This window comes from Mycobacterium sp., from assembly GCF_032159765.1.
Taxonomy (GTDB): domain Bacteria; phylum Actinomycetota; class Actinomycetes; order Mycobacteriales; family Mycobacteriaceae; genus Mycobacterium.
In genome coordinates, this window is sequence record NZ_JAVHWM010000156.1 from 1 (window position 1) to 44,998 (window position 44,998).

Annotated in this window: 43 protein-coding genes and 2 pseudogenes; 24 read left to right on the forward strand and 21 right to left on the reverse strand. The window is 66.2% G+C overall.

What is annotated here, in order from left to right; genetic code table 11:
* The 6 genes from QOH60_RS18865 to QOH60_RS18890 all read left to right on the forward strand — a co-directional run.
* Positions 1–750: AMP-binding enzyme (locus tag QOH60_RS18865; RefSeq protein ID WP_526423164.1), on the forward strand; the 750-nt coding region annotated here is incomplete at its 5' end.
* Positions 751–904: 154 nt separating this feature from the next.
* Complete coding sequence (folP, locus tag QOH60_RS18870; RefSeq protein ID WP_526423240.1) at positions 905–1,729, forward strand: dihydropteroate synthase; 825 nt, start codon at positions 905–907, stop codon at positions 1,727–1,729.
* Entirely contained in the window at positions 1,726–2,661 is a 936-nt protein-coding gene (locus QOH60_RS18875; protein WP_526423166.1) for a glucosyl-3-phosphoglycerate synthase, read from the forward strand. Before folP ends, QOH60_RS18875 begins: the two co-directional genes overlap by 4 nt.
* Positions 2,662–2,683: 22 nt before the next feature.
* The gene (locus QOH60_RS18880; protein WP_526423168.1) at positions 2,684–3,028 is read left to right on the forward strand and encodes a DivIVA domain-containing protein; all 345 of its coding nucleotides are present in this window, start codon (positions 2,684–2,686) and stop codon (positions 3,026–3,028) included.
* The gene (locus QOH60_RS18885) at positions 3,025–3,609 is read left to right on the forward strand and encodes a DNA-3-methyladenine glycosylase I (protein ID WP_526423170.1); all 585 of its coding nucleotides are present in this window, start codon (positions 3,025–3,027) and stop codon (positions 3,607–3,609) included. The genes QOH60_RS18880 and QOH60_RS18885 overlap by 4 nt, the downstream gene beginning before the upstream one ends.
* Positions 3,610–3,682: 73 nt before the next feature.
* Positions 3,683–3,850 carry a DUF3117 domain-containing protein gene (locus tag QOH60_RS18890; RefSeq protein WP_003931055.1) on the forward strand — a complete coding sequence of 56 codons (168 nt, stop codon included), beginning with the start codon at positions 3,683–3,685 and terminating at the stop codon, positions 3,848–3,850.
* 3 nt (positions 3,851–3,853) lie between these two features.
* On the opposite strand, the gene glgA is transcribed toward QOH60_RS18890, so the two are convergent.
* A complete protein-coding gene (glgA, locus tag QOH60_RS18895; protein ID WP_526423172.1) occupies positions 3,854–5,104 on the reverse strand; it encodes a glycogen synthase in 1,251 nt (416 codons plus the stop codon).
* Positions 5,105–5,221: 117 nt separating this feature from the next.
* Between glgA and glgC the strand changes: the two genes are divergently transcribed.
* Positions 5,222–6,436 carry a glucose-1-phosphate adenylyltransferase gene (gene glgC, locus QOH60_RS18900; RefSeq protein WP_526423174.1) on the forward strand — a complete coding sequence of 405 codons (1,215 nt, stop codon included), beginning with the start codon at positions 5,222–5,224 and terminating at the stop codon, positions 6,434–6,436.
* Here the strand turns inward: glgC and QOH60_RS18905 are convergent.
* The 6 genes and pseudogenes from QOH60_RS18905 to QOH60_RS18930 all read right to left on the reverse strand — a co-directional run bounded on the left by QOH60_RS18905 (position 6,433) and on the right by QOH60_RS18930 (position 11,367).
* Positions 6,433–7,047 (reverse strand): annotated as a pseudogene (locus tag QOH60_RS18905) (DUF4126 family protein). The gene glgC and the pseudogene QOH60_RS18905 sit on opposite strands and share 4 nt — an antisense overlap.
* A gap of 24 nt (positions 7,048–7,071) precedes the next feature.
* Positions 7,072–7,368 (reverse strand): annotated as a pseudogene (locus QOH60_RS18910) (methyltransferase family protein); the annotation flags it as partial.
* A gap of 143 nt (positions 7,369–7,511) precedes the next feature.
* Complete coding sequence (locus QOH60_RS18915) at positions 7,512–8,186, reverse strand: methyltransferase family protein (protein WP_526423176.1); 675 nt, start codon at positions 8,184–8,186, stop codon at positions 7,512–7,514.
* Between the two features lie 13 nt (positions 8,187–8,199).
* Positions 8,200–9,807: an ABC transporter permease gene (locus tag QOH60_RS18920; protein WP_526423178.1), complete on the reverse strand. Its 1,608-nt coding sequence runs from the start codon at positions 9,805–9,807 to the stop codon at positions 8,200–8,202.
* Complete coding sequence (locus QOH60_RS18925) at positions 9,804–10,718, reverse strand: ABC transporter ATP-binding protein (RefSeq protein WP_526423180.1); 915 nt, start codon at positions 10,716–10,718, stop codon at positions 9,804–9,806. The genes QOH60_RS18920 and QOH60_RS18925 overlap by 4 nt, the downstream gene beginning before the upstream one ends.
* A complete protein-coding gene (locus tag QOH60_RS18930) occupies positions 10,702–11,367 on the reverse strand; it encodes a TetR/AcrR family transcriptional regulator (RefSeq protein WP_526423182.1) in 666 nt (221 codons plus the stop codon). The genes QOH60_RS18925 and QOH60_RS18930 overlap by 17 nt, the downstream gene beginning before the upstream one ends.
* Positions 11,368–11,558: 191 nt before the next feature.
* Between QOH60_RS18930 and QOH60_RS18935 the strand changes: the two genes are divergently transcribed.
* Positions 11,559–12,776: an acyl-CoA dehydrogenase family protein gene (locus QOH60_RS18935; protein WP_526423185.1), complete on the forward strand. Its 1,218-nt coding sequence runs from the start codon at positions 11,559–11,561 to the stop codon at positions 12,774–12,776.
* Positions 12,777–12,815: 39 nt separating this feature from the next.
* Here the strand turns inward: QOH60_RS18935 and QOH60_RS18940 are convergent, their stop codons facing one another.
* Together QOH60_RS18940 and QOH60_RS18945 are read right to left on the reverse strand one after the other, a co-directional pair.
* Positions 12,816–13,478 carry a hypothetical protein gene (locus QOH60_RS18940; RefSeq protein ID WP_526423187.1) on the reverse strand — a complete coding sequence of 221 codons (663 nt, stop codon included), beginning with the start codon at positions 13,476–13,478 and terminating at the stop codon, positions 12,816–12,818.
* Between the two features lie 54 nt (positions 13,479–13,532).
* On the reverse strand, positions 13,533–14,156 hold the full coding sequence (locus QOH60_RS18945) for an O-methyltransferase (RefSeq protein ID WP_526423189.1): 624 nt from the start codon (positions 14,154–14,156) through the stop codon (positions 13,533–13,535).
* 173 nt (positions 14,157–14,329) lie between these two features.
* Here QOH60_RS18945 and sigE point away from each other — a divergent pair, with 173 nt between their 5' ends.
* From sigE to tatB, 4 genes are all read left to right on the forward strand, one after another.
* Complete coding sequence (gene sigE, locus QOH60_RS18950) at positions 14,330–15,109, forward strand: RNA polymerase sigma factor SigE (RefSeq protein WP_526423191.1); 780 nt, start codon at positions 14,330–14,332, stop codon at positions 15,107–15,109.
* Positions 15,110–15,219: 110 nt separating this feature from the next.
* The gene (gene rseA, locus QOH60_RS18955) at positions 15,220–15,624 is read left to right on the forward strand and encodes an anti-sigma E factor RseA (RefSeq protein ID WP_526423193.1); all 405 of its coding nucleotides are present in this window, start codon (positions 15,220–15,222) and stop codon (positions 15,622–15,624) included.
* Between the two features lie 56 nt (positions 15,625–15,680).
* Positions 15,681–17,252: a serine protease HtrA gene (htrA, locus tag QOH60_RS18960; RefSeq protein WP_526423242.1), complete on the forward strand. Its 1,572-nt coding sequence runs from the start codon at positions 15,681–15,683 to the stop codon at positions 17,250–17,252.
* A complete protein-coding gene (gene tatB, locus QOH60_RS18965; protein ID WP_526423195.1) occupies positions 17,252–17,632 on the forward strand; it encodes a Sec-independent protein translocase protein TatB in 381 nt (126 codons plus the stop codon). The genes htrA and tatB overlap by 1 nt, the downstream gene beginning before the upstream one ends.
* A 392-nt stretch (positions 17,633–18,024) precedes the next feature.
* Here tatB and QOH60_RS18970 read toward each other — a convergent pair whose 3' ends face one another.
* From QOH60_RS18970 to QOH60_RS18990, 5 genes are all read right to left on the reverse strand, one after another.
* Positions 18,025–19,155 (reverse strand): P-loop NTPase, encoded by a 1,131-nt coding sequence (locus QOH60_RS18970; protein ID WP_526423197.1) that lies wholly within the window; start codon positions 19,153–19,155, stop codon positions 18,025–18,027.
* 43 nt (positions 19,156–19,198) lie between these two features.
* Positions 19,199–20,668, reverse strand: a complete 1,470-nt coding sequence (locus QOH60_RS18975; RefSeq protein ID WP_526423244.1) for a lytic transglycosylase domain-containing protein — start codon at positions 20,666–20,668, stop codon at positions 19,199–19,201.
* Between the two features lie 116 nt (positions 20,669–20,784).
* Entirely contained in the window at positions 20,785–21,357 is a 573-nt protein-coding gene (locus QOH60_RS18980; RefSeq protein WP_526423199.1) for a DUF1003 domain-containing protein, read from the reverse strand.
* A complete protein-coding gene (locus QOH60_RS18985) occupies positions 21,354–22,649 on the reverse strand; it encodes a magnesium transporter MgtE N-terminal domain-containing protein (RefSeq protein ID WP_526423201.1) in 1,296 nt (431 codons plus the stop codon). The genes QOH60_RS18980 and QOH60_RS18985 overlap by 4 nt, the downstream gene beginning before the upstream one ends.
* Before the next feature lie 26 nt (positions 22,650–22,675).
* Positions 22,676–23,158: a DUF4190 domain-containing protein gene (locus QOH60_RS18990; protein ID WP_526423203.1), complete on the reverse strand. Its 483-nt coding sequence runs from the start codon at positions 23,156–23,158 to the stop codon at positions 22,676–22,678.
* Positions 23,159–23,322: 164 nt separating this feature from the next.
* On the opposite strand from QOH60_RS18990, the gene QOH60_RS18995 reads away from it, so the two are divergent.
* The 6 genes from QOH60_RS18995 to QOH60_RS19020 all read left to right on the forward strand — a co-directional run bounded on the left by QOH60_RS18995 (position 23,323) and on the right by QOH60_RS19020 (position 28,862).
* Positions 23,323–23,835, forward strand: a complete 513-nt coding sequence (locus tag QOH60_RS18995; RefSeq protein ID WP_526423206.1) for a general stress protein — start codon at positions 23,323–23,325, stop codon at positions 23,833–23,835.
* Between the two features lie 207 nt (positions 23,836–24,042).
* Positions 24,043–25,413 carry an extracellular solute-binding protein gene (locus QOH60_RS19000; protein WP_526423208.1) on the forward strand — a complete coding sequence of 457 codons (1,371 nt, stop codon included), beginning with the start codon at positions 24,043–24,045 and terminating at the stop codon, positions 25,411–25,413.
* Positions 25,414–25,435: 22 nt separating this feature from the next.
* Complete coding sequence (locus QOH60_RS19005; RefSeq protein ID WP_526423210.1) at positions 25,436–26,317, forward strand: carbohydrate ABC transporter permease; 882 nt, start codon at positions 25,436–25,438, stop codon at positions 26,315–26,317.
* A gap of 1 nt (position 26,318) precedes the next feature.
* The gene (locus QOH60_RS19010; protein ID WP_526423212.1) at positions 26,319–27,155 is read left to right on the forward strand and encodes a carbohydrate ABC transporter permease; all 837 of its coding nucleotides are present in this window, start codon (positions 26,319–26,321) and stop codon (positions 27,153–27,155) included.
* A 4-nt stretch (positions 27,156–27,159) separates the two neighbouring features.
* On the forward strand, positions 27,160–28,335 hold the full coding sequence (locus tag QOH60_RS19015) for an ABC transporter ATP-binding protein (RefSeq protein ID WP_526423214.1): 1,176 nt from the start codon (positions 27,160–27,162) through the stop codon (positions 28,333–28,335).
* Positions 28,332–28,862: a suppressor of fused domain protein gene (locus tag QOH60_RS19020; protein WP_526423216.1), complete on the forward strand. Its 531-nt coding sequence runs from the start codon at positions 28,332–28,334 to the stop codon at positions 28,860–28,862. Before QOH60_RS19015 ends, QOH60_RS19020 begins: the two co-directional genes overlap by 4 nt.
* On the opposite strand, the gene corA is transcribed toward QOH60_RS19020, so the two are convergent.
* Positions 28,859–29,950, reverse strand: a complete 1,092-nt coding sequence (gene corA, locus QOH60_RS19025) for a magnesium/cobalt transporter CorA (protein WP_526423218.1) — start codon at positions 29,948–29,950, stop codon at positions 28,859–28,861. The genes QOH60_RS19020 and corA overlap by 4 nt on opposite strands.
* A 182-nt stretch (positions 29,951–30,132) precedes the next feature.
* Between corA and QOH60_RS19030 the strand changes: the two genes are divergently transcribed.
* The 3 genes from QOH60_RS19030 to QOH60_RS19040 are packed head-to-tail and all read left to right on the forward strand — an operon-like array spanning position 30,133 to position 33,183.
* Complete coding sequence (locus tag QOH60_RS19030; RefSeq protein WP_526423220.1) at positions 30,133–31,122, forward strand: malate dehydrogenase; 990 nt, start codon at positions 30,133–30,135, stop codon at positions 31,120–31,122.
* Between the two features lie 42 nt (positions 31,123–31,164).
* Positions 31,165–32,328 carry an NAD(P)-dependent malic enzyme gene (locus QOH60_RS19035; RefSeq protein WP_526423222.1) on the forward strand — a complete coding sequence of 388 codons (1,164 nt, stop codon included), beginning with the start codon at positions 31,165–31,167 and terminating at the stop codon, positions 32,326–32,328.
* A gap of 6 nt (positions 32,329–32,334) precedes the next feature.
* Positions 32,335–33,183, forward strand: coding sequence for a glycine betaine ABC transporter substrate-binding protein (locus tag QOH60_RS19040; RefSeq protein WP_526423224.1), 849 nt, complete (start codon positions 32,335–32,337; stop codon positions 33,181–33,183).
* A gap of 28 nt (positions 33,184–33,211) precedes the next feature.
* Here QOH60_RS19040 and QOH60_RS19045 read toward each other — a convergent pair whose 3' ends face one another.
* The 4 genes from QOH60_RS19045 to QOH60_RS19060 form a co-directional block, all read right to left on the reverse strand.
* The gene (locus tag QOH60_RS19045; RefSeq protein WP_526423226.1) at positions 33,212–34,036 is read right to left on the reverse strand and encodes an SDR family NAD(P)-dependent oxidoreductase; all 825 of its coding nucleotides are present in this window, start codon (positions 34,034–34,036) and stop codon (positions 33,212–33,214) included.
* Positions 34,037–34,072: 36 nt separating this feature from the next.
* Positions 34,073–34,504, reverse strand: coding sequence for a rhodanese-like domain-containing protein (locus QOH60_RS19050; RefSeq protein ID WP_526423228.1), 432 nt, complete (start codon positions 34,502–34,504; stop codon positions 34,073–34,075).
* Entirely contained in the window at positions 34,504–38,175 is a 3,672-nt protein-coding gene (locus QOH60_RS19055; protein WP_526423230.1) for a multifunctional oxoglutarate decarboxylase/oxoglutarate dehydrogenase thiamine pyrophosphate-binding subunit/dihydrolipoyllysine-residue succinyltransferase subunit, read from the reverse strand. The genes QOH60_RS19050 and QOH60_RS19055 overlap by 1 nt, the downstream gene beginning before the upstream one ends.
* 106 nt (positions 38,176–38,281) lie before the next feature.
* Positions 38,282–39,034 (reverse strand): hypothetical protein, encoded by a 753-nt coding sequence (locus tag QOH60_RS19060; RefSeq protein ID WP_526423232.1) that lies wholly within the window; start codon positions 39,032–39,034, stop codon positions 38,282–38,284.
* 80 nt (positions 39,035–39,114) lie between these two features.
* Here QOH60_RS19060 and QOH60_RS19065 point away from each other — a divergent pair, with 80 nt between their 5' ends.
* From QOH60_RS19065 to QOH60_RS19075, 3 genes are all read left to right on the forward strand, one after another.
* Complete coding sequence (locus QOH60_RS19065; RefSeq protein WP_526423234.1) at positions 39,115–40,389, forward strand: multidrug effflux MFS transporter; 1,275 nt, start codon at positions 39,115–39,117, stop codon at positions 40,387–40,389.
* 110 nt (positions 40,390–40,499) lie between these two features.
* Positions 40,500–41,033: a PadR family transcriptional regulator gene (locus QOH60_RS19070; protein ID WP_526423236.1), complete on the forward strand. Its 534-nt coding sequence runs from the start codon at positions 40,500–40,502 to the stop codon at positions 41,031–41,033.
* Positions 41,034–41,074: 41 nt separating this feature from the next.
* Positions 41,075–42,931 (forward strand): MFS transporter, encoded by a 1,857-nt coding sequence (locus tag QOH60_RS19075; RefSeq protein ID WP_526423246.1) that lies wholly within the window; start codon positions 41,075–41,077, stop codon positions 42,929–42,931.
* Here QOH60_RS19075 and QOH60_RS19080 read toward each other — a convergent pair.
* Both QOH60_RS19080 and QOH60_RS19085 read right to left on the reverse strand, forming a co-directional pair.
* A complete protein-coding gene (locus tag QOH60_RS19080; protein WP_526423248.1) occupies positions 42,928–44,274 on the reverse strand; it encodes an FAD-binding oxidoreductase in 1,347 nt (448 codons plus the stop codon). The two genes, QOH60_RS19075 and QOH60_RS19080, sit on opposite strands and share 4 nt — an antisense overlap.
* Before the next feature lie 8 nt (positions 44,275–44,282).
* On the reverse strand, positions 44,283–44,998 hold a 716-nt coding region (locus QOH60_RS19085), incomplete at its 5' end, for a DEAD/DEAH box helicase (RefSeq protein ID WP_526423238.1).

Consider the following 44,998-nt stretch of genomic DNA (forward strand, 5'->3'; position numbering starts at 1 on the left):
GAGGGCAACACGGCGTTCCTCAACGTCTTCAACGTCGACAAGACCACCGGCATCTGCCCGTCGCCCATCGCGTTCGTCGAATACGACGGCGACAGCGGCGAACCGCTGCGCGGCGGCGACGGCCGGGTCCGCAAGGTCAAGACCGGAGAGCCCGGGCTGCTGCTGAGCAAGGTCAGCAACTTCCAGCCCTTCGACGGCTACACGGACAAGGCCGCCAGCGAGAAGAAGCTCATCCGCGATGCCTTCAAGGACGGCGACGTCTGGTTCAACACCGGCGACCTGATGCGCTCCCAAGGATTCGGCCATGCGGCGTTCGCCGACCGGCTCGGCGACACCTTCCGATGGAAGGGCGAGAATGTCGCCACCACCCAGGTCGAACACGCGGTGGCACGCGACAGCAACGTCGACGACTGCACTGTCTACGGGGTGGAGGTAGAAGGCGAAGGCGGGAAGGCAGGCATGGCGGCGGTGCAGTTGAAGGACGGCGCGGATTTCGACGGCAAGGCGCTGGCCAAGGCCGTCTACGAGAACCTGCCGCCGTACGCGATGCCGCTGTTCGTGCGGGTGGTCGATCAGCTGGAGAAGACGTCGACCCACAAGACCAAGAAGGTCGACCTGGCCAAGCAGGGTTACAGCGAGGACGTCGAGGACCCGATCTACGTGCTGAAAGGCCGTAACGAGGGCTACGTCGAGTATTACGACGAATTCCCCGACGAGGTGAAGAGCGGGAAGGCGCCGAAGAACAAGTAGGCGGCCCCGCTCACCTCTCCCCGCGAGCAGACGCAGAATCGCACGGTTTCGCCCCGGGTAACGCGATTCTCTGTCTGCTCGCGGGATAGGGCACCCTGGTGAGGTGGAGTCGACGTTCTGCGGCAGGCCCGTGGCCGGCGACCGGGCGCTGATCATGGCGATCGTCAACCGCACACCCGACTCGTTTTACGACCGCGGCGCCACGTTCACCGACGACGCCGCCAAGGAGGCAGTGCACCGCGCGATCGGTGAGGGCGCCGACGTGATCGACGTCGGCGGCGTCAAGGCCGGGCCCGGCGACGTTGTGGATGCCGACGAGGAAATCGCCCGAGTTGTGCCGTTCATCGAGTGGGTCCGTGGCGCATACCCGCAGCAGCTGATCAGCGTCGACACCTGGCGCGCCACGGTGGCCAAGCAGGCGTGTGCGGCCGGCGCCGACCTGATCAACGACACCTGGGGCGGCGCCGATCCCGGATTACCGCAGGTAGCCGCCGAGTTCGGCGCCGGCCTGGTGTGCTCGCACACCGGTGGCGCTGCGCCGCGCACCAGGCCGTTCCGGGTCAGCTACGGCCACACCGTGCACGGCGTCGTCGACGACGTGATCGCGGAGGTGACGGCAGCCGCGGAGCGGGCGGTGGCCGCGGGTGTAGCCAAAGACCGCATCTTGATCGATCCGACCCACGATTTCGGCAAGAACACCTTCCACGGGCTCGCTTTGTTGCGTCACGCAGAAGATCTTGTTAATACCGGATGGCCTGTGCTGATGGCCCTGAGCAACAAAGATTTCATCGGGGAAACTCTGGGTGTGGATCTGACAGAGCGCCTGGAAGGAACACTTGCCGCCACCGCCGTCGTTGCAATGGCAGGTGTTCGGATGTTCCGGGTGCATGAGGTCGGACACACTCGGCGCGTCCTGGACATGGTCGCGTCGATCCAGGGTGTGCGCTCTCCCACGCGCACGGTGAGGGGACTGGCATGACGACTGCACCTGACCTGACCGAAATCATCACCGAACGATGGATGGCCGAACGTAGCTGGAGTCGGCCCAACTGGACTATTGCCGAGCTGGAGGCCGCGAAGAAAGGCCGGAGAGTCTCTGTCGTGCTGCCAGCGCTGAACGAGGAAGAAACCGTCGCCTCCGTCGTGGGCACCATCGAGCCGATGCTCGGCGGCCTGGTCGACGAGCTCGTCGTCCTCGACTCGGGCTCCACCGACGACACCGCGATCCGAGCGCTCGCTGCGGGCGCCCGGGTGATCAACCGCGAGCAGGCGCTGCCTGAACTGGCACCGCAACCTGGCAAGGGGGAGGCGCTGTGGCGGTCGCTCGCGGCCACCACGGGCGACGTGATCGCGTTCATCGACTCAGACTTGATCGACCCTGACCCGATGTTCGTGCCCAACCTGATCGGGCCGTTGCTCACCTGCGACGGCGTTCACCTGGTCAAGGGCTTCTACCGCAGGCCGCTGATGGTGAGCGGTCGCGAGGACGCCAACGGCGGCGGCAGGGTGACGCAGCTGGTCGCCCGGCCGCTGCTTGCCGCGCTGCGGCCCGAACTGTCGTGTCTGCTGCAGCCGCTCGGCGGCGAATACGCGGGCAGCCGCGAGCTTCTGACTTCGGTGCCATTTGCGCCCGGCTACGGCGTCGAGATCGGGCTGCTCATCGACACCTACGACCGGCTGGGCCTCGACGCGATCGCACAGGTCAATCTTGGCGTGCGGGCGCACCGCAATCGTCCTCTGACCGAGCTGAGCGCGATGAGCCGCCAGGTGATCGCGACCCTGTTGTCCCGGTGTGGAGTCCTCGACTCCGGGGTGGGGCTGACTCAATTCTTCGCCGACGGCGCCGACTTCACCGCGCTCGTATCGGAGGTCTCGCTTGACGACAGACCGCCGATGAACACGCTGCGGTAGCCCGTCAGGCAGGATCACAGTCGTGACACTGATCCTGCTCTACATCGTGGTGTTGACGATCGTTGCGGCTCTGCTGTTCATCATTGCGAGCGCGGTCTTCGGCCGCGGCGAACCGCTTCCGCCGCTGCCGCGCGCCACCACCGCGACCACGCTGCCCGAATCCGGGGTGACGGGCGCCGATGTGGACGCCGTCAAGTTCACCCAGACGCTCCGGGGGTACAAGACCAGCGAGGTCGACTGGGTTCTCGACCGCCTGAGCAGTGAGATCGACCTGCTGCGTGGCCAGCTCGAACAGGCAGAGGGCCCCGCCGCCGAGCGGCTTGCGGTTGCGCCAGACAATGCCGAGTCCAGTGGAGACGGCGGGTGAGCGGCGACCAGGCGCCCGAGGGCGACGGTCGGATTCGCTGCGACTGGGCAAACACCGGCGGCGCCTTCGCGGAGATGTACCGCGACTATCACGACTACGAGTGGGGCAGACCGCTGCACGGACGCGATCAGCTATTCGAGCGAATGTCGTTGGAGGCCTTCCAAAGTGGGCTCTCCTGGTTGACGATTCTGCGCAAGCGGGAGAATTTCCGCCGGGCATTCCACGGTTTCGAGGTCGAGGCGGTGGCCCGCTACACCGGCCGTGACGTCACGCGGCTGATGGCCGACGCGGGAATCGTGCGCAACCGCGCGAAGGTGGACGCGACGATCGCCAACGCCCGCGCCGCGGCCGACCTCGACATCGACCTCGACGAGCTGCTGTGGTCGTTTGCCCCCGTCGGCCGCCCGCGGCCGGCCACGCTCGCGGACGTGCCCGCCGTGACGCCGGAGTCGACGGCGATGGCCAAGGAGCTGAAACGACGGGGGTTTCGCTTCGTCGGCCCCACGACGGCTTACGCGTTGATGCAAGCGAGCGGGATGGTTGACGACCACCTCCAGGCTTGCTGGGTACCGGCGGAATAAGGGTCTTTGCACATCAAACTCGCGCGATGAGGAACAATGGGGGCGTGAACGTGCAGTCAGGAGGGAGCGCTCGATGGCGGCGATGAAGCCCCGGACCGGTGACGGTCCGCTGGAAGCAACCAAGGAGGGGCGCGGCATCGTCATGCGAGTACCGCTGGAGGGCGGTGGACGGCTCGTCGTCGAACTCACTCCCGAAGAGGCCGCAGCGCTAGGCGACGAACTGAAAGGCGTCACCAGCTAGTCGCTAACCGGCTGCCACGCTCCTCGCGTCCGCAGCCGCCGTTTTGCTCCTCGCGTCCGCAGCCGCCGCTTTGCTCCTCGCGTCCGCAGCCGCCGTGCTCACTTTGCGGTAGATCTCCAGCGTCTCCTCGGCGATGTGGGCCCACGAGAATTCGTCGATGCACCGCTGGCGGCCGGCGCGGCCGAACTGAGCCGCCTTTTCTGGATCGGCGATCAGCGAGTTCACGGCATCGGCCAGCCGTCGCTCGAAACCCGCCGGTTCGGCTGCGTTGTAATGGACCAGCCGCCCGGTTTCGTCGTCGGCCACCACTTCCGGAATCCCGCCAACGTCTGACGCCACAACCGCCGTCGCGCACGCCATCGCCTCAAGGTTGACGATCCCGAGCGGTTCGTATACCGATGGGCACACGAAAACTGTTGCTGCCGAGAGGATTTCGCGGATCTTACCGATTGGCAACATCTCGCGCACCCAGAACACCCCGCTGCGGGCGCGCGACAGGCCTTGCACAGCATCGGTTATCTCGGCGGCGATTTCGGGAGTGTCGGGCGCACCCGCGCACAACACCAACTGCACACCCGGGTCGAATCGGTGCGCGGCCGCGACGAGATGTGCCACACCCTTCTGCCTGGTGATTCTGCCGACGAACGCGACGATCGGCTTGTCGCGGTCGACTCCGAGCTCGTCGAGCGCCGAACCTTCCTGGCTTCCCGTGACCGGATACCAGACGTCAGTGTCGATTCCGTTGCGCACGACGTGGACACGGTCGGGATCAAGCGCCGGATACGTGTTCAACACGTCCTGGCGCATGCCGGAACTCACGGCGATGACCGCATCGGCAGCCTCGATGGCAGTGCGCTCCACCCACGATGACACGCGATAGCCGCCGCCGAGCTGCTCGGCCTTCCACGGCCGCATCGGTTCGAGCGAATGTGCGGTGAGCACATGTGGAATCCCGTACAGCATCGCGGTCAGGTGACCAGCCATGCCCGTGTACCAGGTGTGCGAATGCACAACGCTGGCCTCGGAGGCGGTGTTGACCATCGCGAGGTCGGCCGACAGCGTCGTCAGCGCAGGGTTGGCACCACGCAGCGCAGGGTCGGGCTGCGCCACGATCGCACCGTGGCGCGGCGCGCCCATGCAGTGCACGTCGACGTCGCACAGCTTGCGCAACTGGGCGACGAGTTCGGTGACGTGGACTCCGGCACCCCCGTACACCTCTGGCGGATACTCCCGAGTCATCATCGCCACGCGCATGGCTATCTCGCTCCTCGCGTCCGCATGCCCCGACCGTAGTGCGCCTAAAGCCGAGCCGCAGCATCCTTGTGTGCGTTTTACCTAGCCGCCGTCTAACGCGGCCGATAAGTTTGTGTCATGAGGGAATTGCCACAGGTGTTGGGCATTGTCCTCGCGGGCGGAGAGGGGAAGCGGCTCCACCCGCTCACCGCCGACCGAGCCAAGCCGGCGGTCCCCTTCGGCGGCGCCTACCGCTTGATCGACTTCGTGTTGTCCAACCTCGTGAATGCCCGCTATCTGCGGATCTGCGTGCTCACCCAGTACAAGTCGCACTCGCTGGACAGGCACATCTCACAGAACTGGCGGTTATCCGGACTTGCCGGCGAGTACATCACGCCGGTGCCTGCACAGCAGCGGCTGGGGCCGCGCTGGTATACCGGCAGCGCCGACGCCATCTACCAGTCGATGAACCTGATCTACGACGAGGATCCCGACTACATCGTCGTGTTCGGTGCCGACCACGTGTACCGGATGGATCCCGAGCAGATGCTGCAGTTCCACATCGCAAGCGGCGCCGGCGCCACTGTCGCCGGGATTCGCGTGCCCCGCGCGGAGGCAACGGCGTTCGGCTGCATCGATTCTGACGAGTCCGGCCGGATCAAGGAATTCATCGAGAAGCCGTCCGACCCTCCCGGCACGCCCGATGACCCTGAGCAGACGTTCGCGTCGATGGGCAATTACATCTTCACCACCAAGGTGCTCATCGACGCGATCCGTGCCGACGCCGACGACGACAACTCCGACCACGACATGGGCGGCGACATCATTCCGCGGCTGGTGGTCGACGGCCGGGCCGCGGTCTACGACTTCAACGACAACGAGGTGCCCGGGGCCACCGACCGCGACCGCGCCTATTGGCGCGACGTCGGCACGCTGGACGCGTTCTACGACGCGCACATGGACTTGGTGTCGGTACACCCGATCTTCAACCTCTACAACAAGCGCTGGCCGATCCGCGGCGAGTCGGAGATGTTGGCGCCGGCCAAGTTCGTCAACGGCGGCTCCGCGCAGGAGTCGGTGGTCGGCGCGGGCAGCATCGTGTCGGCGGCGTCGGTGCGCAACTCGGTGCTGTCGTCCAACGTGGTCGTCGACGACGGAGCCATCGTCGAGGGCAGCGTCTTGATGCCCGGTGTGCGCGTGGGCCGCGGTGCGGTGGTCCGGCACGCGATCCTGGACAAAAACGTCGTCGTCGGGCCTGGCGAGATGGTCGGCGTCGACCTCGAACGTGACAGGGAGCGCTTCGCCGTCAGCGCCGGCGGGGTCGTCGCAGTGGGCAAGGGCATCTGGATTTAGGGCCTGGACGATGGTTCACGGCGCGCGCGCACCGTCCTGACGGCAGCCCAGATCAGCATCGCGACGATCACGACCGCCAGCAGCGGCACCACGAGCGCGACCGCCACGAGCACGATGCTCACGATGTCCTCGAGGGTGGACAGCAGCGGAGCCGCGACACCGGCGGTGGCGACGTTGGCTGCCGGCCGAATCGTGGCCTTGGCCAGATGAACGACGAACGCGATGGCGGCGCCGATGGCGATCGGGATCCAATCGCTCCAGTGGGCGAACGCAGAGGGATCGGTGACGGCGACCGTCTGTGCGGCGCTGCCTGAGCCGAACACAATGCCGCCCGCTGTGGGTCGCACGAATGTCTGGACAACATCGTTGAGGTCCCCCTAGCCTTCGGCTGGGAGGTACCCCCAGTCCAGTGCCGGGATCTTGTCGGCGATCATTTCGATCGCCAGCAGCACCGCGACGATCGCCAGCACCCAGCCGTTCTCGAGCCACGTCCAGCCGTGCGGCAGCGCCACGTCATTGGTGAACCGCGCGAGCAGACCCAGGATCAGCATGGGGATGTAGGCATTGAGGCCGGCGGCCGTCGCGAGACCGACACCGGTCAGGAGTTCCATCAGCCCCCCTTCTCCTGACGGCCGTCACCACACGAGCGGCACCAGCCGATAGCGCACTTTCTGCTCGTATTCACGGTATCCCGCGAGTTTGGACTCGAGCATTTTCTCCTCGTCTCTGATACGCACGGCGAGTGCCGCGAGGCAGGGGATCAGAATGAGAAGACCCCACCACGATCCGAGCGCAGGCGGGACGCCCGTCATCATCACGATCACCCCTACATAGAGCGGATGCCGCACAAATCCGTATAGACCGGTGGAGACAACCTGTTGGCTTTCCTCCACGGTGATTGTCGCTGCGGCATAACTGTTCTGGATGACGACGAAAACGTGCCGGCTGGCAGAAAGAGCAACAGTCCGAAGACCACCAGGCCGATAAGCGATGTGGCAGTCAATTGGAAAATAGTTCTCGTGCTCACTTCCTAGGGTGAATGCGAGAGTTATTCAGCAACAGGGTATTTGGGCCACTACCACACATGTGGCACGAGTCGGTAATGCACCTTCTGCGTGTATTCCCGGTATCCCGCCAACTCGTCGGTGAGCGCCCGTTCCTCATCGGAGATTCGGAAGGCCAAGCCGATGGGGACGGGGATCAGCACCAGTAACCCCCAGTAGGAATCCAGCGCGAGGGGAATGCCGACGAACATGATCAGCGCACCGAAGTACATCGGGTGCCGGACAAGGGCATACAGGCCGGTTGTGACTACCTTCTGGTCCTTCTCGACGGTGATCGTCGCGGCCGCGTAGCTGTTCTGCGTGACCACGACCATGGTGATCCCGAGTCCAAGGATCACCAGGACATCACCGAGGATCGAGACTGCAGCAGGCACCTTCGACCAACCGAACCGATGGTCGAGGGCGCTGACCACCAACAGCACCGTGAACAGCACATACACGCCGGCGTGCACCAACTTCTGCACGGGCCTCGTTTCCGCGACGGGGCCCGTCCGCATCCTTCGCCGCAGAGCGTCGGGATTCTTGATCCCGAGGTAGACGCTGTACGCGGTGCCCAGGACCGCGAAGACCGCAATGAACACCCAGGCCTGCCAGTAGTCGAATGTGCCTGCGGGCCAGAACAATGCAACGCCGAACAGCACGAACCCCGCAACTGATATCGCGGTTGCCTGAACAGCTGTCTTCATCGTGGCGCCTTTCCTACACCGCGTCCCGGTGCCGGAAAATCACCCCGGCGAGCGCAGTCAGCGCGACGGCCACCGCGACCATGACGGCCATCGCCTCCCACGGCATGTTGGCCGGCACGGTCGTCCTGCCTACCGGCGACAGGTCGATCAGCCAGCGCGGCAACCGCAGTAGCGCGCCGAGATACAGCGAGAGCACGACGAACGTCACAGCAAGCCAGCCGATCAGCGGCTGCCGCAAAGCAACTGCGAGAGCGGCGATCCCGGCTATCACCGCCATCGCAGGCGTGTGAGCGATGCCTGCCGCGGTGAGCTTGGGGATGAGTCCGGCATCGCCGATCGTGGCCGCCGCGCCGATTCCGATACCCAGGCCCGCGAGTGTCATCAACACCGCGGCGGCGGCCAGTGTGGCGCCTACATTCGACAGCAGCCAGCGCCACCGTGATATCGAACCGGCGAGTACCTCCTCGGCAATGCCTGACTGCTCGTCGTGGTGCAGACGCAAGATCGCGGACACCACGAAACCCGTTGTCGCCGCGGCCAGGAACTGCGTAAGCGTCGTGTAGATGCCGTCATAGCCTTGGGTTGCGAGCACACGTGCCAGCAGCTCGTTGCTCTTCGCGGCATCCTGCAGCGACGTGGTCATCGAGCCGAACGCCAGACCCGCCAGAAGCAAACCGACGCCCCAGCCGATCACCTGCCCTCGCAAAAGCACCAAGTTCAATCCGAACGCGCCCCGCACGGGTGGCGCATTCACCCGGTCGCCGCGCGACGGCAGGATGCCGTCGTCGTACTCCCGACGGGATTCCAGCAGCATCGACAGCCCGATCAGAGCGACGGTCACCGCAATCAACAGTGCGAACGGCCACCACCGGAGATCGACGAAGGACCGCATCTGCTGCGCCCAGGCGATCGGGGATAACCAACTCAGCGCACTGCCGGAGTGGTCGATGATGTCGCCGACGCCGCGAATCACGACGGCCGACGCCAGCGCGCCCATGGCCGCGCCCGTCGCGGTCCGGCCCTGGCGCCACAGCTGCACGGTCACCGCGGCAACGGCGCCGAACAACATCGAGACCGCGGTGACACCGAAACACATGCCGGCGCAATCGATAAGGTCGAATCCAGTGACCGCGAGTGCCAGCGTCATCGTGACAGCCAGAATCGCGTTGACGGCGCCGACGAGTGCCAGCGCGGCGAGCGTGCGCGCGTGCCGGCCCACCACCGACGACATCACCAATTCCGATGTGCCGCTTTCCTCTTCGGCACGGGTATGTCGGACGATGGTGAGGATCGACAGAATCGATGCGGCCGCGATCAACGACAGCATCAGCTCGTTGGCCATCATCGCGCCGAGGTCGGTTTCGTTGCCGCCGAAGAACGGACCGCCCAGCATGATGCCCGCCGGCGTCTTGAGAAGGTTGACGCGCGCTGCCCTGGCGGCCTCGTCGGGGTAGGCCAGCTTCACGGCGTTCGGTGCGTAGACCATCGTCAGCGTCAGCGCTGCGATCCAGACCGATAACCTGATGCGGTCCCGGCGGACCGCTAACGCGAGCAGTGTGCCGACGCCGGTGACGGGGGACTGGTCTAGTCGCGCATGCCGCGGTTGTGTGTCGGCGGTCATCGCGTTGCCTGATACTCGCGCAGGAACAGATCCTCGAGCGATGCTGGGAATACCGACAATTCGGCAATGCCGAGGTTTGTCAGCATCTCCATCGCTCGGTCAAGGTCGGCGCTGTCGACCGAGAACGACGCCATGCCCCCCTCGGTGCAGAACTCGTGCACGAACGGCGCCGACCGCAGCATGTCGACGTCACCTCGCGTGCGCACTTTCACGGTGGTGCGCATCAGGTGCCGCAGATCCTCCAGTCGTCCGGACCGCACGCTGCGCCCGGCGCGGATGATCGTCACGGTGTCGCACAGCTGCTCGACCTCCGCGAGGATGTGGCTGGACAGCAGCACCGCTGCCCCGCGCTCGGCGACTTCGCGAACGCACTGCTGAAAGGCCTTCTCCATCAACGGATCCAAGCCCGAGGTGGGCTCGTCGAGAATGTAGAGCTCGACGTCGCTGCTGAACGCCGCGACAATCGCGACCTTCTGCCGATTGCCCTTGGAGTAGGTGCGCGCCTTCTTGTCCGGGTCGAGTTCGAATCGCTCGATCAGCTCGGCGCGCCGCTTGCTGTTGTTTCCGTCCCGCAGTCTGGCGAGGAAGTCGATCGCCTGGCCACCGGTCAGATTGGGCCACAACGTCACATCGCCGGGTACATACGCGATCCGGCGGTGCAGCGACACCGCGTCATCCCACGGATCCCCGCCAAGCAGCCGCACCGTGCCGCTCTGTGCGCGCAGCAGGCCCAGCAGGACGCGAATCGTGGTCGACTTGCCTGCGCCGTTGGGACCGAGGAAACCGGAAATGCTGCCGTGCTCGACCGTCAGGTCCAGCCCGTCGAGTGCTTTGGCGCGGCCGAAAGATTTGTGCAGATTAGCGATTTCAACGGCAAGAACCGCATCACGTCGCTCAGATGTGGTCGTCATCTGCGTCTCCTTGAGTTGTGTCTTCTTTCTGTGCTTCGTCTTGGGCCACGAAGGCGTCGTACATCGTGGCGTCGCTCATCAGGCCGTGCGTGTAGATCTCGAGTGCGGGTAACACCATCTCCTCGCCGTAGTCGTGAAGCACGGCGGCCATATCCGTCGGGTTGTCGTGCATCTGCAGGTAGAGCAAGAATCCGCCTCCGCCGACGAGACCCAGGTATTTCGCGCGCGCCTTCGGGTCCCGGCTGGGCTTCAACGTGCCCGCACGAACGCCCTCCTCGAGGTATTCCTCGGCGTTCTCGATCATCCGTCGCCAGAGCGTCTTCGCCAGCTCGCTGCCGGACTGCATGCTGCGCACGACGTAGCGCATCAATGGCGCATAGGACTCGATCTCGGCCATCTGTGCGAACCAGCCGGCCGGATCGGCGGATTGCAGCGCCTCTGACTTGGAGGTGCGGATTTCCTCGGCGACGTGGTCGTCGCAGGCCTTGCGCAGCGCGTCCTTCGATCCGAAGTGGTGGATCACGAGCGCGGCACTCACCCCTGCGGCCTCAGCGATGCTGCGAAGCCCGACGTCGAAGCCGTGCTCGCCGAACTGCTCGATTGCCGCGTCGCGGATTCGAGCTGCCGCCGTCATGTCCGCTGAACGCATGTTCAATAGGCTAAACGTGTGTTCAGTGGACAGTCAAGGGTCGCCGCCGCTAGAAAAGTGTTAAGACCTTGTTCGCCCGACCTGGGATTTTGCTGAGTGAGTGTACAAGCGTTTACTATTGGTCGTGGCGGAGACGCGTGCGATGACGCGCGAGCGCTCCGACCCGTTTGGCGACGAAAGGGCATGGGGACATGGATGCAGGGTTTTCGCTGGAGCTGTCGGACGAGGTTGTTCATGTCCGGGACTGGGTGCACGAATTCGCCGAGGAGGTGATCCGGCCGGCCGCCGCGGAATGGGACGAGCGCGAGGAGACGCCGTGGCCGATCATCGCCGAGGCGGCCAAGGTCGGGCTGTACACCCCTGATTTGTTCGCTCAGATGTCCGCCGAACCCAGCGGCCTTGGGCTTCTTGTCGTGTTCGAGGAGATGTTCTGGGGGGACGCGGGCATCGCGCTGTCGATTCTCGGCACCGGCCTGGCCGCGGCGGCTCTCGCGGGCGCTGGCACGCCGGAGCAGCTCGGCGAGTTCCTGCCCCAGATGTTCGGCAGCCCAGGAGATCCCAAGGTCGCGGCGTTCTGCTCATCGGAGCCCAATGCCGGGTCCGACGTCGGCGCGGTACGAACACGGGCTCGTTACGACGAGGCCGCCGACGAGTGGGTGCTCAACGGCACGAAGACATGGGCCACCAACGGTGGCATCGCCGACGTCCACATCGTGGTCGCCTCGGTCGAGCCGGAGCTGGGAACCCGCGGTCAGGCGACGTTCGTCATCCCACCCGGCACCGCCGGCCTGTCGCAGGGCCAGAAGTTCAGGAAACACGGCATCCGCGCGTCGCACACCGCCGAGGTGGTCCTCGATGATGTCCGCATTCCGGGTCGCCTGATCCTCGGCGGCCAGGAGAAATTCGAGCAGCGCCTCGCGAAAGCCCGTGACGGCAAACGCACTTCGAGCCAGGCGGCGATGATGACCTTCGAACGCACGCGCCCTGCCGTCGGCGCGATGGCGCTCGGTGTGGCACGTGCCGCGTACGAGTATGCGCTCGAATACGCTTGCCAGCGAGAGCAATTCGGCCGCAAGATCGGCGAATTCCAGGCCATCGCCTTCAAACTGTCCGACATGAAGAGCCGCGTCGACGCGTCGCGGCTGCTGGTGTGGCGCGCCGGCTGGATGCATCGCAACAACAAACCGTTCACCTCCGCGGAGGGATCGATGGCCAAGTTGTTCGCCAGCGAGACAGCTGTTTACGTCACCGACGAGGCCATCCAGATCCTCGGCGGCAACGGTTACACGCGCGAGTATCCGGTCGAACGGATGCACAGGGACGCCAAGATCTTCACGATCTTCGAGGGCACCAGCGAGATTCAGCGCCTCGTGATGGCGCGCGCTCTGACCGGGCTGCCGATCCGCTGAGCCGCTGAAGCCTTATTGCTCCTCGCGTCCGCTGAAGCCTTATTGCTCCTCGCGTCCGCTGCCCTCGATCTGCCCTGTGATCCGGCTTTCAATGCTGGCGCGGGTGCCGGGCGGCAGCACGATGACGCCGTCGAGCTCCTTGCGAGCGCGCTCGTAGGCGTTCTTGCGTTCTTCCGGGGTTGCTGCGGCATCAGCCGCGAGCCGCAGCAGCCGCTGACCACGCGCGAGCCGCTGTTGCTCGTCGGCGGAGAAGTCATTGCGACGCCTGCGCAGCGCTTCGCTCTCCGCGGCGTCGAACGCGCTCACATAGTGCTGAACCGCCTCGAGGTACTCGGCCTGGGAATCCCTGTCGCCGAGAAGGTCATCGACGCCGCCGGGTCTGAGCATGTCGGCGCGCAGCTTGGCCTTGTGGAAACGCACGGTCATCGACTCCCGCATGTCGGTCATCATCGGGAAGTCGAGAAGCTTAGCGACATCCATCTCGTAGTCGAGCCAGCGCTTGTCGGTGCGGTTGTGCGCCTCGATCGCGCGGCCGATCTCCCGTCGCGGCGCGGAGTCGTCGCGGGCTGGCGTGGGCGCCTCGGCAACGCGCTCGCTTCGCCGTTTCTCGTAGGCCGCCAGCCCGCGCCAGCCCGCGATGAGAAGAGCGCCAATCGGAATCATCAGACCGACCAGCTCGATCAGCCGGAACACCACGCCCATGCGGCCAGCATGCCACCGCGCGAACCAATCAGACGGCCTCAGCCAGCAGGAATTTCAGTCACGCGCGGCGACCAGGAGGCCGTCGCCAAGCGGTACCAGTACCGGGGTCAATCGCTCGTTCTCGGCAATCAACCTGGCGGCCTCGCGCACGGCGGTCACCTCAGTGTCGCCGGCCTCGGGATCACCGGCCCGGCCGCCGAGCGCAGCGCGATGCAGGACGATCGCCCCACCCGGGCGCAACAACCGGATGCCCTCGGCGACGAACTGCGGCTGGTCGACCGGGTCCGCGTCGATGAACACCATGTCGTAGGACTCGTCGGCAAGCCGTTGCAACACGTCCTGTCCGCGGCCTGCGATGACCCGGGTTCGCGACGGCGCGAGCCCGGCCTCGGTGAACGCCTGCTTGGCCAGTCGCTGGTGTTCGGGTTCGGTATCGATCGTCGTGAGAACGCCCTCTTCGCGCATGCCAGCCAACAGCCACAACCCACTGACGCCGGCGCCCGTACCCACCTCGACGATCGCCGTCGCTCCCGACATCCGCGCCAGCACCGACAGCAGTGCCCCGACCGCGGGGGTGACCGCGCCAGCCCCCGCGTCGACGGCCCGCTCGCGTGCCGCCGCGACGATCTGATCTTCCGAAATCGAACCCTCGGCGTGTCCGAGCATCGCCTCGACCATTCCCGCAGCGTAGAACCGAACACGCCGGCAATCAGGCAGGCGCGCCCGACACGCCCGGGCCCAGGTCCGACTTTCACCGCGTCGGCGCAGCCTGCGCCGGTAACGGCCGGTTTCTCAGGAAAAGCTCAGATTGCTCATATACCGCGCATACCGAGATACGGAACGGTAAGGCAATGACGCATGCGGGCTGGCGATCCGGGAATAGCCCCGAGCAAAACGACGTTGGCCGCTTCGAATACCTCTCGCCGGGGAATCCCAACGGCGAGATTTGTCCGTCTGAGCTGGAGGATCCCACGGCTACCACCGCCTCTTCGTCCGCGACGCCCGCGAGCATGTCGCATTTCGAGCGCTCTTTCGATGGAGGCTGGGTAGAGGAGCCCGACGAACCACAGGGCACAGCCGTGTTCGACGCCACTGGGGACAAGGCCACGATGCCGTCGTGGGACGAGCTGGTGCGCCAGCACGCCGACCGGGTGTACCGGCTGGCCTACCGGTTGGCGGGCAATCAGCACGACGCGGAAGACCTCACCCAAGAGACATTCATCCGGGTGTTTCGATCGCTGCAGAACTACCAACCGGGCACATTCGAGGGCTGGCTGCACCGCATCACCACGAACCTCTTCCTCGACATGGCGCGGCGCCGGGCCCGCATTCGCATGGAGGCCTTGCCCGAGGACTACGACCGGGTGCCGGCAGATGAGCCCAACCCTGAGCAGATCTACCACGACTCTCGCCTTGGCCCCGACTTGCAGGCGGCGCTGGATTCGCTGCCACCGGAATTCCGCGCAGCGGTCGTGCTGTGCGACATCGAAGGCCTGTCATACGAGGAGATCGGCGCCACGTTAGGCGTCAAGCTCGGCACGGTACGCAGCCGCATCCACCGCGGACGCCAAGCGCTGCGCGAGTACCTCGCTGCGCACTCCGATCTCGAACCGTCTGCCAAATCGGCCTGACCTGCGTGTCAGTCTGGTATACGCGCGCTACATTCGGTGTAGCCCGCGCGCCCGGGGCGAGCGGAGCGACGGGAAGTGTGCCGGGTGGGGGTGGCGCGAGAGGAGGGATCATGGTCGATCCAGGGCATCTCTTCCGCCGCGCTATCTCCTGGCTGCCCTCGCCGTTCGCGTCGCAGAGTGACGCGCCCGTCGGCGCACCCCGTCGATTCCGTTCCACCGAGCACCTCTCGACCGAGGCGATCGCCGCGTTCGTCGACGGGGAGTTGCGCATGACCGCACACCTTCGCGCAGCCCACCACATGTCGCTGTGCCCGCAGTGCGCCGCCGAAGTCGAGGGCCAGCGGCAGGCGCGCGCAGCGCTGCGGGATTCCCGGCCCATCGACATCCCGACGTCACTGCTGGGCAACTTGTCGCAAATCCCGATGGAAGCCGACGACGAGTTAGCCGACGACGACGACCCGTTCAGGCAACGGCCAGCTAAAGGTGAGCCGCGCGACCGCCGCAGGCGCCGGTAGGGTGGACTCCAACTTCATCGGCGATGAGCGACCGAGCGACGCTGGGCGCCCATCACATGCCGTCCACATGCGCGGAAGAGGATGACGTGTTCGGCAAGAAAGACAAATCCGAGGTCACGCGCCACTCGGGCCCGGGCGGCGATCGCAACGCCGCGGGCGACGGAAACGTCTCGACGCGACTTGCGCCGCGTCCCATTTCCCGGCCGGCCGTAGACCCAGCCTCCCGCCAGGCATTCGGTCGTCCCGCCGGGTTCAACGGCTCGTTTCTCGGTGCCGACAAGCGCCGTGACCAGGGTGAGTTCACACCCCGCAACGCGGCGCCGGACCCGGTTCTCGCCGAGGCGTTCGGCCGGCCGCATCCCGGGGGCGATTCGCTGCAGCGCCATCCGATCGACAAGGGCGCACTTGACCGCAAGCGCAGCGAGGAGCAGACGGACGGCGCCGGCGATCCGTGGCGTGACCCCGGTGCCGCGGCATCGCTGACCCAGCCCGCCCTGCCCAAGCCTCAGCCCGTGAAGGTGAGCTCCGCGACCGGCAAGCTCGGCGTGCGCGAGGTGTTGTTCGGCGGGAAAGTCTCCTACCGGGCGCTGGCGGTGCTCCTGGTGATCGCGCTGGCGGTCGGCGTTCTCGGCGGCTGGATAGGCCGCAAGACCGCAGAGGTCGTCGAAGCGTTCACCACGTCCAAGGTCACGTTGTCGACCAACGGGACCCAGCCGCCGGAAGGGCGGTTCGCCCAAGTGGCGGCCTCGGTCGCCGATTCTGTTGTCACGGTCGAGGCGAAGAGCGACGAAGACGGCTCGCAGGGCTCGGGTGTGGTGATCGACGGGCGCGGTTACATCGTTACGAACAACCACGTGATCTCCGATGCGGCGCGTAACCCGAGTAAATACAAGACAACGGTGGTGTTCAACGACGGCAAGGAAGTTCCTGCCAATCTCGTTGGCCGCGACCCCAAGACGGATGTGGCAGTACTGAAGGTCGACAACGTGGACAATCTGACAGTTGCCCAGCTGGGCGACTCCGACAAGGTGCGCGTCGGCGACGAGGTGATCGCCGCCGGCGCTCCGCTGGGCCTGCGCAGCACCGTCACCCACGGCATTGTCAGCGCATTGCATCGCCCCGTGCCGCTGTCCGGCGAAGGCACCGACACCGACACCGTCATCGACGGCATCCAGACCGATGCGTCGATCAACCACGGCAACTCCGGCGGCCCGCTGATCGATATGAACTCGCACGTGATCGGCATCAACACCGCCGGAAAGTCGTTGTCCGACAGCGCTAGTGGGCTCGGCTTCGCGATCCCGGTCAACGAGGTGAAGTCCGTCGCAGAGACCCTGATCAAGGACGGCAAGGTCGTCCATGCCACGCTCGGCATGACCGTCAAATCGGTCAGCAACGCCTTGGCTTCCGGTGCTCAGGTTGCCAACGTCAAGGCAGGCGGCCCCGCGGAGAAGGGCGGTGTTGTCGAGAATGACGTGGTGGTGAAGGTGGGCAACCGCAAGATCGCCGACGGCGACGAGTTCGTCGTCGCGGTGCGGCAGCTCACCATCGGCCAGCCGGCGCCCATTGACGTCATGCGCGACGGCCGGCCCGTCACGTTGACGGTCACTCCTGCGCCGGATTCCTGATGTTCGCCAACATCGGGTGGGGCGAGATGCTCGTCCTCGTGGTGATCGGCCTGGTGGTCCTCGGACCCGAGCGGTTGCCTGGCGCCATCCGGTGGACGTCGAACTCGCTGCGTCAGGCCCGTGATTACGTCAGCGGGGCCACCAGCAACCTCAGGAACGAATTAGGGCCCGATTTTGACGATTTGCGCGAGCCGCTCGCTGAACTTCAAAAGCTCCGCGGCATGACACCGCGCGCGGCCTTGACCAAGCATCTGCTCGACGGCGACGACTCGATCTTCACGGGCAAGTTCGACAAGCCGACGAGCCTGCCGCCCGCTCCTCCGCCGCAGACTCCTGAGTCCGCAAGCGGCTCAACGCCATTCGATACAGACGCCACGTAGCGCGAGGTTCAGCAGCCAGCGCGGCAACGGCTAGTCACACAGTCACACCACAGGGTTAATAGTTCGTTCTGCCCGTCTCTTAGCATCAACGGCCGCGTCGATGTCGCTGCCGGGGCACGGGCGGCGTTGATTTCGCGGGGTTGGAAGCCTTGAGCCGCAACGAAAGTCACGTTATGGCGGCCGTCACCGGCGTGTCGTCTACATAACGTTAATGTCGACGCGAGGGACAGACGCGAGGGTGGAGCACGAGGCAGACGGGCCGGTCGGGACACCGCTTCCGGCTCCGTTGGGCGCCCCCGGGCGGGGGTTGTCGCTACGAGGCGGGCAACACGACTTGTGGTGCCGGATGGTTACATATGTGACTGGTGTGAACCGACGGCAGGCGGCCTGGATTAGCGGCGGGTGGTGTCGATGCCCAGAGACATGCCGGCCAGTCCGCGGCGCCGGCTGGACAACGTGTCGGCGATGCCGCGCAATTCCTTGCCTGCCGCCGAGTCCGGGGCAGACAGCACCAGCGGAACCCCGGAATCGCCGGCGCTCACCAGCGCGGTGTCCATCGGCACCTGGCCCAGCAGCGGCACGTCGGCACCGATCGCGCGGGACAGCCGCTCGGCCACCCGTGGCCCGCCGCCCTCGCCGAAGACGTGCATCGTCGACCCGTCCGGCAACGCCAGCCACGACATGTTCTCGACCACCCCGACGATCCGCTGCCTGGTCTGCAGCGCGATCGCGCCCGCCCGTTCGGCCACCTCGGCGGCCGCCATCTGCGGCGTCGTCACCACCAGGATTTCCGCATTCGGGATCAGCTGGGCCACGGAGATCGCCACGTCGCCCGTACCGGGCGGCAGATCCAGCAGCAGAATGTCCAGATCACCCCAGTAGACGTCGGCAAGGAACTGCTGAAGCGCGCGGTGCAGCATCGGTCCGCGCCAGACCACCGGAGTATTGCCCTCGGTGAATTGCGCGATCGAGATGACTTTCACGTCGTGGGCGATGGGCGGCAAGATCATCGACTCGACCTGGGTGGGCCGATCGGTGGTACCCATCATCCGCGGGATCGAATGACCGTAGATGTCGGCGTCCAGAAGCCCGACGGACAGGCCCCGGGCAGCCATCGCCGCAGCGAGGTTCACGGTGACGGTGGATTTGCCGACGCCGCCCTTGCCTGAGGCCACCGCGTACACCCTGGTCAGCGAGCCTGGCTGAGCGAACGGGATCACCGGCTCGCGAGCGTCGCCGCGCAGCATCTTGCGCAGCTCGGTGCGCTGCTCGTCGTTCATCACGTCGAGGGTGACCTTCACCGCGCCGGTTCCCGGCACGTCCGAGACGGCGCGGGTGACCAGGTCGGCGATCTCCGTCTTCTTCGGGCACGCCGCGGTGGTCAGGTAGATAGCGACGTGCACGCCGCCGTCAGGGCTGATCTCGACATCCTTGACCATGCCCAGCTCGGTGATCGGTCGGCGTAGCTCGGGGTCGATGACTTTCGCCAGCGACGACCGCACATTCGCTACCAGATCAGACATTGAAACCGAGTCTACGGTCCGCCCCGACTGGGCTGCACGTTGCTCAGTTGACCGGGCCGGGGGGTGACGTATAGCCCGCCCCCGGCGCAAGGGGGTCGAAGGCAGCAGGCGGTGCAGGCGCCATCGGCGCGGCGCCGGGCAAGGGGCCGCCCTGCGACGCCGGACCAGGCAGGGGGCCGCCCTGCGATGCCGGACCAGGCAGGGGGCCGACGGGCGACGCGGGGCCGGGCAGGGGACCACCCGGCGATACCGGACCGGGCAGCGGACCGCCGGGCGTGGCGGGCACTCCAGCTGACTGCGAATCCTGGGCACCCGCGGCTGGCGGGGGCGCGCCTGGGAACGGGAACGGCCACGCCGGCTGTGGTTGCGGCTGCGGCGCTACTGCGGGCATCGGGCTGCCGCCGAAGCACACCAGCGTCGGGCACCCCAGGCTCTGCTGCGCAGGATTCTGCGACGCGATCATGGTGGGATCCCATGCCGGCGAAGGCATCTGGCTGGCGACGTCGGTGGATCCGAAGTTCACCAGCTGCATCTGCGTCATCGGGTCGGTCGTGGGCAGTCCCAGCACGTTGATCGGCAAGCCCGGGCCGAGGCCCTCCGGTGCGTTCTCCAGGTGAGCGTCGCCCATCGGCGGTACCGGACCGACGATCGGCGGCAGATCCACGGGAACCACACCGGTGGCGTACGCCGCGGCCCAGCCGAGCACGTTGCGCGCATACGGCATCGAGTTGTTGTACCGCAGAATCGAACTCAGCACCTGCGACTGGTCGCGGAGGTTCAGACCCCCACTGCACAGGTACCGCGCAGCCCCCAGTGCCGAGTCGAACAGGTTCTGCGGGTCGGCTTTGCCGTCGCCGTCGCCGTCGGAGGCGTAGCGGGCCCAGGTTCCCGGCAGGAACTGCATCGGTCCCAGCGCGCGCGCGTAGGTGGCCTGCCCGTTGGGCGCCATGCTCTGAACAATGACCTCGTTGCCGGGCAGCGAGCCGTCAAGCGTCGGGCCGTAAATGGGCCGCACCGCTGTCCCGCGCGTATCGGTGGCGCCATTGTTGGCGTGCAACGACTCGATCCGGCCGATGCCCGCCAGCAGGTTCCAGCTGACCCCGCACCCAGGCTGGGCCATGGCCATCATCCGCTCAGCGTTGCGGTAGGCCTGCAGCGCCATCGCCGGAATGCGAAGTGCGCCCGGCGAATTGACCACCACGGCGGGTGGCGGAGCCGAAAGGGTCGCCGCCGCCGCAACGTGAAAGCTTGACGGCGCACGGCTGACCGGGACGACCGACGGGCCCGTGATCGCGCTGGGGTCCGGTACCGCCGCGGTCAGCATCACGTTGGCGTCCTGCATGGGGGCGTGTACCAGCGGCGTGACGCGCGGCGCAGCGCCGACCGCGGTGACGAGCACCAGCGGAGTGACCACGACGGCGAGCCCGGTTGCTGGCGTGCGAGCGACCTTGACACACCGGCGTCGCGCGCGTCGAAGAGCGCCCAGCGCCCCCGAGCCGCCCCCTGTCTGCACTGACACCGTCCTGACGTCGTCGGCAGTGCCCGCCTCGAACGTGCCGGCGCCCACTAGCCGTGTGAACTGAATCACCATACCTAGTCGGCCCGCGAAAGGATGCAGTTCGGTCCCGGCTAGGTACTTCGCTTCGCCCGGCGCTCCGACATATCGCTCTTGACCGGCTTCTCGGGCTTCGCCGCCGAACGCGGTTCAGAGATGAGTTCACGCAACTCGTCGAGTTCGCGGCGCAGGTAATCGCGCGTCGCCACTTCCCCGACCGCCAGCCGCAGCGCCGCCAGCTCACGCGCCAGGTACTCGGTGTCCGCCTTCGTCTGCAACGCGCGCCTGCGGTCTTCGTCGAGTGACACCCGGTCGCGGTTCTCCTGCCGGTTCTGCGCCAGCAGGATCAGCGGCGCGGCGTAAGCGGCCTGCGTCGAAAATGCGAGGTTGAGCAGGATGAATGGATACGGGTCCCAGCGCAATTTGACCGCGGTGACGTTGATGGCGATCCAGACGATAACGAGCACCGTCTGCCACAGCAGGTACCGGCCTGTGCCGAGGAACCGCGCGATCGACTCGCTCACCTGGCCGACGGCGTCGGGGTCGAGGTTGAGCGAGAAGCGGGGACGCGACGCGCGGGGCGTGTCCAGACGCTGACGGGAGGTCAGCTCGCTGAGGCGACTGGCCTGCGCCTCTCTCTCGCTCATGTCATCCCCTCTGTGGTGGGCGACAGCTCGACTTCGTTTAGCTGCACACGCCAGTCGTCGGGCAGCAGGTGATCGAGCACGTCGTCGACGCTCACGGCGCCCAGCAGGCGGTTGTCTTCGACGACGGGGCCGCAGACGAGATTGTAGGCAGCGAAATACCGGGTCACGGCGGCCAACGACGAATCGGGCGCCAGGTTCGGCAGGTCGGTGTCCACCACGCCGCTGACCAGCGACGCCGGCGGCTCGCGCAGCAGGCGCTGCAGATGCACACAGCCGAGGTAGCGCCCCGTGGGGGTGGAAGTCGGCGGCCGCACGACGAACACCAGCGACGCCAGCGCGGGCGTCAGGTCCGGGTCACGGACCCGCGCCAGCGCCTCGGCCACGGTGGTGTCAGGGGCCAGCACCACCGGCTCGGGCGTCATCAACCCGCCGGCGGTGTCCGGTGAGTGGGTCAGCAGTCGCCGGACCGGCGCGGAATCCTCGGGGTCCATCCGCCGTAGCAGCACTTCCCGGTCCACCGGGTTGATCACCTGCAGCAGGTCCACGGCGTCGTCGGGATCCATCGCCTCGAGCACGTCGGCAGCACGCTCGATGTCCAGCTGCAGCAGCAGTCCCCGCTGTTCGTCCTCGTTGAGTTCCTGCAGCACGTCGGCCAGGCGCTCGTCGTCGAGTGCGTTGATCAACTCAATGCGGCGTTTGTCGGGCAGGTCGCGGATGGCCTCGGCGACCTCGATCGGGCGCTGCCCTTCGAATTGGTGCAGCAGTTGAGCGACTCCTTGGTCGGGCATCGCAAGCGCTGAGGGCGTGAGGCCTTGCACGTGGCGCCAGTCGACGGCGTAGATGTTGCTGCGCCGTCCGAGCCGGCGCGGGCTGCGCACGGCCACTTTGGTCACCATCCAATCGCGGGTGCGGGTCTGCTCCATCGCGAGATCGACCACGACGACGTCGATGCCGTGCAGCTGTTCCAACTCGGGATCGTCCGTGTGCACCTTGGTCTCGACCACCTGGCCAAGCACCAGCACTTCACCGGGCCGTTGCGCGAACCGCCGCAGCGACACGTTCGTCGTCGTCAGCGTGACCCCGTGGGGCTCGATCGCCGTGACACGGGTGATGGGCACAAAAATCCGCTGCCGGGTGAGCAGCTCGACCACGAGGCCGAGAACACGGGGTTGCTGACGGACGATGCTGATGCTGATCACGACGTCGCGCACGCGGCCGATCGACTCCCCGTCGGGACCCAGCACCACCATGCCGGCCAGTCGCGCCGCATACACCCTGTTCACCGCCGTCATAAGGCAAGGGTAGGTGAGGCCGGCTGTCAGAATCCGTAGTAGTAGGACGCGCCGTCCGGGTTCAGAGCTGCGAAGAGCCAGAATCCCGCGAACAGCGCGACCGCGATCGCGCCGATGACCACCGCGGCGACGGCGAGCCCGTAGCCATCCTGGCCGGTGCGCTTGGTCTCGTTCATCGCGACGATGCCAAGCACGAGGCCGACGATCGCGGGGACGCCGCAGAAGCACAGGAACACTCCCACGATCGAGGCCACGAATGCGCCGATCGCCTGGCCGTTGGTGGACCGCGGCGGCGAGTACGGGTTATAGGGGACGCCGCCGTGGTAGGGCGGCGGGAACGCGGGCGGCGGCACCGCAGGGGTGACGTTCTCAGGCGGCACATACGGGCTCGCAGAACCGGCCGGCGGGTAGGGCTGCGACCAGGCGGGCGGGGTCTCTTCGAGAGACGGGTATTCGTAAGCCCGCTCCGGCTCGCCGGGATACTCGGGGTGCTCGGGATGCGATGTCACGGGGCCGCGACCCGGTCCATAGCGATCAACCTAGCGCACCTCGCGGCGAGCCGTCGCCGAGGACGCCACCGGGGCGGATGCAAGGCAGAATCAAAGCGTATGCGGTGATCTGGCATGCACGCCCTGTGCGGCCCGCCCGCCGACATTCGTGAGGAGTAAGGCCCATGACCACCCCGTTTTCCTCGGGACAGAAACCGACCACGTCAGCGTCAAGCGCTCGGGGACCAGCCCTTCCGACGCCGCCGAAGGGCTGGCCCATCGGCTCGTATCCCACCTACGCCGAGGCCCAGCGCGCCGTCGACCACCTGTCCGACCAGGAGTTTCCGGTCGAGCAGGTGACGATTGTCGGCGTCGATCTGATGCAGGTCGAGCGGGTCACGGGCCGGCTGACCTGGCCACGGGTTCTCGGTGGCGGCGTGATCAGCGGGGCGTGGCTGGGCATCTTCATCGGCCTGGTCCTCGGCGTGATCACCGGCAATTACCTGGCCGCGCTCATTCCGGGCGTGGTCGCCGGCATTTTCTTCGGCCTGATCACGTCGGCTGTTCCCTATGCGATGGCGCGCGGCACAAGGGACTTCAGCTCGACGATGCAGCTCGTCGCCGGACGCTACGACGTGCTCTGCGATCCGCAGAACGCCGAGAAGGCGCGAGATTTGCTAGCCCGCTTGACGTTATAAGCCGGATGGGACTGTTGTGGCAGAAGTGTTGCACTTCACGACCATCTACCTCTACGGTTTTCGCGCGGGAGATCTGAGCCGCTGACTGCGGCGGTGAGCAGGCGGGAGACGGTCGTGCCGAAGGGGTCGCGGGCCGGAGCGAGGCTTGTCCGAGCGACCATCAGACACGGAGCGAGGCTTGTCCGAGCGACCATCAGATTCGGCGCTGTGGCCGCTGTGTGCGTGACGACGGCCTCGCTGGTCGCGGCTTGCGGGACAGGCGGCTCCGGAACGGTGCTCAGCCTCTATACGCCCGCCAACGAAGCCGACACGTTTGCCGCGGCGGCGGCCAAGTGCAACGAGCAGTTTCGCGGCCGATTCTCCATCCAGCAGCAGAGCCTGCCCCGCGAAGCCGACTCGCAGCGGCTGCAACTGGCACGGCGCCTGACGGGCAACGACCGCTCTCTGGACATCATGGCCCTCGACGTCGTCTGGACCGCCGAGTTCGCCAAAGCCGGGTGGGCGACCCCGCTGACGGATGATCCCGGCGGGGCGGCAGAACGCGACGCCAGAGCCGACACGTTGGCCGGTCCGCTCAAGTCTGCCGAATACGACGGCAAGCTCTACGCGGCGCCCGTAACCACGAACACTCAATTGCTCTGGTACCGAGCTGATTTAGTGAAGACGCCACCGGCCGACTGGGACGCGATGGTGACGGAGGCCACGCGCCTGCACAGCGAGGGCCTGCCCAGTTGGATCGCGGTGCAAGCCAAGCAATACGAGGGCTTGATGGTCTGGTTCAACACCCTGCTTCAAAGCGCGGGCGGGCAGATCGTGTCCGATGACGGGAAATCCGTGACGCTGACCGACACGCCGGCACACCGCGCGGCCACCGTGAAGGCGCTGGAGATCATCCACAACGTCGCGACCGCGCCCGGAGCCGATCCGTCGGTCACGCAAAGCAATGAGAGCACCGCGCGGCTTGCCGTCGAGGACGCCAACGCTGCCCTGGAAGTGAACTGGCCGTTCGTGCTACCGGGAATTCTGGAGAATGCGCTGGCGGGCAGCGTGCCGTTTCTGCCGCTGAAGGGCCGCGCGGACCTGGCAGGAGCGATGCGCGACGGCAAGGTCGCGACGGACTCCCCGCAGTTCGCCGCCGCGCTGGACGCCGTCAGGCAGAAGTTCAACTTCGCCCCGTATCCCGGCGTGACGGCGGGCCAGTCGGCCAAGGTCACTCTCGGCGGCCTCAACCTCGCCGTGGCCAGCACGTCGCAGCGCAAAGCCGAAGCGTTCGAGGCGATTCGGTGCCTGCGCAGCCGCGACAACGCCAAGCAGACCTCGTTGGCAGGAGGGCTGCCGGCCGTGCGTGCATCGCTGTACGACGATCCGCAGTTCCAGGCCGCCTATCCGGCGTACAAGATCATCCGCGATCAGCTCAGCAACGCCGCGGTCCGTCCGGCGACGCCCGACTATCAGGCCCTGTCGATGCGCGTCACAAACACGCTGTCGCCGGTCACCGGGATCGACCCGCAGGCCACCGCGGACAAGCTGACCGTCGAGGTGCAGAAGGCGCTGGACGGGAAGGGGTTGATCCCGTGACGCGGACGCGAGGAGCACAACGATGACCGCGAACACGCGGTCCGACCGACGGCTGGCGTATCTGCTGATCACGCCCGCGGTGGTGCTGATGCTGACAGTGACCGGATACCCGATCGGCTATGCGGTGTGGCTGAGCCTGCAACGGGTCAGCCTCGCCACCCCGGGCGACACCTCGTTCGTCGGCTTGGGAAACTACCAGACGGTGCTCACCGACCGATACTGGTGGACGGCGCTGTCTGTCACGCTCGTGATCACGGTGATCTCGGTGGCCATCGAACTCGTGCTGGGCCTTGTGCTCGCGATCGTGATGCACAGGACGATCTTCGGCAAGGGGCTGGTGCGCACGGCGATCCTGATCCCGTACGGCATCGTCACGGTCGCGGCGTCCTACAGCTGGTATTACGCCTGGACTCCGGGCACGGGATATCTGGCCAACCTGCTGCCGCACGGCAGCGCCCCACTGACGCAACAGATCCCGTCACTGGGCATCATCATCCTCGCTGAGGTGTGGAAGACCACGCCGTTCATGGCGCTGCTTCTGCTGGCGGGTCTCGCGCTGGTACCCGAGGAACTGCAGCGCGCCGCGCAAGTGGACGGGGCTGGGCCGTGGAAGCGCCTGGTGAAGGTCACACTGCCGCTGATCAAGCCCGCGATCCTGGTTGCGCTGTTGTTTCGCACCCTCGACGCATTCCGCATCTTCGACAACATCTACATACTCACCGCAGGGGCCAACAACACGTATTCGGTGTCAATCCTGGGCTACGACAACCTGTTCAAGGCGTTCAACCTCGGCCTCGGTTCGGCGATCAGCGTGTTGATCTTCGCCTGTGTGGCGGTGATCGCGTTCATTTACATCAAGGTGTTCGGGGCATCGGCGCCCGGAGCTGACGACGGAAGTTCCTGACATGGCACAGCGGGTGAGCGCGGGGCGGAGGGCGAGTTGGGCGGTCCTCGACGTCATCGTGGTCGTCTATGCGCTGTTCCCGGTGTTGTGGATCCTGAGCCTGTCGCTCAAGCCGACGGCAACCGTCAAGGACGGCAAGCTGATTCCGTCATCGGTGACGTTCGACAACTATCGCAACATCTTCCGCGGCGACTTGTTCGGGCCCGCGCTGCGCAACTCGATCGGGATCGGCCTGATCACGACGGTGATCGCGGTGGTCATTGGCGCGATGGCGGCCTATGCCATTGCGCGACTGGACTTTCCGGGTAAACGCCTGCTCATCGGAGTCGCTCTGCTGATCGCGATGTTTCCTCAAATATCGCTTGTCTCACCGCTATTCGATATTTCCCGGGCGCTCGGTTTGTTCAACACCTGGCCCGGGTTGATCATCCCCTACATCACGTTCGCGTTGCCGTTGGCCATTTACACCCTGTCCGCGTTCTTCCGGGAGATCCCGTGGGATCTGGAGAAAGCCGCCAAGATGGACGGCGCCACTCCGGCTCAGGCGTTCCGCAAGGTGATCGCTCCGCTGGCCGCGCCCGGCATCGTCACTGCAGCGATTTTGGTGTTCATCTTCGCGTGGAACGACCTGCTGTTGGCGATCTCGCTGACCGCCACCACCGCGTCGATTACCGCGCCGGTGGCAATCGCCAATTTTCCGGGAAGCTCGCAATTCGAGGAACCGACCGGCTCGATAGCGGCCGGCGCGATGGTGATCACCATTCCGATCGTCGTGTTTGTTCTAATCTTCCAACGACGGATAGTCGCCGGCCTGACCTCCGGCGCAGTGAAGGGATAAGCGCATGGCCGAGATCGTGCTCGACAGGGTGACGAAGAGTTACCCCGACGGCACGGCCGCCGTGAACGATCTGTCGCTCACGATCGCCGACGGCGAGTTCATCATTCTCGTCGGCCCGTCGGGTTGCGGTAAATCCACCACGCTGAACATGATCGCCGGGCTGGAGGAGATCACCTCCGGCGAGCTGCGCATCGGCGGCGAGCGTGTCAACGACAAGGCGCCCAAGGACCGCGACATTGCGATGGTCTTCCAGTCGTATGCGCTGTATCCCCATATGACGGTGCGTCAGAACATCGCGTTTCCGCTCACGCTGGCGAAGATGAAAAAGGCCGAGATCGCACAGAAGGTCGACGAGACCGCGAAAATCCTTGGGCTGACTGAATTCTTGGATCGCAAGCCCGCCAACCTGTCCGGCGGTCAGCGTCAGCGGGTCGCGATGGGCCGCGCGATCGTCCGCAATCCGAAGGCCTTCCTGATGGACGAGCCGCTGTCCAACCTGGACGCCAAGCTGCGGGTCCAGATGCGTGGCGAGATCGCGCGCCTGCAGCGCCGCCTGGGCACCACCACTGTGTACGTCACACACGACCAGACCGAGGCGATGACGCTGGGCGACCGGGTTGTCGTGCTGCTCGCCGGCGTTGCGCAGCAAATCGGCACGCCGCAGGAGTTGTACGACCGGCCGGTCAACTTGTTCGTCGCGGGTTTCATCGGCTCGCCTGCGATGAACTTCTTCCCGGCCGGCCTCACCGATGTGGGGGTCAGCCTGCCGTTCGGCGAGATCACGCTGACCCAGCAGGTACACGACGTTCTCGCACAGCATCCGACACCTACCAACGTGATCGTCGGGATCCGGCCCGAGCATCTCGAGGACGCCGCACTGATCGACACCTACCAGCGGCTGCGGGCACTGACCTTCGAGGTGAACGTCGACATGGTGGAGTCGTTGGGGGCCGAGAAGCTGGTGTACTTCACCGTCGAGGGCGCATCGGCGCACGCGGCACAGCTCGCCGAGTTGGCGGCCGAATCGGAGATCGGCGAAAACGAGTTCGTCGCAAGGCTTCCCGCGGAGTCCGCCGCCAAGGCGGGCGAGCGAATCTCGTTGGCGTTCGATACCAGCAAGCTCGCGATCTTCGACGCCGATACGGGCGTCAACTTGACCATCCCGCCCGCCAACGGGTGACCGACCTCCAGTCGTATCTGCGAGATCACTTCGCCCGAGCGGGGATTACTGCCGCGCCCGACGTCGCGAGCGTGACGTTTGTCGGACTGCACCCGATCGACGTGCTGCGGTTCGGCCCCGACGGCGACGGCACGTTCCACTATGTGTCCGTAGGCGGTTCACGCCACGATGACGCAACGCGCGCCGAGGTGGTGGTGAGCCTGCGAGGCACGGCGGTTCCAGCGGGGCTCGCGCGCAGCGTCGCGGTGCTGGCCGCCGCGCCCGTGGTGGAGGGACTGCAGTTGACCGTTGACGCGCTCGTCGATCTCGGGCAGCCGTTGTGGCAGGGCGCACCGTTCACGGCGGTTCTGTTGGGGGACAGCGGGATTGCGCCCTCTGGGGAGGTGCAGTTTCTGCAGGCCACCCCGATCACGCAGAACGAGGCGGCGTGGGTGCGGCTGAAGGGTCCCAAGGAGATGCGGCAGGCATGGGATGAGGACGGTGTCGACTTGCTCGACGCAGCTAGGCCGGCAGGGCGGCCACGCTAAAGCCAGTGGTTGCGTCGGAACGTGACGTACAAGATGCTGCAGATCGCGAGCATCACCCCGATCACCAAGGGGTAGCCAAAGGTCCAATTCTTTTCGGGCATGTACTCGAAGTTCATTCCGTAGATGCCCGCGATGGCCGTCGGCACTGCGGCGATCGCCACCCATGCTGAGATCTTGCGCATGTCGACGTTCTGCTGCATCGCCACCTTGCCGAGCGCAGCCTGCACCAGCGAGCTGAGCGTCTCGTCGTAGCTGGTGATGCGGTCCGATGCCTGGATCTGATGGTCCAGCACGTCGCGCATGTAGCGCATGACCTCGATGGAAACCAAGTCGTTGTGGTCGGTGCCGAGCCGCTGCAGTGCGAGCGTCAGCGGGCTCACCGCGCGGCGCATCTCGACGATCTCCCGCTTGAGCAGGTAGATGCACTCGATGTTGGTGTGCGTGCGTGGCGAGAAGATGTCCTCCTCCATTGCGTCGATGTCCGTCTCGACGAGATCAAGGACATCGAGGTAGCTGTCCACGACGTGGTCGGCAATCGCGTGCATGATCGCGTAGGGGCCCAGCTTCGTCATCGCCGGTGAGGTGTCGATGCGCCTGCGGACGTCAGCGAGGCCACCGTGTTCGCCGTGCCGGACTGTGACCACGAAATCCGGGCCGACGAAGATCATGATCTCGCCGGTCTCGACGATCTCCCTTGCCTTGGCGACGGATTCGTGCTCGACGTAGGTGACTGTCTTAAGCACCAGGAACAGAGTCTTGTTGTAGCGCTCCAGCTTTGGGCGCTGATATGCGCACACCGCGTCCTCGACGGCGAGCTCGTGCAGCCCGAACACGTCGGCGACGGTTTGCATCTGGTGTTCGTCGGGCTCGTACAGGCCGATCCACACGAAGGCTTCGCTGCCGGCTTTCTCCAGCTCGCGGACTTTCCCCAAAGCGGCAGCATGGGTGTACTTGCCGGGCAACCGTTCCCCGTCGGCGTAGACGCCGCAGTCGACCATCGCGCGCGCGACCGGGACATGGATCGAGTGCACGTCGGCATCGGCGGTCTTGTGGCGGAGCTGTGGCGGCAGCGCACGAAATGTCCGCATCGTGTCACCTCCGTGGCGTCGCACAGTCTTCTCGAGCAGCCGCTAATGCTACGCGTTCTACCTGCACCGGTGCGTGTTGATGCGGTCAGGCGGCCAGCCGGACCGCCCCCTCTCGTCGAGCGACGTCGCTTCGGTGCGCTAGTTTCGTCGCGAACCAATTGTCTTCCCGAGGAGCACGTGACGTGAGCGCATCGCCATTGAAAGTCGCCGTCACCGGCGCCGCCGGCCAGATCGGATACAGCCTGCTGTTCCGTCTGGCGAGTGGTTCGTTGCTGGGGCCGGACCGTCCGATCGAGTTGCGCCTGCTCGAAATCGAGCCGGCACTCAAGGCCCTCGAGGGTGTGGTGATGGAACTCGACGACTGCGCGTTCCCGCTTCTGGCAGGCGTCGAGATCGGTGCCGACGCCAGCAAGATCTTCGACGGCGTGAACCTGGCCCTGCTCGTCGGCGCCCGCCCCCGTGGCCCCGGCATGGAACGAAGCGACCTGCTCGAGGCCAACGGCGCGATCTTCACCGCCCAGGGCAAGGCGCTCAATGAGGTTGCCGCAGAAGACGTTCGCATCGGCGTCACCGGTAACCCCGCCAATACCAACGCGTTGATCGCGATGAGCAACGCGCCTGACATCCCGCGTGAGCGGTTCTCGGCGCTCACCCGCCTTGACCACAACCGGGCGATCAGCCAGCTGGCTCGCAAGACGGGCGCCGCCGTCACCGACATCAAGAAGATGACGATCTGGGGCAACCACTCGGCGACCCAGTACCCGGACATCTTCCATGCCGAGATCGGCGGCCGCAACGCTGCCGAGGTCGTCAACGACCAGGCCTGGATTGAGAACGACTTCATCCCGACCGTCGCCAAGCGCGGCGCCGCGATCATCGACGCGCGCGGTGCCAGCTCGGCGGCGTCGGCTGCGTCGGCGACCACCGACGCTGCCCGTGACTGGCTGCTCGGCAGCGCCGACGGCGACTGGGTCTCGATGGCGGTGATTTCCGACGGCAGCTACGGCGTTCCGGAAGGGCTGATCTCGTCGTTCCCGGTCACCACGAAGGACGGCGGCTGGACGATCGTCCAAGGCCTCGAGATCGACGAGTTCTCCCGCGGCCGGATCGAAAAGACGACGACCGAGCTTGCCGAAGAGCGGGAGGCGGTCACCGATCTCGGCCTGATCTAGGGCGATTAGGCTACCTAAGAGTAGGTCAGTAGCGTGAGTTCTGTGTCCGAGGTCGTGAGCACGCACGTCGTCGTCACCGATGAGGAGATTTTCGACGCGCACATCGGCGGAAAGCTCTCCGTCGAACTGAAGTCTCCGCTGGACACCCAACATGCGCTCTCGATCGCCTACACGCCTGGTGTGGCACAGGTCAGCCGCGCGATCGCCGCTGACCACACCCTGTCCGCCCGGTACACGTGGGCCAACCGGCTGGTTGCCGTCGTCAGCGACGGCACCGCGGTTCTCGGCCTCGGCGACATCGGCCCCGCAGCGGCGCTGCCCGTGATGGAGGGCAAGTGCGCGCTGTTCAAGGAGTACGGCGGTCTGGACGCGATCCCGATCGTGCTGGACACCAAGGATCCCGACGAGATCGTCGAAACCATGGTGCGGCTGCGGCCGACTTTCGGTGCGGTGAATCTGGAGGACATCTCCGCGCCGCGCTGCTTCGAGATCGAACAGCGGCTCATCGAGGCGCTGGACTGCCCCGTCATGCACGACGACCAGCACGGCACCGCGATCGTGGTGCTCGCGGCGCTGATGGGCGCGAGCAAGGTGCTCGACCGCGACATGGCCTCGCTGCGGATCGTGGTCTGCGGTGCTGGCGCCTCTGGCTTGGCGTGCACGAATATTCTTCTCTCCGTGGGGATTACGAACATCACGGTCCTCGACTCCCGGGGCATTGTGCATGACGGCAGGGACGGTCTGAACACCGTCAAGACCGACCTGGCGCGGCGCACGAATCCCGACGGGCTCAACGGCGGCATGGTCGAGGCGCTCAAGGGCGCCGACGTGTTCCTCGGAGTCTCGGGCGGAGTCGTGCCCGAGGAACTGATCGCCACGATGGCCCCCGACGGCATCGTGTTCGCACTTTCCAACCCCGACCCAGAGATTCATCCCGAGATCGCCAGCAAGCACGCCGCGATCGTCGCCACCGGCCGCAGTGATTTCCCGAACCAGATCAACAACGTGCTCGCCTTCCCCGGGGTCTTCCGCGGCGCACTCGACGCCGGCGCCCGCAGAATCACCGAGAAGATGAAGCTTGCGGCCGCCGAAGCGATTTTCTCGGTGGTTGCCGACGACCTCGCCCCGGACCAGATCGTGCCGAGCCCGCTCGACCCCAGGGTCGGGCCGGCCGTCGCTTCTGCCGTGGCAGCTGCCGCCGATTAACTCTCGATGACCGCTGTAGGGATTCCGGTGCGGATTCTCGGCGCCTTATGCGCCGTGCTGATCGTCGCCGGCTGCGCCGACGGGAACCCCGAAGGTGAAGTCGTCGTCGGTGCTGGACCCGACGCGGAGTCGGCGATCCTCGCCGAGCTTTATGCCGCGGCGCTGCGCTCCTACGGGGCCGCGGCACGAGTCGAACGCAGCGCAGACCCCGTCGCGCAACTCGATTCCGGCGACGCCCGCGTGGTGCCCGGTTTCACCGGCCGGCTCCTCGAGAGGTTCGCCCCTGGCGCCGCCGCGATCTCTGACAAGGACGTGTACCAGGCGATGGTCGGGACCCTTCCTGAAGGCGTGGCGGCGGGAGACTACGCGATGTCCGCAGAGGACAAGCCGGCGCTCGCGATCGCACAGGCCGGCGCGGGTGGCCGTGGACTGGCGGAAATCGTCAAGAACTGCGCGGCGGTCGAGACCGGAGTGGCGGCAGGCGAGCCGTCACCACCCACTGCGCTCGGCACGTGCAAGCTGCCTGTGCCGCGCGAATTCCGTTCCAGCCCAGAGCTTTACGATGCGCTGGGGGCAGGGCAGATCAATGCCGCGTGGACCACGACGGCTGCCCCCGATATCCCGACCGCGGCCGACGTGCTGGCCGACGACACACCGCAACTGGTGCGGGCCGAGAACGTGGTGCCGCTCTACCGCCGCAACGAGCTCTCCGAACAGCAGCTGCTGGCCATCAACGAGATCGCAGGGGACTTCGACACCGCGGCGCTGGCGGACATGCGCCGTCAGGTGTCACAAGGCGGCGACCCCCGTCACGCAGCCGAGGCGTGGCTCGCCGCGCACCCGCTCGGCCGTTAGGGCGGAGCGAGGCTTGTCCGAGCGACCATCAGTGAGGTAGCGCCCTGGAGGTGATCGCGGTGACCAGCCGCTGATAGCCGGACCCGGTCAGCCTGACGATCAGATCGAGAACCTTGGCGTCGGTGCCGACCAGCACCCGGGCCTTGTTCTTGCTGACGCCGTCCAGGATGATCCGCGCGGCCTTCTGCGGGGACGTGCTGGCCAGCTTCTTGTCGAATGTCCGCACCAGCTCGTCCTTGTCGAGGCCCTCGACGACGGTCGAGTTGCGAGCGATATTGGTCTTGATTCCGCCGGGATGCACTGTGGTCACCTTCACCGGGTGTCCGGCGAGGATCATTTCCTGTCGCAACGCCTCGGTGAAGCCGCGCACCGCGAACTTGGCGGCGTTGTACGCAGCCTGGCCCGGCACGGAGAACAGCCCGAAAACGCTCGACACGTTGATGATGTGTCCGTCGCCGGAGGCGATCAGGTGCGGCAGGAAAGCTTTGGTGCCGTTGACGACGCCCCAGTAGTCGACGTCCATTACCCGCTCGATGTCCTTGAACCCGCTGACTTCGATGTCGCCGGTGAAGGCAATGCCAGCGTTGTTGTAGATCTGATTCACCGTGCCGAAATGGTCCTTGACGGCATCTGCGTAGACCAGGAACGCTTCGCGCTCGGTCACGTCGAGGCGGTCGGAGCGCACCGGCACCCCGATGGCTTTCAGGCGTTCCTCGGTGCCGGCCAGGCCTTTGACGTCGACATCGCTGATCGCGAGCTTCGCACCGGAGCGCCCCAGCTCGATGGCGAGCGCCTGGCCGATCCCTGAACCTGCGCCCGTGACGACGGCGACCTTTCCCGCAAACCCCTGCATTGCCGCACTCCTCCGAGTCAGTGATCTCGAACGAGGTTAGCCGGTACCCGCGGTCCCGGTTTCGTTGGGCTTTGTCTCCGAAGACGGGTCGCCCTCAACCGGTCGCCCGGCCTCTTTCCACGCTTTGAGGCCGCCGTCGAGATGGGCGACGTTCCCGTAGCCCATCTGTTGCAGCACGTCGGCGCCGAGCGCGGACCGGCCGCCACCCGCGCAATGCAGAATGACGCGACGACCCCGTTTGAATTCGGGACGGTGGTACGGGCTGGCCGGATCGGCGAAGAACTCAAGCATGCCGCGCGGCGCATGCACCGATCCGGCGATCTTGCCCGACTGTTCCAGTTCCGCAGGCTCCCGCACGTCGACGAGAAGTACGTCGTCGCTTTCTAATTCGGCCGCGACCTGCTCGACCGTCAGGTTCTCGACGCGCTCCTTGGCTTCGCGGACCATGTCCTCGATTGACTTGGGCATCAGGCGAACGCCTCGTCGAGAATCTCCTGCTGTTCGACCGCGTGCACCTTCGCCGACCCAGACGACGGTGCCGACATCGCGCGCCGGGAGATGCGCCTGATGTTCTTCAGCGCTGGCACCAGCTCGGGCAGATTCAGACCGAACGTCGGCCACGCACCCTGGTTGGCCGGCTCCTCCTGTACCCAGAAGAACTCTTCGGCGTTCGGGTAGGTGTCCAGCGTTCGCGGCAGCCGGTAGCGGGGAATCGGATACAGCTGTTCGATCCTCACGATCGCGATGTCGTCGCGGCCGTCTTTGGCCTTGCGGGCGATCAGCTCGTAGTACAGCTTTCCGCTCACCAGCAGGATGCGCTTGACCTTGGAGCGATCGCCGTCGCCGATGTCGTACGTCGGCTCTTCGATCACAGACCTGAACTTCATCTCGGTGAACTCCGAGATGTCGGACACCGCAGCCTTGTTGCGCAGCATCGACTTTGGCGTGAACACGATCAGCGGCCGGTGGATGCCGTCCATCGCGTGGCGGCGCAGCAGGTGGAAGTAGTTGGCCGGCGTCGACGGCTGTGCGACCGTCATCGAACCCTCGGCGCACACCTGCAGGAACCGCTCGATGCGGCCTGACGTGTGGTCGGGACCCTGACCTTCGTGGCCGTGCGGCAACAGCAGCGCGACCTCGGACTGCTGGCCCCATTTGGCCTCACCGGAGCTGATGAACTCGTCGATGATCGACTGCGCGCCGTTGACGAAGTCGCCGAACTGTGCCTCCCACAACACAAGTGCATCCGGGTCGCCCAGCGAGTAGCCGTATTCGAAACCCACAGCGGCGAATTCGGACAGCGGCGAGTCGTACACCATGAACCGGCCGCCGTTGGGCTGGCCGTCCTCGTTGGTGGCCAGCAGCTGCAGGGGAGTGAACTCGGCGCCCGTCTTGCGGTCGATGATCACCGAATGCCGCTGGCTGAACGTGCCACGCCGGGTGTCCTGGCCGGAGAGGCGCACAGTCCTGCCTTCTGCGACAAGCGATCCCAGCGCGAGCAACTCGCCGAATGCCCAGTCGACCTTGCCGTTGTAGGCCATCTCGCGACGCTTCTCCAGCACCGGCTTGACGCGTGGGTGCACAGTGAAACCTTCTGGGAACGCCAGGTGCGCGTCGCCGATCCGGGCCAGCAGCGATTTCTCCACCGAGGTGGAGAGTCCGGCGCGCAGCTGCTGCTCGGCCTCAACGGATTCGCTCGGCTCGATCTCGACCTTCTCGAGTTCACGTACCTCGTTGAAGACCTGCTCGAGCTGGCCCTGGTAGTCGCGCAAAGCGTCCTCGGCCTCTTTGATCGAGATGTCGCCGCGGCCGATCAGCGATTCGGTGTAGCTCTTGCGCGCGCCGCGCTTGGTGTCGATCTCGTCGTACATGTACGGCTGCGTCATCGACGGGTCGTCGCCCTCGTTGTGCCCGCGCCGGCGGTAGCAAAGCATGTCGATGACGACGTCCTTGTTGAACTGCTCCCGGAAGTCCACGGCCAGCCGTCCCACCCACGCGCAGGCCTCCGGGTCGTCGCCGTTGACGTGGAAGATCGGCGCGCCAATCATTTTCGCGACGTCGGTGCAGTACTCAGAGGACCTCGAGTCGTCAGGTGACGTGGTGAACCCGATCTGGTTGTTGACGATGACGTGGATCGTGCCGCCGGTCCGGTACCCGCGAAGCAGCGAGAGGTTGAGTGTTTCTGCGACGATACCCTGTCCCGCGAACGCCGCGTCGCCGTGCATCATCAACGGCATGATCGAGAACCGCTGAGCCGCTTCGGCGTCCGCATTCTCTTCGAGCAGGTCCTGCTTGGCCCGTACCAGGCCTTCGAGCACCGGGTCCACCGCCTCCAGATGTGACGGGTTCGCGGTCAGCGACACGTCGATGTCGTTGTCGCCGAACATCTGGATGTAGGTGCCGCGGGCACCCAGGTGGTACTTCACGTCGCCGGAGCCGTGCGCCTGCGACGGGTTGAGGTTGCCCTCGAACTCGGAGAAGATCTGCGAATACGGCTTGCCGACGATGTTGGCCAGCACGTTGAGCCGGCCGCGGTGCGGCATGCCGACGACCACCTCGTCGAGCCCGTGCTCGGCGGCCTGATCGATGGCCGCGTCCATCATCGGAATGACGGTCTCGGCACCTTCGAGCGAAAAGCGTTTCTGCCCAACATATTTGGTCTGCAAGAAGGTCTCGAAGGCCTCCGCTGCGTTGAGCTTGGACAGAATGTACTTCTGCTCGGCGACCGTCGGCTTCTCGTGCTTGACCTCGACACGTTCCTGAAGCCACTGCTGCTGTGCGGGCTCCAGGATGTGGGTGTATTCGATGCCGACGTGGCGGCAGTACGCGTCGCGCAGCAACCCCAGCACGTCGCGCAGCTTCTTGTACTCAGCGCCGGCGAAACCGTCGACCTTGAACACCCGGTCCAGATCCCACAGCGTCAGCCCGTGGGTGGCCACGTCGAGGTCGGGGTGGCTGCGGAACCGGGTCTTGTCCAGGCGCAGCGGGTCGATGTCGGCCATCAGGTGCCCGCGGTTGCGGTAGGACGCGACCAGCTCCATCACCCGGGCGTTCTTGTCGGCGATCGAGTCCGGGTTGTCGGTACGCCAGCGGACCGGCTCGTAGGGGATGCCGAGCTCGTGGAAGATGTCGTCCCAGAAGCTGTCTGAGAGCAGCAGCTCGTGGATCGTGCGAAGGAAATCCCCGGACTCGGCGCCCTGGATGATCCGGTGGTCATAGGTGGAGGTGAGCGTGACGAGCTTGCCGATCCCGAGATCGGCGATGCGCTCATCGCTGGCGCCCTGGAACTCGGCGGGGTACTCCATCGCGCCGACGCCGATGATCGCGCCCTGTCCGCGCAACAGGCGCGGCACGGAGTGCACGGTGCCGATGGTGCCGGGATTGGTCAGCGACATCGTCACGCCCGAGAAATCCTCGGCGGTCAGCTTGCCGTCGCGCGCCCGCCGCACGATGTCCTCATAGGCGGCGATGAACTGACCGAACCGCATGGTCTCGGACTTCTTGATGCCGGCCACCACGAGCTGGCGGCTGCCGTCCTTACCCTTCAAGTCGATCGCCAGGCCCAGGTTCATGTGGGCGGGCGTGACGATGTTCGGCTTGCCGTCCACCTCGGCGTAGTGCCGGTTCATGTTCGGGAACTTCTTGGTGGCGGCCACGATCGCGTACCCGAGCACGTGGGTGAACGAAATCTTGCCGCCGCGAGTGCGCTTGAGGTGGTTGTTGATGACGATCCGGTTGTCGATCATCAGCTTCGCGGGCACGGCGCGCACGCTGGTGGCCGTCGGCACATCCAGCGAGGCCGACATGTTCTTGACCACGGCGGCGGCCGCACCGCGGATCACGGCAGTTTCGTCGTCGTCCTGCACCGCGATGGCCGGAACCTTCGGAGCCGGCTTGGCCTCGTCGGAGGAGGCGGGCTGAGCCGGGGCTTGTACGGCGGGCGGAGCCTTGGCCTCAGGCCGTTGCATGGTCTTTTTCGTAGGCGGACTCTGCTGGCCGTTGCCGGCGGGCTCGGGTGAGTAGTCGGCAAGAAACTCATGCCAACTCTCATCGACCGATGAGGGATCTTCCCGGAACTTGCGGTACATCTCTTCGACAAGCCATTCGTTCTGCCCGAATGGTGAAGGTGAACTGCTCACAGCAGTTGCTCGCCTCGATTCCTCTGCCTGGAAGCGAAATTTTTCCGCCATCTAGGCTAACCCGTTTGGCCGTGGCGGCGGCGCAGACTGCGATCTTGAGGCCAGCTCAGTTCGTCGCGCTCGCCGACGGCAGCACGTGCAGGCTCACCGGCCACCGAGCGGGCGCCGGGCCGAAGGAGTTTCGGGCGTTCTTGACGATCTTGCGGCCCATCATCCGGTTGCCGCCGCCGCCGATCACCGCGCCGATGCCCATCGGGAGCATCTTGCCGAACGCGATCGCGCCGCGCTTGAGCGCGTAGCGCTTGACGAAATACCTGACCAGTCGGTTGTTGAGCTGAGCAACGGCAGGCAGCGGCAGGGTGCCCGCAGATTCCGCGATCCATCCGCCGCCGGTGCGGCCCGCCCCGACGAGATCGCGCACGGCGTGCTTGCTGTCGTCGCCGACCAGCACGGCCAGCACGAGTGCGCGGCGTCTCTCTTTATGCGACGCGGGGATCCCGTGCACCTCGGCGACCGCGAGCACGAACAGCGAGGTGGCTTCGAGGAACACGACGGTCTCGCCCGCGACCGCGGACAGCGCCACGAGCGTTCCGATCCCGGGGAATGCCGCGGCGGAGCCGACGGCCGCACCACTGGCCGTCACTGCGGCCAGGTACCGGTTCTCCAGTTTGGTCACGATCTCGGCGGGCGATGCCTCAGGGTTGCCCTTGCGCAGCCGGTCCACGTAGGCCTGGACGGCTGGCGCCTGCACGCGTGCGCCGACCTCGAGGATGTGCGATAACGCCCGTGCGGCGGCACCCGGATGGTCGTCGGGCTCGGGTGGCGTCTTCGGGCTCGATCCGTTGCGAGCGGCGTTCATCGGTCCTCCCTGGACTTGCCTGGCTCCAAGGCTACCGGCAGCCAGGAAGAAAACGCCGAGGTGCGGTGCTGACTGCAGACATGGCAACATCCCAGGACGTGGATGTAGTGAGCGTGGCTAACAACGAAGCACCGTCGGCGCCTCGCGCCAAGATGATCGCGGTGCTCGGCGCGCTCATTGCGCTGGGGCCGTTAACGCTCGACCTCTATCTGCCCGCTCTGCCCAAGATCACCGCCGACCTGTCGGTTTCGTCGTCGGTGACGCAGTTGACGTTGACGGGCACTCTGGCCGGGCTCGCGCTCGGTCAGCTGATCGTCGGCCCGCTGTCGGATTCGCTGGGGCGTCGCAAGCCGCTGATCGTCGGGATCGTCCTGCACATGGTGGCGTCGGTGGTCTGCGTGTTCGCACCGAACATCGAAATTCTGGGAGCCGGCCGGGTGCTGCAGGGCATCGGCGCGTCCGCGGCGATGGTGGTGTCGTTCGCCGTCGTCGGCGATCTGTTCGACGACTCGGCGGCAGCGACCGTCTTCTCGCGCCTGATGCTCGTCCTGGGGGCCGGGCCTGTCATCGCACCCTCTCTCGGCGCGGCGGTGCTGTTGCGGGCGTCATGGCACTGGACGTTCGCGGTGCTCGTGGTGCTGGCAGGCGCCTTGCTTGTGGTGGCGGTGTTTGCGCTTCCCGAGACGTTGCCGCCCGCCAACCGCAGGCCTCTTCGATTACGGGGCGTGCTCTCGACGTACGCGTCACTGTTGCGCGACGTGCGCTTCGTCACCCTGGTGGCGGTCGCCTCGCTGTCGATATCTGGACTGTTCGCCTACATCTCGGGCGCCTCGTTCGTGTTGCAGGGTCACTACGGCCTGACGCAGCAGGTGTTTGCGATCGTCTTCGGCGCAGGCGCAATCTGGTTCATCGCCGCGACGCAGGTCAATGTGGTTCTGCTGAAACGGTTCTCGCCGCAGACCATCGTGGTGTCGGCGCTGAGCGGAGCCGTCGTCGTCGGCGCGGTGTTCGTCGGCCTCTCGATGGCTCATCTCGGCGGACTGCCCGCATTCCTCGTGCCGGTGTGGCTGGTTCTGGCCGCGATGGGACTCGTGATTCCCAACGCGCCCGCTCTCGCGCTGTCGCGGCACCATGAGGCCGCGGGCACGGCGGCCGCGTTGCTCGGTGCCGGGCAGTTCGGCGTCGGCGCCTTGATCGCACCGCTCGTCGGTGTGTTGGGCAACGACGAGGTTGCGCTGGCGCTGGTGCTTGCCATCGGCGTGACGGTCGCGCTGGTGGCTTTGCTGCTGGTGATCAGGCTTGGCGACGACGAGCCCCTCGCGCACGGCCCGGCGGACGAACCTCACTCCGAATAGCTCCCGTGTTGTGCCCGGCCGCCTGAGTTTGTACCGTCGCACGGGATTATTCCGAGCGGAGTAGTCGGCGCCGCTGATTACCTCGCACAAAGACGGGGAACGGACTCTGCATGGCGTACCAGGTGACGTCGCTGGGCATCTCCGTGCTGGCACTCCTGCGTGAGCGGTCCATGCACGGCTACGAGATGTTTCAGACGCTCACCGCCCGCAGCGGCGACCGAATGCTGAAAGTGCGCCCCGGGTCGCTGTATCACGTGGTCAACCGGCTGGCCGAGGAGAAACTGATCCGTCAGGCGGGCACCGGGCGCAGTGGCAATCGCCCTGAGCGCACCACCTACGAGCTGACGGACGCCGGTGCTGACACGCTGATCGCGAGGCTGAAGGAGCTGGTCGCGAGCCCGGTCAACGAGTTCGAGAAATTCGTCGTCGCGCTCTCGGAAATCCACCACCTCGACGCCGAGGTCGCCGTGCGCGCCTTGCGGCGCCGGATAGAGGCGCTGGAGCGCTCCGCCGACGAGCTGCGCGCCGTGCGCGACGCGGCCGGAGCGCCGGGGGAGCGGGCGGCACTCGACTACATGCTCGCCACAACGGTGGCACGGCTGGACTGGCTGGCCGGGTTCGTCGCGTCGCTGGAGTCGCCGTGACGGCCGACCGCGACGTGAATCCCTGGCGGGCGCTATGGGCGATGCTCGTCGGCTTCTTCATGATCCTCGTCGACTCGACGATCGTCGCCGTCGCAAACCCGCGCATCGTCGAGAAACTCGGCACCGACTACAACACGGTGATCTGGGTGACCAGCGCGTACCTGCTGACCTATGCAGTGCCGCTGCTCGTGGCCGGCCGACTCGGTGACCGGTTCGGGCCGAAGAACCTCTACCTGATCGGTCTGGCGGTGTTCACCGCCGCCTCGCTGTGGTGCGGTCTGGCGGGCACGATCGAGATGCTGATCGCCGCGCGCGCGGTGCAGGGTCTCGGCGCCGGGTTGTTGACCCCACAGACGCTGTCGACGATCACCCGGATCTTCCCGGCGGAGCGCCGCGGTGTCGCCTTGAGTCTGTGGGGCGCGACGGCCGGTGTCGCAACGCTGGTGGGACCGCTGGCCGGCGGGGCACTGTTGGACACCCTGGGCTGGCAGTGGATCTTTTTCGTCAACGTCCCGATCGGCGTGATCGGCATCGCGCTGGCGGTATGGCTCATCCCCGTGCTGCCGACCACCAAGGCGCGCTTCGACATTCTGGGAGTGGTGCTTTCGGGCGTCGCGATGTTCCTGATCGTGTTCGGGCTGCAGGAGGGCGCGTCGCACGACTGGGCGCTGTGGATCTGGGGCTTGATCGCCGCCGGCGTGATCGCGATGGGCGTGTTCGTGTACTGGCAGTCGATCAACACGAACGACCCGCTGATCCCGCTGCGGGTGTTCGCCGACCGCAATTTTTCGCTGTCGAACATCGGCATCACGGTGATGGGCTTCGTGGTGGTCTCGATGCTGGTCCCGCTGATCTTCTACCTGCAGGCGGTGCTCGGGCTGTCGCCGACGCGCTCGGCGCTCGTCATGGCGCCGATGGCCGTCGTCACCGGCGTGCTCGCACCCAGTGTCGGGCGTATCGTCGACAAGTTTTCCCCCGGCCCGATCGTCGGTTTCGGCTTCTCGGTGTTGGCAATCGCGTTGACGTGGTTGTCCTTTGAGATGACGCCCACCACCCCGGTATGGCGGCTGACATTGCCGTTCGCGGCGATGGGCCTCGGCATGGCGTTCATCTGGTCGCCGTTGGCCGCCACCGCGACTCGCAACCTGCCGGCGAGCCTGGCAGGCGCGGGGTCGGGCGTCTACAACGCCACCCGGCAGGTCGGATCCGTACTGGGCAGCGCGAGCATCGCGGGGTTCATGACGTGGTGCCTTTCCCACGAACTGCCCGGCATGCCCAAGGACGCTCTACGTGGTGAAGGCGCTGTGACACAACTGCCCCCCTTCCTGCATGAGCCGTTCTCGACCGCGATGTCGATCTCGATGCTGCTGCCCGCGTTCATTGCTCTGATCGGCATCGTCGCCGCGATGTTCATGGCCGGGATGCGGCGTAAGTCGATGGCTACGGGAGCCGTTGGGGCACGGGGTATTCAGCACGACGATTCGCGCGTCACCGATGTGATACCGGCGATCGACGACGGCGACTACCCCGACGACGACGACGACGAGTACGTCGAGTTCCTGCTCGAACCGCCGGTGTACGTCCCGCCCGTGTACGTCCCTCCCCATGTCGACGAGAGCGACACCGAGCCGCTACCCACGCGCGCCCACGCCGCCGCCGGTGAGCTGGTGCAATTGCGGTCGAAGGACGTCTACGAAACCCTCTTCCATGAACCGCCGGAACAGTGGCTGCCGTCTGCTGCTGATTCGATTGGCACCGCCCACAACGGTTTTCACGTGGACCACGAGTCGATGTTTCCTGACCTACCCGACGAGCAGGCCGGTGGCAGGCACGCGGCGTCCGACCCCGACCTCGACACCGGCGGCTCCGGCAGGCATTCGAGGTCGACCGGCGATTAGTCGAACAGGACCGCGGGGTTGAGATAGCCGGTCGGATCGAGCGCCGACTTGATGGTGCGCATAGCGGCGATATCGGCGGCCTCGCGTGACATGCCGACGTATCCACGTTTGCGGCTGCCGACTCCGTGCTCGGAGCTGACGTTCCCGCCGCAGGCCGCGATCAGATCCATCATCGCGGAGTACATCGCACGCTCGCGCTCGCCGGTAAGGGTGCAGCGCAACACATTCAGATGCAGGTTGCCCTCGCCCACGTGACCGAACAACAGCGGTATCGCCTCGGGTGCATGTTCGGCCACGAGATCGCCGGCCCGCCGCGCGAAATCCGTGATCGCCGGCAGTGGCAGCGACACGTCGAATTTCAGCGGAGGACCGTACACGCCGAGGATCTCGGTGATGGCCTCGCGTAGACGCCAAAGGCGCTGCTGCGCAGCGGCGTCGACGCCGACGGCCGGCTCGCCGCTGATCGGCGCGTCCGTCAGCGCGTCGGCGAGCCGCTCGGAAAGATCGGAGTCAGCGGCCATTTCGATCAGCAGCAGCCACGGCGAATCCAGCGGTGAGGCGACGTCGAGGTGGCTTGCGGTGATATCGAGGCCCCGCGCGTCGATCAGCTCGAGGGCGGCGATCCCGTCGAGGTCACGGAACTGCTGGCCGGCGGCGACGAGATCGGCCAGGTTCTCGAACCCGGCGAGCGCGGTGATCCGGTGCGCCGGGGTGGGGTGTAGCCGAACGTCGAGTTCGGTGATCACGCCGAGCGTGCCTTCCGCGCCGACGAACAGCGCCGTCATGTCGTAGCCGGTGTTGTCACGGCGGACTGCGCTGTGGCGCCGCACAATTGAGCCGTCGGGCAGCACCACCTCGAGGCCGGCCACCTGCTCGCCCATGTTGCCGTAGCGCACGGTGCGCAGTCCGCCCGCGTTCGTCGACGCCATCCCGCCCACCGTCGCGGAGTCTCGTGCCGCCAGATCGACACCGAACAGCAGGCTCGCGCGGACGGCGGTGCGCTGCGCGCCGGCCAGCGTGACACCCGCGCCCAGCGCCACCCTGCGCTCGCCGGTGTCGATGTCACCGACCGCGGTGAGGCGCTCGGTGGACAGCAACACGTCGTCGTGTTCGGGAACAGTGCCTGCCACCAACGACGTTCGGCCGCCCTGAACGGTCACATGCGCACCGGCGTCGCGGCACGCCGACAGGACCGCCGCGACGTCCTCGGCCGACGCCGGCCGCACCAGCGCGCAGGCACGTCCCCGGTAGCGGCCGGTGTGATCGACGCTGCGGGCAGCCAGCACGTCGGGGTCGGTACTCACGTATCCGCTCCCGACGATCGCACCGAGGCGCTGCGTCAAGCCGCCGCTCACGCGCGTCCGCCGGAGAGCGACAGGAACGCGCCCAGCTCGACCAATCGGTCAGGCGTGCTCGGCAGATAGTCGGTCAGCAGCTCAGACCGCACGATCACGGCGGCGTACTTGGCCCGGCTCACGGCCACATTGAGCCGATTCCTGTTGAACAGGAACGACCCTCCGCGCGGCGCGTCGTCAACGGTGGAGGCCGCCATCGAGATGAACACGACCGGCGCCTGCTGCCCCTGGAATTTGTCCACCGTCCCCGCACGCACGTCGCGCAGCCCCGCCGCATCAAGCCGGCGGCGAAGCGTCACGACCTGTGCGTTGTACGGCGTGACGATCAAGACGTCGCGCTGCCCCAGTTCCCGCGCGCCGTCCTCGTCGGTCCATTTGCGGCCGAGCAGCCCGGTGATCGCGGTGACGATCGCGTCGGCCTCCTCGGGGCTGTCTGTCGCGTTGCCGTTGTGGGCGATCTCGGATACCTGCACGCCCGGCTCGACGCCTTCGAGGCTGCGGGAGGTGCTGATGTCCTCGTGGGAGTGCAGACGGCCGCTGTAGGACAGCCGCGACACCGGCGCGCACACCGCGGGGTGCATGCGAAAGGAGTAGGCCAGAAAGTAGCCGCGCTCCGGCGGCAGCGTCTGATGTCCGTCAACCAGCCAGCCCAGCGCGGACTGGTCGACGGGTTCGGGATGGGTGCCCTGGCTGACCTGCGGCAGCTGCTGCG

Coding starts and splice junctions, on each gene's coding strand:
- tatB (WP_526423195.1), top strand. CDS start 17,252: ATGTTCGCCAACATCGGGTGGGGCGAGATGCTCGTCCTCGTGGTGATC.
- QOH60_RS18945 (WP_526423189.1), bottom strand. CDS start 14,156: ATGGTCGAGGCGATGCTCGGACACGCCGAGGGTTCGATTTCGGAAGAT.
- QOH60_RS19045 (WP_526423226.1), bottom strand. CDS start 34,036: ATGCAGGGGTTTGCGGGAAAGGTCGCCGTCGTCACGGGCGCAGGTTCA.
- QOH60_RS18890 (WP_003931055.1), top strand. CDS start 3,683: ATGGCGGCGATGAAGCCCCGGACCGGTGACGGTCCGCTGGAAGCAACC.
- QOH60_RS18985 (WP_526423201.1), bottom strand. CDS start 22,649: ATGACGGCGGTGAACAGGGTGTATGCGGCGCGACTGGCCGGCATGGTG.
- QOH60_RS18980 (WP_526423199.1), bottom strand. CDS start 21,357: ATGAGCGAGAGAGAGGCGCAGGCCAGTCGCCTCAGCGAGCTGACCTCC.
- glgA (WP_526423172.1), bottom strand. CDS start 5,104: ATGCGCGTGGCGATGATGACTCGGGAGTATCCGCCAGAGGTGTACGGG.
- rseA (WP_526423193.1), top strand. CDS start 15,220: ATGGTCGATCCAGGGCATCTCTTCCGCCGCGCTATCTCCTGGCTGCCC.
- QOH60_RS18875 (WP_526423166.1), top strand. CDS start 1,726: ATGACGACTGCACCTGACCTGACCGAAATCATCACCGAACGATGGATG.
- glgC (WP_526423174.1), top strand. CDS start 5,222: ATGAGGGAATTGCCACAGGTGTTGGGCATTGTCCTCGCGGGCGGAGAG.
- QOH60_RS18970 (WP_526423197.1), bottom strand. CDS start 19,155: ATGTCTGATCTGGTAGCGAATGTGCGGTCGTCGCTGGCGAAAGTCATC.
- QOH60_RS18935 (WP_526423185.1), top strand. CDS start 11,559: ATGGATGCAGGGTTTTCGCTGGAGCTGTCGGACGAGGTTGTTCATGTC.
- QOH60_RS18920 (WP_526423178.1), bottom strand. CDS start 9,807: ATGACCGCCGACACACAACCGCGGCATGCGCGACTAGACCAGTCCCCC.
- htrA (WP_526423242.1), top strand. CDS start 15,681: ATGCCGTCCACATGCGCGGAAGAGGATGACGTGTTCGGCAAGAAAGAC.
- QOH60_RS18915 (WP_526423176.1), bottom strand. CDS start 8,186: ATGAAGACAGCTGTTCAGGCAACCGCGATATCAGTTGCGGGGTTCGTG.
- folP (WP_526423240.1), top strand. CDS start 905: ATGGCGATCGTCAACCGCACACCCGACTCGTTTTACGACCGCGGCGCC.
- QOH60_RS19040 (WP_526423224.1), top strand. CDS start 32,335: ATGACCGCTGTAGGGATTCCGGTGCGGATTCTCGGCGCCTTATGCGCC.
- QOH60_RS19015 (WP_526423214.1), top strand. CDS start 27,160: ATGGCCGAGATCGTGCTCGACAGGGTGACGAAGAGTTACCCCGACGGC.
- QOH60_RS19075 (WP_526423246.1), top strand. CDS start 41,075: ATGCTCGTCGGCTTCTTCATGATCCTCGTCGACTCGACGATCGTCGCC.
- QOH60_RS19070 (WP_526423236.1), top strand. CDS start 40,500: ATGGCGTACCAGGTGACGTCGCTGGGCATCTCCGTGCTGGCACTCCTG.
- QOH60_RS18995 (WP_526423206.1), top strand. CDS start 23,323: ATGACCACCCCGTTTTCCTCGGGACAGAAACCGACCACGTCAGCGTCA.
- QOH60_RS18930 (WP_526423182.1), bottom strand. CDS start 11,367: ATGCGTTCAGCGGACATGACGGCGGCAGCTCGAATCCGCGACGCGGCA.
- QOH60_RS19010 (WP_526423212.1), top strand. CDS start 26,319: ATGGCACAGCGGGTGAGCGCGGGGCGGAGGGCGAGTTGGGCGGTCCTC.
- QOH60_RS19065 (WP_526423234.1), top strand. CDS start 39,115: ATGGCAACATCCCAGGACGTGGATGTAGTGAGCGTGGCTAACAACGAA.
- QOH60_RS19005 (WP_526423210.1), top strand. CDS start 25,436: ATGACCGCGAACACGCGGTCCGACCGACGGCTGGCGTATCTGCTGATC.
- sigE (WP_526423191.1), top strand. CDS start 14,330: ATGACGCATGCGGGCTGGCGATCCGGGAATAGCCCCGAGCAAAACGAC.
- QOH60_RS19050 (WP_526423228.1), bottom strand. CDS start 34,504: ATGCCCAAGTCAATCGAGGACATGGTCCGCGAAGCCAAGGAGCGCGTC.
- corA (WP_526423218.1), bottom strand. CDS start 29,950: ATGCGGACATTTCGTGCGCTGCCGCCACAGCTCCGCCACAAGACCGCC.
- QOH60_RS18940 (WP_526423187.1), bottom strand. CDS start 13,478: ATGGGCGTGGTGTTCCGGCTGATCGAGCTGGTCGGTCTGATGATTCCG.
- QOH60_RS18925 (WP_526423180.1), bottom strand. CDS start 10,718: ATGACGACCACATCTGAGCGACGTGATGCGGTTCTTGCCGTTGAAATC.
- QOH60_RS19060 (WP_526423232.1), bottom strand. CDS start 39,034: ATGAACGCCGCTCGCAACGGATCGAGCCCGAAGACGCCACCCGAGCCC.